Annotated in this window: 34 protein-coding genes, 1 tRNA gene and 1 pseudogene; 22 read left to right on the top strand and 14 right to left on the bottom strand. The window is 40.2% G+C overall.

The genetic code is table 11. The features are described from left to right. Nucleotides 1-214 precede the first annotated feature (214 nt). A complete protein-coding gene (locus A0J48_RS15390) occupies nt 215-2,530 on the bottom strand; it encodes a cation:proton antiporter domain-containing protein (protein WP_200324463.1) in 2,316 nt (771 codons plus the stop codon). Between the two features lie 394 nt (nt 2,531-2,924). Between A0J48_RS15390 and A0J48_RS15385 the strand changes: the two genes are divergently transcribed. Both A0J48_RS15385 and A0J48_RS15380 read left to right on the top strand, forming a co-directional pair. Further along, complete coding sequence (locus A0J48_RS15385) at nt 2,925-3,326, top strand: deaminase domain-containing protein (RefSeq protein ID WP_200324461.1); 402 nt, start codon at nt 2,925-2,927, stop codon at nt 3,324-3,326. A 14-nt stretch (nt 3,327-3,340) separates the two neighbouring features. Further along, nucleotides 3,341-3,805, top strand: a complete 465-nt coding sequence (locus A0J48_RS15380; protein WP_234300941.1) for an SMI1/KNR4 family protein — start codon at nt 3,341-3,343, stop codon at nt 3,803-3,805. A 269-nt stretch (nt 3,806-4,074) separates the two neighbouring features. Here the strand turns inward: A0J48_RS15380 and A0J48_RS15375 are convergent, their stop codons facing one another. Then, nucleotides 4,075-4,743: a ribonuclease T2 family protein gene (locus tag A0J48_RS15375; protein WP_200324459.1), complete on the bottom strand. Its 669-nt coding sequence runs from the start codon at nt 4,741-4,743 to the stop codon at nt 4,075-4,077. A gap of 337 nt (nt 4,744-5,080) precedes the next feature. Between A0J48_RS15375 and A0J48_RS15370 the strand changes: the two genes are divergently transcribed. After that, nucleotides 5,081-5,539, top strand: a complete 459-nt coding sequence (locus A0J48_RS15370) for a CBS domain-containing protein (protein ID WP_200324458.1) — start codon at nt 5,081-5,083, stop codon at nt 5,537-5,539. Nucleotides 5,540-5,791: 252 nt separating this feature from the next. Continuing rightward, a complete protein-coding gene (nblB, locus tag A0J48_RS15365; RefSeq protein ID WP_200324456.1) occupies nt 5,792-6,448 on the top strand; it encodes a phycobilisome degradation protein NblB in 657 nt (218 codons plus the stop codon). Nucleotides 6,449-6,777: 329 nt separating this feature from the next. On the opposite strand, the gene A0J48_RS15360 is transcribed toward nblB, so the two are convergent. The 4 genes from A0J48_RS15360 to rpaB form a co-directional block, all read right to left on the bottom strand. Continuing rightward, nucleotides 6,778-7,527 (bottom strand): PEP-CTERM sorting domain-containing protein, encoded by a 750-nt coding sequence (locus tag A0J48_RS15360; RefSeq protein WP_200324454.1) that lies wholly within the window; start codon nt 7,525-7,527, stop codon nt 6,778-6,780. Between the two features lie 537 nt (nt 7,528-8,064). After that, on the bottom strand, nt 8,065-8,583 hold the full coding sequence (locus tag A0J48_RS15355; RefSeq protein ID WP_200324452.1) for a DUF456 domain-containing protein: 519 nt from the start codon (nt 8,581-8,583) through the stop codon (nt 8,065-8,067). Nucleotides 8,584-8,782: 199 nt separating this feature from the next. Then, nucleotides 8,783-9,439: a cofactor assembly of complex C subunit B gene (locus tag A0J48_RS15350; RefSeq protein WP_200324450.1), complete on the bottom strand. Its 657-nt coding sequence runs from the start codon at nt 9,437-9,439 to the stop codon at nt 8,783-8,785. A 107-nt stretch (nt 9,440-9,546) separates the two neighbouring features. Next, nucleotides 9,547-10,275, bottom strand: coding sequence for a response regulator transcription factor RpaB (gene rpaB, locus A0J48_RS15345; protein WP_200324448.1), 729 nt, complete (start codon nt 10,273-10,275; stop codon nt 9,547-9,549). 169 nt (nt 10,276-10,444) lie between these two features. On the opposite strand from rpaB, the gene radA reads away from it, so the two are divergent. Further along, nucleotides 10,445-12,007, top strand: coding sequence for a DNA repair protein RadA (radA, locus tag A0J48_RS15340; RefSeq protein WP_200324446.1), 1,563 nt, complete (start codon nt 10,445-10,447; stop codon nt 12,005-12,007). 160 nt (nt 12,008-12,167) lie between these two features. Next, entirely contained in the window at nt 12,168-13,160 is a 993-nt protein-coding gene (locus A0J48_RS15335) for a glycosyltransferase family 10 domain-containing protein (RefSeq protein WP_200324445.1), read from the top strand. A gap of 232 nt (nt 13,161-13,392) precedes the next feature. On the opposite strand, the gene A0J48_RS15330 is transcribed toward A0J48_RS15335, so the two are convergent. After that, complete coding sequence (locus tag A0J48_RS15330; protein ID WP_200324443.1) at nt 13,393-14,115, bottom strand: peptidoglycan-binding protein; 723 nt, start codon at nt 14,113-14,115, stop codon at nt 13,393-13,395. Nucleotides 14,116-14,368: 253 nt separating this feature from the next. Between A0J48_RS15330 and A0J48_RS15325 the strand changes: the two genes are divergently transcribed. The 8 genes from A0J48_RS15325 to A0J48_RS15290 all read left to right on the top strand — a co-directional run bounded on the left by A0J48_RS15325 (nt 14,369) and on the right by A0J48_RS15290 (nt 25,222). Beyond that, entirely contained in the window at nt 14,369-15,814 is a 1,446-nt protein-coding gene (locus tag A0J48_RS15325) for a hypothetical protein (RefSeq protein ID WP_200324441.1), read from the top strand. Between the two features lie 274 nt (nt 15,815-16,088). Continuing rightward, the gene (gene rimP / locus A0J48_RS15320; protein WP_200324438.1) at nt 16,089-16,550 is read left to right on the top strand and encodes a ribosome maturation factor RimP; all 462 of its coding nucleotides are present in this window, start codon (nt 16,089-16,091) and stop codon (nt 16,548-16,550) included. A gap of 120 nt (nt 16,551-16,670) precedes the next feature. Next, the gene (gene nusA, locus A0J48_RS15315; RefSeq protein WP_200324436.1) at nt 16,671-17,957 is read left to right on the top strand and encodes a transcription termination factor NusA; all 1,287 of its coding nucleotides are present in this window, start codon (nt 16,671-16,673) and stop codon (nt 17,955-17,957) included. A gap of 131 nt (nt 17,958-18,088) precedes the next feature. After that, nucleotides 18,089-18,361, top strand: coding sequence for a YlxR family protein (locus tag A0J48_RS15310; RefSeq protein ID WP_200324434.1), 273 nt, complete (start codon nt 18,089-18,091; stop codon nt 18,359-18,361). Further along, complete coding sequence (locus A0J48_RS15305; protein WP_200324432.1) at nt 18,342-18,611, top strand: hypothetical protein; 270 nt, start codon at nt 18,342-18,344, stop codon at nt 18,609-18,611. The genes A0J48_RS15310 and A0J48_RS15305 overlap by 20 nt, the downstream gene beginning before the upstream one ends. A gap of 407 nt (nt 18,612-19,018) precedes the next feature. After that, nucleotides 19,019-22,120: a translation initiation factor IF-2 gene (gene infB, locus A0J48_RS15300; RefSeq protein ID WP_200324430.1), complete on the top strand. Its 3,102-nt coding sequence runs from the start codon at nt 19,019-19,021 to the stop codon at nt 22,118-22,120. A 668-nt stretch (nt 22,121-22,788) separates the two neighbouring features. Continuing rightward, the gene (locus tag A0J48_RS15295) at nt 22,789-22,986 is read left to right on the top strand and encodes a hypothetical protein (RefSeq protein ID WP_200324428.1); all 198 of its coding nucleotides are present in this window, start codon (nt 22,789-22,791) and stop codon (nt 22,984-22,986) included. A gap of 571 nt (nt 22,987-23,557) precedes the next feature. Next, on the top strand, nt 23,558-25,222 hold the full coding sequence (locus A0J48_RS15290; protein ID WP_200324426.1) for a DUF1565 domain-containing protein: 1,665 nt from the start codon (nt 23,558-23,560) through the stop codon (nt 25,220-25,222). Between the two features lie 348 nt (nt 25,223-25,570). On the opposite strand, the gene A0J48_RS15285 is transcribed toward A0J48_RS15290, so the two are convergent. Further along, on the bottom strand, nt 25,571-25,840 hold the full coding sequence (locus tag A0J48_RS15285; RefSeq protein WP_200324424.1) for a DUF3493 domain-containing protein: 270 nt from the start codon (nt 25,838-25,840) through the stop codon (nt 25,571-25,573). Nucleotides 25,841-25,875: 35 nt separating this feature from the next. Here A0J48_RS15285 and A0J48_RS15280 point away from each other — a divergent pair. Further along, nucleotides 25,876-25,947: transfer RNA gene (locus tag A0J48_RS15280), tRNA-Thr, on the top strand. A gap of 479 nt (nt 25,948-26,426) precedes the next feature. Here the strand turns inward: A0J48_RS15280 and A0J48_RS15275 are convergent. Beyond that, nucleotides 26,427-27,473: a M42 family metallopeptidase gene (locus A0J48_RS15275; protein ID WP_200324422.1), complete on the bottom strand. Its 1,047-nt coding sequence runs from the start codon at nt 27,471-27,473 to the stop codon at nt 26,427-26,429. A 207-nt stretch (nt 27,474-27,680) separates the two neighbouring features. On the opposite strand from A0J48_RS15275, the gene A0J48_RS15270 reads away from it, so the two are divergent. After that, the gene (locus A0J48_RS15270) at nt 27,681-28,457 is read left to right on the top strand and encodes a class II aldolase/adducin family protein (RefSeq protein WP_200324420.1); all 777 of its coding nucleotides are present in this window, start codon (nt 27,681-27,683) and stop codon (nt 28,455-28,457) included. Nucleotides 28,458-28,532: 75 nt separating this feature from the next. On the opposite strand, the gene A0J48_RS15265 is transcribed toward A0J48_RS15270, so the two are convergent. Both A0J48_RS15265 and A0J48_RS15260 read right to left on the bottom strand, forming a co-directional pair. Beyond that, nucleotides 28,533-29,909, bottom strand: coding sequence for an S-layer homology domain-containing protein (locus A0J48_RS15265; protein ID WP_325078837.1), 1,377 nt, complete (start codon nt 29,907-29,909; stop codon nt 28,533-28,535). 195 nt (nt 29,910-30,104) lie between these two features. Continuing rightward, the gene (locus tag A0J48_RS15260; RefSeq protein WP_200324418.1) at nt 30,105-31,616 is read right to left on the bottom strand and encodes a hypothetical protein; all 1,512 of its coding nucleotides are present in this window, start codon (nt 31,614-31,616) and stop codon (nt 30,105-30,107) included. A 314-nt stretch (nt 31,617-31,930) separates the two neighbouring features. Between A0J48_RS15260 and A0J48_RS15255 the strand changes: the two genes are divergently transcribed. Continuing rightward, a complete protein-coding gene (locus A0J48_RS15255) occupies nt 31,931-33,136 on the top strand; it encodes a histidine kinase (RefSeq protein WP_200324416.1) in 1,206 nt (401 codons plus the stop codon). Nucleotides 33,137-33,305: 169 nt separating this feature from the next. Beyond that, the gene (locus tag A0J48_RS15250; RefSeq protein WP_200324414.1) at nt 33,306-33,566 is read left to right on the top strand and encodes a CRR7 family NDH-1 assembly protein; all 261 of its coding nucleotides are present in this window, start codon (nt 33,306-33,308) and stop codon (nt 33,564-33,566) included. A gap of 72 nt (nt 33,567-33,638) precedes the next feature. Here A0J48_RS15250 and A0J48_RS15245 read toward each other — a convergent pair whose 3' ends face one another. Beyond that, nucleotides 33,639-34,187, bottom strand: a complete 549-nt coding sequence (locus A0J48_RS15245; protein ID WP_200324412.1) for a DUF2854 domain-containing protein — start codon at nt 34,185-34,187, stop codon at nt 33,639-33,641. Nucleotides 34,188-34,473: 286 nt separating this feature from the next. Between A0J48_RS15245 and A0J48_RS27035 the strand changes: the two are divergent. The 3 genes and pseudogenes from A0J48_RS27035 to A0J48_RS15235 all read left to right on the top strand — a co-directional run. Then, nucleotides 34,474-34,847: pseudogene (locus tag A0J48_RS27035) on the top strand (IS4 family transposase); the annotation flags it as partial. Nucleotides 34,848-35,112: 265 nt separating this feature from the next. Next, nucleotides 35,113-36,105, top strand: a complete 993-nt coding sequence (gene pheS / locus A0J48_RS15240) for a phenylalanine--tRNA ligase subunit alpha (RefSeq protein ID WP_200324410.1) — start codon at nt 35,113-35,115, stop codon at nt 36,103-36,105. 71 nt (nt 36,106-36,176) lie between these two features. Continuing rightward, on the top strand, nt 36,177-36,905 hold the full coding sequence (locus A0J48_RS15235; RefSeq protein WP_200324408.1) for a hypothetical protein: 729 nt from the start codon (nt 36,177-36,179) through the stop codon (nt 36,903-36,905). A 2-nt stretch (nt 36,906-36,907) separates the two neighbouring features. Here A0J48_RS15235 and A0J48_RS15230 read toward each other — a convergent pair whose 3' ends face one another. Then, on the bottom strand, nt 36,908-38,356 hold the full coding sequence (locus A0J48_RS15230; protein ID WP_200324406.1) for a RecQ family ATP-dependent DNA helicase: 1,449 nt from the start codon (nt 38,354-38,356) through the stop codon (nt 36,908-36,910). 228 nt (nt 38,357-38,584) lie between these two features. On the opposite strand from A0J48_RS15230, the gene A0J48_RS15225 reads away from it, so the two are divergent. Next, nucleotides 38,585-39,103: a dihydrofolate reductase family protein gene (locus A0J48_RS15225; RefSeq protein WP_200324404.1), complete on the top strand. Its 519-nt coding sequence runs from the start codon at nt 38,585-38,587 to the stop codon at nt 39,101-39,103. A 38-nt stretch (nt 39,104-39,141) separates the two neighbouring features. Here the strand turns inward: A0J48_RS15225 and A0J48_RS15220 are convergent, their stop codons facing one another. Then, nucleotides 39,142-40,590, bottom strand: coding sequence for a Ni/Fe hydrogenase subunit alpha (locus A0J48_RS15220; RefSeq protein WP_200324403.1), 1,449 nt, complete (start codon nt 40,588-40,590; stop codon nt 39,142-39,144). Nucleotides 40,591-40,611 lie beyond the last annotated feature (21 nt).

Here is a 40,611-nt window from a genome sequence, read left to right as displayed (position 1 = left end):
TGTAAGATGTTATGGTGAAAAAAGTGTGTAGGGGTGTAAGGGTGTAGGGTTGTAGGGGTGATATCAATTAAAAAATTCCTGCCTTCTGTCACCTGTCACCTGTCACCTGTCACCTGTCACCTGTCACCTGTCACCTGTCACCTGTCACCTGTCACCTGTCACCTGTCACCTGTCACCTGTCACCTGTCACCTGTCACCTTTTCCTTCTACCTTCTCATGGAATTTCTTTCACAGTTACTGCCTGTTCATCTCTCATGATAGGAATTGCGAGGGGTAGTCCACAGGAAGCGGTGAAAAATTGCTGAATTTGATTCAAGCCTGACAAGCTACCACAAAACAGCACTTGATCGCCTGTTCTTAATTCCATATTGCCATGAGGAAAGCGCATAAATTTACCATCGCGGCGAATTGCTTGAACTTTTACGTCATACTGTTCATCAGCAGTGACATCAGCCAGATTTATCCCCAAAACAGGACAGTTAGCTTGGACTGTTACCCACTGACAAGCGTTACTTTCTGCCGGAACAGCTGCTTTTCCTTGAGCAAATTCGGCTAAAGCGGCTAATTCCTCATCTGCACCCACCACTAACAAGCGATCGCCCTCTTGTAGTTGAATTTGGGTACTGGGATAATCAATCTCTTCCCCATCAGCGCGACGAATAGCCATTAAACTCACCCCAATTAAATAGCGCATATCTGCTTCTTCCAAAGTCATGCCAATTAATGGGGAGTCAGCGGGTAAGTCATACCAACGCCGGTTTAAATCGCGGGTTACTTGCTGTAGATGTTGGGAAACTTCAGCCGCAGAACGTTCAGGACGCAAATCTAAATAATGGTCTTTGCGAATTTCCTGCATTTTCTGTTGTACTGCTTCTTTGGATAATCCCACACCTGTGAGTAGATAGGCAGCCATTTCCAAACTAGCTTCAAACTCTGGTTGTACCACTTCCTTTGCACCCAGTTGGTACAGTACCTCAATATTTTTATCTTGGGTAGCGCGGACAACTAAATCTAATTCTGGCGATAATTCCAAAGCGCGTTTCAGGGACAGACGAATACTAGCCGGATCAGGAAGTGCGATCGCCATGCCTCTAGCATAATTCACTCCAGCAGTTTCCAAAACGTGAAAACTGACAGCATTTCCATACACATAGGGTATACCAGCTTCCCGTAACTGCTGAATTCTGCTTTCTGACTGATCAATTACCACCACAGGTAACTGGTATTGCTGCAACAACCGCACCAAATTCTTACCAATGCGACCATAACCACAAACCACAATATGGTCTTTCAAAGGTAAATCTTCTGCAAAATCACGCGCTTGTTCTTCCACCAAATAAGGTTTTAACCAAGGCATGGACTCTGCAAAATTAAATAACAATGGCACTAACCGCAACACAAAGGGAGTCAACATTAAAGTGACAGCAGTAGTTCCCAAAGTTAGCAGATATATCCGCCGGGAAACCAACCCCAAAGCTTGACCTTCACTAGCTAGTACAAAGGAAAACTCCCCAATTTGCGCTAATCCCAAACCCGCAATTAAAGCTGTTTTCAACGGATAGCGGAATAACTTTACCAGGGGAGTGATAATTAAAAACTTACCCACAAACACCAAAGCCACCAAACCGAGAATCAATTCCAGGTTTTGCCACAAAAACACCGGATCAATTAACATCCCAATGGCAGCGAAAAACAAACTCGCAAAAATATCTCGCAGTGGTTCAACAATCGTCAGGGTTTCGTCAGCATATTCCACCTCCGAAATCATCAACCCCGCGACAAACGCCCCCATTTCGATAGAAAGACCTAAATATTCAGTTAGCAGGGCAATACATAAACATAAAGTCACCACCCCCAACAAAAACAACTCCCGGCTTTCCGTGCGTGCCAGCAGTCGCAACAAAGGGGGAATTAACCAAATACCCGCCACCACAGCACCCGCAGCAAATAAACCAATGCGTACCAAAGCCGTCAGCACTGCTAAACCAATGGCTTCACCTGGTTCATGCAAAGCGGGTAATACAGCCAGCATTAATCCTAGTGCTAAGTCCTGGACGACTAAAATCCCCAGCATCACCTGTCCGTGGGGTGTTTCCGTCTCGTTGCGTTCCATCAAGCATTTGAGGACAACTGCTGTAGAAGACAAAGACAAAATCGAACCTAAAAATACACCTTTAGCCGGTAAAGTCCCCCAAGCACCTGTCACCCCACACACCACAACAGTGATGAGAATAGTGAGCAGGATTTGTAGTCCTCCACCGCCCAAAGCTATAGCTCTTACCTTTTTCAGTTCCGCAAAGGAAAATTCCACACCCAAAGCAAACAACAAAAAGGCTACACCGAACTGTGCCAAGGTTTCCACCTGGACAACTTCTTTAATTAATCCCAGTCCGGCGGGTCCGACAATCATACCCCCAATCAGATATCCCAGCAGCACGGGTTGTTTGAGCAGCGCGGCCAGCAGTCCACCGCAGGCAGCGACGGCGAAAACTGAAACCAAATCGACAATTAACCGAAAATCCTCTTGCACCAGCTTTAATAAGAAATATAAAGACCTTTATTAACTCAGCATACAAAGTTTTCACTTTTTGCGGGGAGATTCAGGGCTAATAAAATTTTCGGCTTGAGTTTTGTTTGTTGTTCACGCCAAATCGCAACTAGTTAATATATATATTGATGTGTTTGGGAGAGAGGCAAAAAAAAGTTGTTCTTGTTCCTGGTTGAGAGCTTGTTGAGAATATGAGGGGGAAATTCTCAATAATCTTGAGAATGTTGTCAATAAGCCAACGATTTTACAAGGTTCTTGACATCTTGACTTTTTATGGTATTGTAGAGGTGTATAATAAATGCAGATGCTATATCTAAAATTTTACCGTCCTTCTATACAAAAATAATAAAAATTAAAAACAACTGAAAAACTAAATATGGGTTGGTTAGAGCGCGTTGCAGAAATCCGTCATACTTGTAATGTGCCAACACCAGCTAGGAATGTTGCTATTGCTAGAGTATGGATAGATGATAATGATGATAATTTTGAGGAGCTATTCGCCATTAGTGGTAAGCTACAACGAACAGGGGCGGTTGTTTTACCAAAGCAACTGATGTTTAAAACCTTTGAAGTTGGTGGACATCGCAGAGATTTAGATTCAGAGTACAAAATATTAGAAGCGATCGCAAAAAGATTCTCTAATAATAAAGAAATAAAAGCTAAGATTGAATTATTCACAGAAAGAGAGCCTTGTAATTCTTGTGACTATGTAATTAAGCAGTTTAGGGAAACCTTCCCGAATATTCAGCTAAATGTTCACCACGGCAACATTGCTTAAAGGAGTCGGTAGAAATGTTGAATTGCAATTTACCTGCACCAATTGAACTTATTTATAAAGAAAATAAGCTTGTACCATGTTCTGAGTTGGAAATAATTCAACTGGAAAAAACACAAGGTATTAATCTCCCCAGAACTTACAAAGATTTTCTTAAAATAATGGGGCATGGTGCAGATAAATTTCTACGAGGTTCAGATTGTTTTTATGAACATTTACCACAACTTCAAGTATGGGCTAAACAATTGTTGCTAGAAAATGATTTTCCTCAATCTTTACCAGATGATGCCTTTGTATTTTTCATGCACCAAGGTTATCAGTTTAGCTTTTTCCGTCTTTCGGAAGGTGATAACCCACCAATTTACTCATATTGCGAAGGACAGGAAGAATCTTATTTTATTAAAACTCATGATCAGTTCAGTGACTTTTTAGCAGTGGAAATAGACCTTTATTTTCAGTCTTCAATGTCTCTAGCAATTTAAACGTTTTATCGTATCAAATTTATAATCAGCTTTTTCTTTACCTAATATCGCACTTGTCATTTTTTGGAAAAGTTGCTTTTCCTAGTGTCAAACCAAACTACTCACTGCAAATACAGAAACAAACACCACCTCCGTAGGCTTATTAGGTGCTTTTTTATAGGAGATGGTATTAGTTTACTCAAATCAAGTCTCTTGAACTTTTTGAAATTGTTCAACTAATTCTTGCATCTTGCACAAGAAAATCGCTGTAAAAATACGTCTCTACTTTACTACCTCACATTTCTCACCAAAAAATTCGACTGACCGCAACTTTTCTGAGAACGCTTTAAAATTTCCGCACTACAAATACCAGCTTTACCATCTTTAGAAAAGCAAAAGTATACCTCTTTCAAAAACCTACCAGAATCAGAACAATAAGGTGCAATACCATCAGCAGTAAATTTGCTATTAGCAGTGACAAAAGAATTTTTCAAGTCTTTAACCGTCGTGCGGAAAGGCTTTTCAGGACGATTATAGGCTGTGGGAATAACAAGAGAATATTTTAAATTTTTACTTAATGCTAAATATTCTGTAGGTTCTTTACCAGAACAAGTGCCGTGTTTTTCCCATTCATGATCATAAAGTCTCTCATTGGGAAACAAACCCCGGAATTTCTGCTTTAGTAACGTGGGTAATTTTTCCGTTGAACAGTTAGCAGGATAACCTTTTTGATATTGTGGCCACAGACCATGCAACACAAAACCATACTTTTTTCCTGGGTTACACTGTTGGGGGTCACGTTTGGCATTGTTCGCACAATAATCAGGAGACCAAGATAAGGTTAAAACATAAAAATCAAATTTACCGGGAGTTCCACGACTTTGAGCAGTAGCAATATTAGGTAAAGCTAGACTAGTTATTAATAGGGAAGATGCGACGAAAATTTTGTGAATCTGCATATTAACAACCGATGGTCTTGGTACTAAAGGGGTGCAAATTTACATTACCGCATTTTGGTAACAAAAAATTGATAAGTCTATGGAATTATTTGAGAACCATTGCTAGATTCTGCTGATGGTAATAGCGGTTCAATTTACACCGAACTGAATACGACGCAGCAATTTCTGATTTCCAGAAAGCGGCAGAAATATTTTTATGTGTTGATTATTCCAGTCACAAAGTAATAATTGATGGAGTTTATTTATTAAAGTAACAATCTATTAACAGTATTTATTTGTCACACATAATTTCCTACAATAATTAATAAAGACTTTTATAAAAGGTGTAAGTAAAAAAATGCTTAAAACCGTTGCAGACGTGATGAGCCGTGATCCTGTTCTCGTCCGTCCTCAAACTCCTCTAAAAGAAGCTATCCAAATCTTGGCAGAAAAACGAATTAGCGGTTTACCTGTAGTTGATGATGCGAGTAAATTGGTAGGAATTATATCAGAAACTGACTTGATGTGGCAAGAAACTGGTGTAACACCTCCAGCTTACATTATGTTTTTGGATAGTGTAATTTATTTACAAAATCCTGGTGCTTATGAACGAGATTTACATAAAGCATTAGGACAAACAGTAGGGGAAGTAATGAGTAAAAATCCTCTCACTATTACTCCTGAGAAATCCTTAAAAGAAGCTGCAAAAATTATCCAAGAACATAAAGTGCATCGTCTACCTGTCCTTGACAGTACGGGTAAAGTGATTGGTATTCTGACTCGTGGCGATATTATCCGTGCTATGGCCGCAGAATAGGTGACAGGTGACAGGTGACAGAGAAGAGGCAGGGGAAGCAGGAGAAGCAGGGGAAGCAGGGGAAGATTAATAACCCAATGCCCAATGCCCAATGCCCAATGCTCAATAACATATAGGACTCCTATTTGATTATTGAACAAAACTCCGTACATCCAACTCCTCTAAAACCCTATTCCCTGCCTACACAAACCAATATGGCTTACGCCACACTGCGCTATCAGAAACCAAACCGGATTCCTATAGGATAATTAAATGAGTATTTCTGCTGAGTCTGTGAAAGAATTACTGAGTTCTGAGAATTTGGGCGATCGCTTGCGTGCTGTTAATCAAATTCGAGAACTAGAACCTAAAACCGCATTTGAACTAATACAAATCGCTATTGGGGATAAAAATTCCCGTGTCCGTTATTCTGCGGTAAGTCAACTTGATACTTTGGGAGAACAGGATTTAGATTTATCCTTGCAGATATTACGGCAACTACTCAATGATCCAGAAGCAGATGTGCAAGCAGCAGCAGCAGATTGTTTAGGTGCGCTGAAATTACACGCAGCTTTTGAAGATTTAGAGCAGCTTTACCATAAAACCCCGGAATGGTTAGTACAATTCAGTATTATTGCTACCTTGGGAGCATTGGGAGATCCACGGGGTTTTGAACTACTTAAACAAGCACTTGCTTCCGATAACGGTTTAATCCAAACTGCTGCTATCAGTTCCCTGGGTGAGTTGGGAGATGTTCAAGCTGTTCCCCTTTTAGTTCAATACAGCACTAACCCAGATTGGCAAATTCGTTACAGAGTGGTACAAGCTTTGAGTAGTTTAGGTAGTACCGAAGCTAAATCTGTTCTGGAAACTCTGGTTAATGACGAAGTTGAAGCAGTTGCAAAGGAAGCGAAAACAGCTTTGGAATAAAGCTTAATATCCCTGATTTCTTTCTTGATCTTGTCAATCAATGTTATCTAGCAGGTGACAGAGTTAAAAAGCTTTTAGTGTCTACGTTTTATCATCTGTTGATTGATTTCTTAACCACCTTAGCTGTTGCTATAAGTTGGGGATATTTTTGAGGTTCTACAACTAAAAAAAATTGGCCTGGTTGGTAAAGTTGCATTCCCACCAGGTCGATATTTAAAGATTTTAATGTTATGGCCGTGGACAGGGTGGTGAGGACATCAATTGATAATGAAACTCCCACGAAAAGAGGCTTTTACTCCTGACTCCTGCTATAAAAGCAGTCTTACAAATTATGCTTTTACAAGTTTGCGACGACGAGCTAAGGTCATTCCTGCACCAACTAAACCTAAACCTAACATTGTGGTGGGTTCAGGAACTTTAGCAGTGAAAGCAGCACCTGAGAAAGTTAAACCACTTAAGGAGCCACCACCATTGAGAAGTGCCTGTACAGCAGCAACATTTGTATCATTCTTTTGGAAAGTTATGTTTCCTGCACCAGCACTGGTCTCACCAGTTTCACTAACAAAAGTTCCCCAGATTTCAACGTCTACACTGACGTTAGCACCTGACTGGCTGAGTTTATATTTAGCAGAACTCAGATTAAAAACATTTTTATCGTTGACTATGGTCGAGTAATTACCACCGGCAACAATACCAGGAGCCTCACCCAAAACAGGAAGCTCAAGATTACCTAAGTCTAAAAAAGGGTTTTGTGTTGCAAATGCGTCAAAAGAAATGATATCACGGATGCCTGCGGAATTGAAACCTACGAAGCTTCCTGTTTGACCAGAAAGAGCAACTGGAGTAACTGGTCCATTATTAGGAGGAACAAAATCTACGCTGTCAGGTGAGAATGTGAGGGAGTTCTTTGTCAATGTAACGTTACTGCCTAAAGCTCCTGGATAGGTTAGACCACCGTCAAAACTAAACTCACCTACAATAGCAGCAGCTTGAGCAGCACCAGTAGAGGCCAAAAACCCAGTAGCAACAATGGGCAGAGCAGTAGCAGCAGCTAGTACCTTGGATTTAAAGTTAAACATTGTAGTCTAAAGCTCCTATGAAAAGATGTAAGAAAAAATAATTACGTGATTTTCCGAGCAGCAATCCTGTAAATTGTGTAGCAGTTCAAAAGATAAGCGTTTTAACCTGAAATGAAGTCGTTTTCTGTTTTCGTTTAAAAACTAAGCTAGGATTGCTGTGTTAACACTGTCAGGATACTGTAGCTGTTAGCTATTAGTTCCTTGTGTGTTCCCTACATTAGAATAATTACATAGCCAATCAGTAGTTGGCAATATGTACCTAAGCATCTTGATGTAATCTTCATCAAGCATTTAGTTGTTTTTCTCGCATCCGTAAATCTGATCAAGCGTAATTTTACGGCAATAGCCTGAGATGAAGCCAGTTTGGTTAACAACAGTGCTACACCCCCACGCTGGGTTAAAAATCAACAAATCACTTATGTTGTAAGCTTTGCGTTGACCTTGATTTTTTATTTATCCAATCCTTAACGGCATTCCTAGTTATATGAAGCTATGATGAAGAAGTTACCCTTAAAACCATTACTGATACTGAAATTTCTACCCACCATAGACCTGTGGCCATGTAGTCCATAAAAAAACTATCACCGCACCCACCGCGAGAATACCCTGAAGTAAATTTCCTACTACCGTTCCTACAGTTATTCCTATACCAGCTTTAACAGCTTTACCCAAGTCTCTTTGATAAAGAAATTCACCAATAATCGCACCTAAAAGCGGTCCCAGTAACATACCTAATAGCGGACCCCCAAAAGGTAAAGTAGGCAATAATCCGAAAAATCCCAGAAATAAACCGACAAATGCACCAATTTGTCCCCATTTACTCGCACCAGCTTGTTTTGCACCTACGTAACCAGCTAAGAAATCTACTCCCATACTCAAAAGTAGAACAATAATTGTCACAATCAGGGGAATTTTAATTGCTGCCAAGGAACTACTGACGACTCCCCAGATGATAATAGCTACTAATATCAAGCTACTACCAGGAATAGCTGGAACTACTGCACCAATTACACCCACGAGCATTACAGCTACTAATAACCAGTAAATAATTTGCATAATTCGTAATTCAGGGAACAGGGAACAGGGAACAGGGAACAGGGAACAGGGAATAGGCAGAAGATAAGATTCAAGTGTTAAAAGACTATAGTCAAGAATTCTTAATTCTTAATTCTTAATTCTTAATTCTTAATTCTTAATTCTTAATTCTTAATTCTTAATTCTTAATTCTTAATTCTTAATTCTTAATTCTTAATTCTTAATTTCTCTCCCCTACACCCCTTTCAAGCGTTACAGCTAATTTATCAGCAATACCCGCAATCCAGTTTTCGTCTTGTTTGGTGTAACTCCGAGGAGCATTTGCCCCTAAAATTAAAACACCTTCTCTACCAATTGGTTGACAAATTACACCTTGTGTATTTTCTGGTAAATAATCAAATTCAATTTTGCCGGGATAAACTTTCAAAGCTACTAAATAAACTGGTTTGTGTGTTTCTAAAACTCTTTTTAATATTGCTCCTGGTACTACTTCCGACTTAGAGGCCAGAATACCGCGACGTAACAGAACTTTACCTTGGTAATAAACTATGAGCGATCGCGTGACCGTATTCGTCAATAATAAATGCGATGCCCAGGCTAATTCTGTTTTCACGGTTTCTGGTAAATCGGGGGCTAAGACAAAACCTTCCTCTCCAATTAGTTCTACCGTCTCAGGTGTGCGAGGTTGTACTTGCTGCCAAATCAAACCCGTTAAAATTAACACCGCACTCAAAATTACTCCCAGCACATCCCCCCGCGCTTGAGAATCTGTCAGTTCCGGTGTTAACAAACGATTAATCAGCAAAAGTACAGCACCTAAACCCCCGACTACCAAGGGTAAACGCCGCAAAACTACATTAGGATCAGATTTTGTCATTGGTCATTGGTCATTGGTCATTGGTCATTGGGTTATTAATCTTCCCCTGCTTCCCCTGCTTCCCCTGCTTCCCCTGCCTCCCCTGCCTCTTCACTGTCACCTATCACCTACTCCTCTCCTGGTTCAATAATCCTCTGAAAAAGATAACCAGTACCTCTAGCAGTAAGTATTAATTCTGGGTTACTAGGATCATCTTCTAATTTTGCCCGCAACCGTGAGATATGCACATCTACCACGCGAGTATCAACATGACGTTCTGGTGTATATCCCCAAACTTCTTGCAAAATTTCTGAACGAGAAAACGCTTCTCCCGAACGGCTCACCAATAATTCTAGTAGGCTAAACTCCATCCCAGTTAAGCGGATACGTTCATCACCTTTGTAAACTTGGCGTTTATTTGTATCAATTCTAATATTCCCGACATGAATCACTCCAGAACTGGGAATACCAGTTGCACCTGTTTTGTCTACTCGTCGTAAAACTGAGCGAATCCGCGCTTCTAATTCCTTGGGGGAGAATGGTTTGACTACATAGTCGTCAGCACCCAATTCTAAGCCTGTGATGCGATCGGCTACATCACCCAAAGCTGTTAGCATAATAATCGGAACATCAGATTCTTTACGTAATTCTTGACAGACACCATAGCCGTCTAACTTTGGCATCATCACATCTAAAACTACTAAATCTGGTTCAGCTTTGCGAAAAGTTTCTAAAGCTTCTTCGCCGTCACCAGCGGTTACTACATCATAGCCAATCATGGAAAGGCGCGTTTCCAAAATCCGGCGAATGCTGGCTTCGTCGTCTACTACTAGGATTTTTTCTTTATGACTTTCCAAGTTTCCCTCAGCTCCTTAACCAAAATTTTACATGATGAATTTTTAATATCATATTATTAAGATATCATTCCTGCTGTTAATTGGAAAAAGCTCAAATTACTACTGTGATGGGATTTTTCTGGATAGCAACAATTAAGAAAAAATTAAGATTATTTCATAAAATTTAAGCATGGCAAAGCCAAAAACCATTTTTATTTGTAGCAAATGTGGAGCAGAATTCTCCCAATGGTTTGGAAAGTGTTCCAACTGTGACACTTACGATTCTTTAGTAGAACAGAATGCCACACCTTTCGGAGTAGATATACCTAGTCGTGGGGGAGTCGGTAACTGGCACGCTGCACCAGGAGGTATTAAATCATCTGCTAATAAACCCGCTAAACCAAGAGCTTCTCTAACTTTTGATCAAATTAGCGATCGCCAAATTGCGCGATGGGAATCTGGTTATGGAGAGTTAGATCGGGTACTCGGTGGTGGAGTTGTCCCCGGTTCAATGGTGCTTATCGGTGGCGATCCCGGTATAGGTAAATCTACTTTGTTATTACAAGTATCTAACCAACTGGCGCAAAGATACCGTATTCTCTACGTCACAGGGGAAGAATCAGGTCAACAGGTGAAATTACGCGCTTCTCGTTTGGGAATGTCCAAACCGCTCAATGTAGTTACGGAAGAAGCTAAAGATCAGGAAAATCAAACAGATGCAACTGATACTAACCCAGAAAATACAGATGAAGCCATAGAGCCTGTGAGTATGAGTGCTGACCTGTATGTTTTACCAGAAACAGATTTAGAAGAAATTCTCCGGGAAATTGACTCCCTCAAACCCAATTTGGCAGTAATTGACAGTATACAAACAGTATTTTTCCCCGCATTAACATCTGCACCTGGTTCAGTAGCCCAAGTCCGGGAATGTACGGCAGCATTGATGAAAGTGGCCAAACATGAAGATATTACAATGTTAATTGTTGGTCATGTCACCAAAGAAGGCACTATTGCCGGACCAAGAGTCTTAGAACATTTAGTAGATACCGTCTTGTATTTTGAAGGCGATCGCTTTGCATCTCACCGATTATTAAGAACTGTGAAAAACCGTTTCGGAGCTACCCACGAAATTGGTATATTTGAAATGGTTTCACATGGATTACGAGAAGTACCTAATCCTTCAGAATTATTTCTAGGCAACCGCGACGACCCCGCACCAGGAACAGCCATAGTAGTCGCTTGCGAAGGAACAAGACCCATAGTTGTAGAATTACAAGCTTTAGTCAGTCCTACTAGTTACCCTTCTCCTCGTCGGGCGGGAACAGGCATAGATTATAACCGCTTAGTGCAGATTTTAGCAGTATTAGAAAAGCGCGTAGGCATACCCATGTCCAAATTAGATTCCTATGTAGCATCTGCGGGTGGTTTAAACGTAGAAGAACCAGCAGTAGACTTAGGAATAGCGATCGCCATTGTAGCCAGTTTCCGCGACAGAATAGTTGATCCAGGTACAGTATTAATTGGAGAAGTGGGGTTAGGGGGACAAGTGCGATCAGTTTCTCAAATGGAACTACGGTTAAAAGAAGCAGCAAAACTCGGATTTAAACGCGCCATAGTTCCCAAAGGACAAAAATTCCCTGACCTGAAAATTGAGATTTTACAAGTTTCCAAAGTCATAGATGCAATTATTGCCGCAATTCCCCATCAATCTTTGGAAGATATAGATTTACAACCTGATGAAGAGGATGATTGATATTTCAGTTACTAGCCCACCTACACCGTTAGGGTAGCACAAGATTATTGTTTCATCTTCATTTTGTTACACCTAGTGAATATATTTATTCTTTGGTAAAATAGGTAACAGGACATTGCTATATTCTTATATATTGCAATTTTAACAGAGGATTTGAAACATGAAGTTTTGTGAAAAAAACCCGGATGGAGTAGGCTCATTAAAGCACATTCTTTCCGGAGAAGATATACACGGAAAAACTGGACTATCCTATCTTGAATCTCAAGGGTACTACTACACATCAAGACCAGAGGAAGCTGATTTTTTTATCTCCATGAATGGCCAAGTTTTGCCACAGTTTTCTCTGCAAAGAACAATCCTGGTAATTACAGAACCTTACTCCAGATATAGTCAAATGTATGGCGCAAAATATAAGAACATTTTTGGTGGATTTTTAGGAATCAGCAGTTCTAATGGTGCATCTGAAGATGAATTTTATTTAACTCCTCAACATTTTTCTTCACTCCAAGAATACAAACCAGAACCAGAGTATACCCTAGCAATGGTTCATCAAAGATATAAAAAAGAATATAGAAATCTCGAAGGTGACATCGAACGCGAAAAAGCAGTTACCTTTTTTGACAAAGTATTAGGTGATGATTTTCATACCTATGGAAGAGTATGGCAAAAAACATTACCTTGGTTTAATACTGGTTGGAAAGGGATAATTAAAGGCTCAATTATGGGCGATGAAAAATTGCTAACACTGAGAGATTACAAATTTATAATTTGCTTTGAAAATAGCCGAGAAGACGGCTATATCACAGAAAAAATCTTTTCAGCCTTTTATGCTGGGGGAATACCAATATATTTTGGCGCTCCTGACATTTCCAAACATATTCCTCCAGAATGTTATCTAGAGTTTGATGGTTCAGACTACAATGAACTTTACAAAAGAATGATGAATGTAACCCCATCAGAATTTTCTCGCATCAGAGATAATATTAAAGCATTTTTATCATCTCCAGAAGGGCAGAAATTTACATCTGTTGCTTTTGCCAAAAAGCTTGAACATCATTTTCTCCAATTAAAAAAAGTACCAAAATCTTATTACTCGCCCCAAGAATTATGGAGAAAATCAAGATTGATATCCATCAAAAAATTTGGCATTTAACTAATTCATAATATGGTAAGCATTCAGCCATTAGTCCCGTGTTTGGCTTGATAAGAAAATAGGCTGAAAACCCCGATAGCGTAGCGTGGCGTTAGTCTGCGCTTGGTGTCAACCTGTCGTCTAATGGTGAGTCTGTGAACCAAGAATCCCCTCGCTGGCCAGACACTTGCGCGAACGGCTTTAGCCAGGGGAGTGTCAAGCTGATGCTTACCAAAAAAAGCCTCTCAAAAATTTAGGGTTTAGCTGTCGGTGAAGCAGTTGGAGTTGGTGTTGCGGTTGAAGAAGGTGTAGATGTCGGTGTAGGTTTAGCTGAAGGTTTAGTCGTTGGTGTAGGTTTAGATGTTGGTTTAGTTGTAGGTTTAGCCGTTGGTTTATTAGTTGGTGCAGGTTTAGATGTTGGTTTAGTTGTAGGTTTAGCCGTTGGTTTATTAGTTGGTGCAGGTTTAGCTGAAGGTTTTGGTGAAGGTTGAGTTACTGGTTGGCCGATAACTTGCTTGGCCTCCTCATTCAACTTCTGACGCAGCGCCAAGTCAGCAATACCAGTTTCCGTTAGCTGATGTTTTTTTTGATACTCTTTTACCAATTCTTCCATCCGCAGGCTGTAGAATTGATCACGGGGCAGGGGAGGATTAGGCTTTAGTACAGTATTCAAATTCCTTTGGAGAATTTGTACAATGTTGGCAGCAAACGCTTGGGTTTTTGGACCTGCTTTACCATCAACAGGTAGCTTATAACCTTTTTGAAAGTCACTGATTGCTTTTTTCGTTTCTTCATCTGTCAGTGAACCATTGCTGACTTTCACGTTGTATCCTAAACCATGCAATACAGCCCGGAATTCCTGGGGCTTATAATTACGCTGAAGGACAGCAAAAGCTAAATCTGAAATTCCTGCACTAACGGTCACTAGGCAGACTAAAGCAACTGCTGTTCTTGATTTTCCCAAATCACACCACATTGTTAAAACTCCTTTGCATGAAATCAGCAAAATAGAAATGCTAACAACTGTATCTTAAATTTCTTTAAGCTGTGATTTTTCCATTATTTATGAATTTTGATTGATTTGAATGCCATTGATTATTAACGGATATGGATAATTTACTTTTTTACATCTATCAATAGTCTGATGTTTTAACAGTAGAACCGATGATCTGACCATACTTGACATTAAATACGAAAAGAGCGTTATTTTGTATAATTCGTAACCAATAATGATTAAATTCAAATCCCGCAAACACCCCAACCTATGGTTTGAAAAGTTAATGGCCATGATTGCCACCGTTAACTTAGGTCTAATTTTGTTTGATTTAAGTTACGTACCTTGGCGGGATTTCTACTTCCGCAGATTTCCTCAAATTACCCAAATTTATGATCCGATTAAAGGTATTGAACCCCATAGAGACACAAAAAATTATCTGGAAACAGTAGATGCTTTAGAAATACAAGTCAGTCAAACAGGGTTAAATTCGCCCCAGGTAAAAACCAAGTTAGCAGAAGTCAGTCGTCTTAGCACCGAAATCATTGATACAAATCCCTTTGCAGGTGCCAGTAAGAGTGGATCTCTGGAAAAAATCAAAAACCGGATGCGAGAACACATCGGTCAAAAATCTGCAAAAAGCGCCTTTGATACTTTTTGGAGTCAAGCATATTTATCTCAGCGCGGTTGGATTCAAGAAATTAATTTTTTCAACCAACAGATCCGTCCAGCAATTGCTGTGAACTATTACCGAAAAATCGGTGAAAATGGGGAATTTCTGGATAATTTTTGGCTAATTGATTTACCATTTGTAGTTATATTTGGCTTAGAATTACTAGGACGCATTTTTTACATCAAACGTAAAAATCCCCATTTAAGCTGGTTAGAAGCAATTTTGTGGCGTTGGTATGACTTATTGTTAATCATTCCTTTTTGGCGTTGGTTGAGAGCTTTACCAGTATTAGTACGTTTAGATAAATCTAAATTAATCAGTTTACATTTAATAAGAAGACAAATTCATCAGGGTATAATAGCCAATTTTGCCGAAGAAATTACAGAGATTGTGGTAGTACGGGTAATTAACCAAATGCAGGGTTCAATCCAACGTGGTGAGCTAACCAAGTGGCTACTACAGCCAAAAAAAGAGCGTGCATATATAGATATTAACAATATAAACGAAGTGGAAGCGATCACAGGGCTGTTAGTACAAACCATTGTTAATCAAGTCCTACCCAAAATCCAGCCAGAAATCAATGCCATTTTACGCCACAGTATTGATACAGCTTTCCAACAAGTTCCTGTTTATCGCAACCTGCTGATATTTCCAGGTGTGGGACAAGTACAAACCCAACTCAGTGAACAACTAGCCAATCAAATTACTACTAATCTATATATTGCCTTGGTTAGTGCCATTAAAGATCCTGTTGCGGCAAAACTTTCTAATCAGTTAATGGAAAAATTTACGACAGTTTTAGGTGCAGAAATTCAGGAAAAACACGTAATTTTAGAAATTCAGAGCTTACTCAATGACTTTCTAGAGGAAGTCAAAATTAACTATGTTCAAAGACTCTCTCAGGAAGACATTGACCAAATTATTGAACAAACTCGGCAAATGCGATCGCCAGCATCTGTACCAACAGTAGTTAACAGAGGTACTTTCCCAGAAATCCGAGATAGGTGACAGGTGACAGAAAGAAAGCAGGGGAGGTAGGGGAGGTAGGGGAGGCAGGGGACAGGGGAGAAAAGAGTTGTTTAATTTTGACATTTGACATTTGACATTTGACATTTGACTTGATCTTGCCCAATGCCCAATGATCAATAACTAATGACTAACGAAAAAAATACGCTACACTCATGTTAGGGGCGAACCAATGACGGTTCGTCACAAGACTTCTTGGAAGATATCCCTATCGCAGGAAGTGGGTAGAAGCCCACTTTTTTTATTGAATTCTCGCATGACTCATCCTTTAGTACCACAAATTATTGACTTAGCGACACCAGTAGCAAACGAACTGGGATTGGAAGTTGTTGGCATAGTTTTTCATACTAACCAGCGTCCGCCAGTTTTGCGGGTAGATATCCGTAATCCCCAACAGGATACTGGTCTTGATGATTGTGAACGGATGAGCCGTGCTTTAGAAGCCTCCTTAGATGCGGCGGAGATAATTCCAGATGCTTATGTATTGGAAGTATCCAGTCCTGGGATTGGACGACAACTAATCACTGACAGGGAATTTATTTCCTTTAAAGGATTTCCTGTAGTTATCTCCACTTCTGAACCCCACGACGGACAACAAGAGTGGACTGGTCAGTTGATTCGCCGGGATGAAACAACTATTTTCTTAAATCAGAAAGGTCGTGTAGTTGAAATTCCCAGATCCCTAGTTACCAGGGTGCAGCTGGATGAGCGCCGCTAACCAATTTTAGATTTTAGATTTTAGATTTTGGATTGGGGTTTTAGAACAGCATCTAAAATTCCCAATTGAGAATCTCAAATTATAGCGGTTGCTGACATACAAGTTAAGGAGATTATGCTTATGTCAATGGTTACTTTACCTGGATTAAAAGAATTAATTGAAAGTATTAGCCGCGAGCGAAATTTACCTCGTTTGGCAGTGCAATCATCTATTAGAGAAGCATTACTTAAAGGATACGAACGTTATCGTCGCGCCCAAAATTTAGAACGCAAACAATTTGATGAAGATTATTTTGATAATTTTGAAGTAGAACTGGATATTGACGGAGAAGGTTTTCGAGTTCTTTCTACTAAAACCATAGTTGAACAAGTTAGTAACTCAGATCATCAAATTTCTTTGGAAGAAGTGCAACAAGTCGCACCAGAAGCCCAATCAGGTGATTCTGTGGTACTAGATGTCACTCCAGATCAAGGCGAATTTGGGCGGATGGCCGCCATGCAAACCAAACAGGTATTAGCGCAAAAATTGCGGGATCAACAGCGCCAAATGGTGCAAGAAGAATTCCAAGATTTAGAAAGCACTGTTTTACAAGCTAGAGTTTTAAGATTTGAAAGACAATCCGTAATATTGGCCGTCAGCAGTGGATTTGGTCAACCAGAAGTAGAAGCTGAATTACCCAAACGAGAGCAGTTACCTAACGATAATTATCGGGCGAATGCCACCTTTAAGGTATATCTGAAAAAAGTTTCCCAAGGTCAGCAACGGGGTCCACAATTACTAGTATCCCGTGCCGATGCTGGATTAGTAGTTTATTTATTCGCCAACGAAGTTCCAGAAATTGAAGATGAAGTTGTACGAATAGTCGCAGTAGCAAGAGAAGCTAATCCCCCTTCCCGTTACGTAGGCCCAAGGACTAAAATAGCAGTAGATACCCTTGATCGTGACGTAGACCCAGTTGGGGCTTGTATTGGTGCTAGGGGATCGAGAATTCAGGTAGTAGTTAATGAGTTACGGGGTGAAAAGATAGATGTAATTCGCTGGTCCCCCGATCCAGCAACTTATATCGCTAATGCCCTCAGTCCAGCAAGAGTGGATGAAGTGCGCTTAATGGATCCCGAATCCAGGCAAACCCACGTACTAGTAGCTGAAGATCAACTGAGTTTAGCTATCGGTAAAGAAGGACAAAATGTGCGATTAGCTGCTCGACTGACCGGTTGGAAAATTGATATTAAAGATAAAGCTAAATATGACGAAGCAGCAGAAGATGCTAAATTTGCTGCTGTACGCGCACAATATCAACCGGAAGATGAAGAAAATGAGATGGAGGAACTAGAGGATGAAAATCAAGAAGAATTAGAATTGGAGAGTGATGATTTTGATTCTAGTGAAGAAGATAATTTTCCCTAGGCTTTGTCTATTCACTATCAGCCGTTAAATGTACACTAAAAAACTTATGGCAGTCAAAATTAGCAAAAACCTCACAAAAACTACAATTTTTAGTTGACTACAAACTGCTGACCTAACTGAGAAAAAACCCGATGAAACCGAATTATCGGCGTTGTATTAGTTGTCGCCGAGTAGGACTAAAAGAAGAGTTTTGGCGGATTGTCCGCGTCTTTCCATCTGGGAAGGTACAATTAGAGCAGGGCATGGGGCGTTCTGCCTATATTTGTCCCCAAGCTGACTGCTTACAAGCAGCACAGAAAAAAAATAAATTAGGGCGATCGCTGCATGGGACAGTGCCTGAAACACTGTATCAAACATTGTGGCAACGCCTAACCGCAAGCAATAGTGCCAAAAATCAAATTTGATGATAAAAATTCCCAGACGGTAATTGCTAGAAAAATTGTGATGAAAGCCAAACAATTGGCACTCTCATCACAACCTCTGGTATCGTTGGTGGAAGATGCAGTTGCCAAAAATCTAGCTTTTAATATCATCATAAAAGAAATTCCTGATGTCTTAGACCAAGGAATAAAGGGTTGGCCGTTTAACCCTGTGGTGGTTGACTCACTACGAAGGACTAGACTTTCAAACTTGAATAGGTTTGAGTGGGTTTAGTTGAGCGGTTAGTGCCAAAATAGTAAATGGGTGTAGAAAGCAAGTGGCTCTCCCAAATTTAAAGAGGGACTCTCAAGCAATACTCCCAAAAAGTTTTACTCGATTGTGTTGTGGAAGACTCAGAATCAGCAAAACAAAAAACTCAAGCATGGCAACCTGGTAGCGCTCAAGCGCAGTGCGGCGTCAAGGCTAACCACAAAAATTTTTTAAATCAAAAATTTTTATGGCAGCCCGTCAACCATCATCTTGGATGGGGATGCCAGTATTAAACCGAAACATCTCTCTTTCCTAATTGGAGGCACCGGCAACATCACCAAGGGCAACCTAAAAAACAGTGATCAAAGGATGGAGATGTCGCAAACCAGGCAACCATCCGCTAAAACTGTAAATTAAAGGGGAAAGAGTGGATGAACAACGGAAAAGTTAGAATCTACGAATTATCAAAGGAATTGAATTTGGATAACAAAGAGCTATTAGCAATTTGCGACCAGCTCAACATCGCGGTCAAAAGTCATAGCAGCACGATCTCAGAATCTGATGCTGAACAAATTCGTACAGCGGCGGAAAAACTCGCAGCTACGAGTGTCACGTCCAAAAAGGAATTAGGTACAAATAACCATAAACCAAATTCACCTCAAACTGGCGGACGTAACCGACCTGCTACACCTCACAAACAGCAAATTTTGGAAATTCGCAAACCCAAAATATTGAGAAACACTACCTCACGCCCTGATAGCGATTCAGTTGCTACCAATAACCAAGTTGCTTCTTCTTCTGAAGTCAATTCTCCCTCTCCACCACGGCCTTTCGCTACACCAGTCTCACCCATGAAGCCGACGGCACCCACTCGACCTGTACCCCGGAATCAATCGGAGACCCCGCAAAAACCTAAGATTGCGGAATTGGATAAGACCACTAATCCTAATCCAACATCCGAAAAAACAGCAGCGGAAAAACCAGAAAAAGTAGTTTCTCCCAGGCCAAAACCGGAAAAAACTCCCAAACCACAACTGGTCGGTCCACCCACAAGACCTGTAGAGGAAACAGAGGCTGTAACTGAACAGCCATCTCAGGCAGGAAAACCTATCCTCAAACGCGAACGCATAAAGCGTGCCGAAGAAGAACGCGAACAAGGCAAACCAAAAGTAGGCAAACCAACTACAGATCAAAAGGCGCGTTCAACTCCATCGCCGGTGAAACCGGAACAAAGAGGGAGTAGACCATCAGCACCTGGAACATCAACGGATATACAACGACCTAGACCTGCGCGTCATGGTGAACCTCCCGCTGCTCCCGTTGCTACTCCACCAAGACAGATAGCAGGAGTGGGAGCGAAAAAAGAGGGATTGGATGAAACACCAATCACACCTGATCTCCTCGACTTAAAACGCCCAACACCGCCTCGAGCAAACAAAGGTGGGAAAAAATGGCAGGAAGAGGAAATCATTGACGAAATTAAAGAAAAGGCAAAAGTTGGCCCTAAAGGCAAACGAACCAAGCCTATCCTTGATGATGATTTTGAAGAAGACGACTTACTGGATGAAGAGGGGTTAGAAATTCCAGCTACTGTCCAAGTTAGCCTTTCTATCGCTCGTCCTCCCAAACCCAAGTCCACCAAACCACTACAGCAGCCTAATTTAGCTGCCGCTGCACCCACTACTAAAAATAAGAGGTCTGGTTCATACCGTGACCAAAACCGCCGCCAGCAAGAAGTAGAAGTCAAACGTGAGCGACCAGAAAAACTGATCGTCACAGGACCATTGACAGTACAAGAGTTGGCTGAGGGCTTGGTTATTGCCGACACAGAGATTGTCAAAATCCTGTTTATGAAAGGCATGGCGGTCAGTATCACCCAAAACCTGGATATTCCCACCATTACCCTAGTAGCCAAAGAGTTAGAAGTAGAAGTAGAAACGGCAGAACCAGAAGCAGAAGCCCGCAAAGTCACAGAAATGATCGACATTGCGGATCTGGAACATCTGATTCGTCGTCCACCAGTAGTGACGATTATGGGTCACGTAGACCACGGTAAAACCACTCTACTCGACTCAATTCGCAAAACCAAAGTGGCTGCTGGCGAAGCCGGCGGTATTACCCAACACATCGGTGCATACCATGTGGATGTAGAACATGAAGGCAAGCAACAACAGATAGTCTTCCTGGATACACCCGGTCACGAAGCTTTCACAGCTATGCGGGCTAGGGGAGCGCGGGTGACAGATATTGCGATTTTGGTAGTTGCTGCGGATGATGGTGTCCGTCCCCAAACCGTAGAAGCTATCAGCCATGCTCAAGCTGCTGGCGTGCCAATTGTTGTCGCTATTAACAAGATTGACAAAGAAGGCGCACAACCAGAGCGTGTTAAACAAGAACTGACCAATTACGGCTTGACCGCAGAAGATTGGGGCGGTGAGACGATCATGGTTCCTGTGAGTGCCATCAAGGGCGAAAACCTGGATACACTCCTAGAAATGGTTCTTCTGGTGGCAGAGGTAGCAGAACTCTCCGCTAACCCAGATCGTGTTGCTAAGGGAACAGTCATTGAAGCTCACCTAGATAAAGCCAAAGGTGCAGTTGCTACCTTGCTGATTCAAAACGGTACTCTCCATGTTGGAGATATGCTGGTAGCTGGCTCGGCATTTGGTAAAGTCCGGGCAATGGTCGATGACAGAGGTAAGCGTGTAGAAATCGCTAGTCCTTCCTTTGCTGTTGAGGTACTGGGTTTAAGCGATGTACCCGCAGCAGGTGACGAGTTTGAGGTCTTCGAGAACGAGAAAGAAGCAAGATCGATCGCTGCTGACCGGGCAGATAAACAACGTCAATCTCGCTTGTTACAAGGACGAGTTACTCTCACTACCCTCTCGGCTCAAGCACAAGAAGGGGAACTAAAAGAACTCAACCTGATCCTCAAAGGAGACGTTCAAGGTTCTGTAGAAGCTATTATTGGTTCTCTCAAACAGATCCCCCAAAACGAAGTGCAAATTCGGATGTTGTTGGCTACTGCTGGCGAAATCACAGAAACAGATATCGACTTGGCTGCGGCTAGTAACGCCGTCATCATTGGTTTTAACACCACCTATGCCAGTGGTGCTAGACAAGCTGCTGATGAAGCAGGTGTAGACGTGCGGGAATACAACATCATCTACAAACTCCTAGAAGATATCCAAGGAGCTTTGGAAGGTCTGCTAGAACCAGAGTTAGTGGAAGAACCTTTGGGACAAACAGAAGTACGTGCTGTCTTCCCAGTAGGTCGTGGTGCTGTTGCTGGTTGTTATGTCCAATCAGGCAAACTAGTTCGTAACTGCAAACTGCGTGTACGTCGCAATAGTAAAGTCATCTATGAAGGCGTTCTTGATTCCCTCAAACGGATGAAAGAAGATGTCCGCGAAGTCAATGCTGGTTATGAATGCGGTATTGGTATTGATAAGTTCCATGACTGGGCTGAAGGTGACATCATCGAATCCTACCAGATGGTAACTAAACGTCGTACTCTTACCCTAACCAAGTAGTGTTAAGCAGAGAGTGCTGAGTTAATTGATGAATGTTGGGTTGAGATAATTTTTTAGTTCAACATTCAAACCTCAAATCTCAGCACTCATAACTTTGAAGCAACTATGTGGATGACCGAGTGCTGATTAATAATTACCGAGTACCTTGACATACTCCCCGCCCTAAAAGTGCAGAGATTTTGGGTACAAACAACAGTTGCAGTTTCATACCGTCTTACACTATCTCGCCCAACAGACAATGCCCTGCTTGTTTCCACTATTTTATCAGCAAGCCATCTCCGGACGGGGAATCTCAAACCCATTTTTTCGTTAAAGCCTTGGGGCTATGGCTGCGATTAGAGCGATAACAGGGCGTTTAGCCAGTACCGAGTACCGAATCCTAACCGCTGTTATAAGTTGTTCTGATAGATTTACTTGAGTATATCTCTAGGTTTAGTGATCAATCACACAGAATTGGTTGCTACATAAACGTTATCTTTAGACAAGATTAAGTAAGATTTCGGAAATTTAAGGGTAGGAGTGGATTTCAACCTCCTTCATTGGCAAGATTAGAGATTTGGCTGGTTTGGTTTATGTCTGAATCCCTTGGGTATGACACCAATCATCATCCAGAATCCAAAATCTAAAACTGTTTGACTCTGAAATTTAAAAATGAGGAATGAGGAACTATGGCTAAAATTTCAGCTGCTTGCACAGGCCAACTTTCTCGTGATGCTAATATTTGGCACAACCTTAAGTATGCTATTTCTGCTAGTTCCGGTTTTCAACGCTGGCAACTAGAGTGTAATACTCAATTACAGGGGCTGCGCCTAGAACAACAAGTCCAAAAGTATTTGCGAGAAACTTTAGAAACCTTAGCTTATTGAGTTGTTAATAATTGGCGGAGTGCATGGGAAAAGACTTACTAGAGCTTTATCGCCCAAATTCCTGAACAAATGCCTGAATAACCATAAAATTACCATTTTTTCATCTAAATACGGTTCAATTAACCCCACAAGCTAAACATTGTGGCTCAAGTTAACTGAACCGTATTGTTTTTTTAATAAAAATTTCCGCTGAACAAGTATTAATGATCGAGTATAGTTTGGCATGGATTTTCAATACTGGTGACAGGGAACAGGTGACAGGTGACAGAAGTAAAAGCCTTTTGGTATCTAAGAGAAGTCGAAAGGCTGACTCCTGAATTCTGACGTTTTCAATGAAGACTGAAGCATAGTCAATACTACTCGCTTAAGGTTACAGAACGTTGAGCGTGTCAGCCGGGTAGAGGAATGTAGACGGGTAGTATCTTCCCATAGGGCTAGTAACATTACCAAATATTTTGTTGGATTTTTTTGTTACTCAACCCAACCTACATTTTTTGAGTCGAACAGTATTGAATTAAACGCTGTCTCCTGCAATGGTATTACAAGTAACATCATCAAGTACAGTACAAAAATGAAATATAGGGGTTTTCACATCTCTACTTTATCCTTCAGAAGTAGTCTCACCGCCTTGTTAGTTTTTACTGGTGCGTATGTGCTATTTCCTGGTGAGGTTAAGGCTCTTACTCAGCCGATTTTAATGGCTCAAATCCCAGCCAGTGCAACAGTGATTTATGTTAATCCTGTAATTGGCAAAGACAATAATAGTTATGGTGCAACAGCAGAAGCGCCTTACAAAACCATCAGCTTTGCTCTTTCTCAGGCTCGATCAAGTACAGTTATTAAACTTGCTCCTGGTAGCTATACCAAAGACACTGGGGAAACTTTCCCCTTACTCCTCAAACCAGGAGTCATACTTCTAGGTGATGAATCTCTCAAAGGTCAAGGAACAGTGATCATTGGTGGTGGTTATTACACCAGTCGGACTTTTGCTAGACAGGATATTACCATTCTGGCAGAGAATAACAGCACTGTAAGTGGTGTCACTGTTACTAATCCCAATCAACGGGGTACGGCTGTATGGGTAGAATCAACAAATCCCATCATCCAAAACAATACTTTTACTAACAGTGTTAGAGATGGTATTTTCATTACAGGAACAGGCAATCCCAAAATTGAAAATAACGTTTTTGTGAAAAACACTGGGAATGGGATTTCTGTCACTAAATCTGCTCAAGGTGAGATTAGAAATAACTCGTTTCAGGATACGGGTTTTGGTTTAGCAATTGGTGGTAGTTCTACACCTTTGCTAGAAGGTAACCAAATTGTTCAAAACCAAGATGGTCTATTTATCTCCGAATCTGCTAGACCTGTTTTGCGTAAGAATGTCATTCAAAACAATAAGCGTGATGGTATTATTGCCACTATTGACGCTTTACCCAATCTTGGGACTAATGAAAATCCTGGTGGTAATCTGATTCGCAATAATACTCGTTACGATTTGAACAATGCTACTAAAACTAACAGGATTGTAGCTATTGGTAATGATATTGATCAAAAGCGAATTTTTGGTGCTGTAGATTTTGTGGCTGCAACTGTTAATCCTCCTGCTGGAGGTGGTGGTACAAGTTCTGGAGGTGGTAGTGCAGGTGCTACAGCTTTTCAGGATGTGCCTACAGGTTATTGGGCTAAAGCCTACATTGAAGCGTTAGCTTCCCAAAATATTATTGCAGGTTTCCCTGATGGCACTTTTAAACCGAATGATCCTGTAACTCGCGCTCAATTTGCTACGATTATCACCAAAGCTTTAGCACCTGCTCCTAAACGGACTGCGATTCAGTTTAAGGATGTGCCAACTAATTTCTGGGCTTATGGAGCAGTACAATCAGCTTATCAAAGTCAATTTGTGGCTGGTTATCCTGATGGTACTTTTAAACCACAGCAACAAATTCCTAGAGTTCAGGCTTTGGTTGCTTTAGCGAATGGTTTGAGTTTTACTGCTAACAGTAACAATGTTCTCAGTTTTTATACTGATGCTGCTCAGATTCCTAATTATGCAATGGGATCTGTTGCTGCGGCCACTGTCAGGCAATTAGTTGTTAACTATCCCTCAGTAAAACTGCTAGACCCCAACCGAGAGGCTACTAGAGCCGATATTGCGGCTTTTGTTTATCAAGCACTTGTGAATATTGGACGCGCTCAACCAATACCTTCTCCTTATTTGGTGACAGCGCAGTAGTTAGTAGTCAGTTATGAAGGGGGTGTAGGGGGTAGGGTGTGGGGTGTAGGGAATCCCAAATAAAATCAGGGTTTTCCAGCAAGGACGCTGAATTTTTCGCACTACGCGCCTCAAAATAGATATTTTTTCTGTTTCCATACTTAAAAGTAGGGACTTGTACCTCAACTTCGGGGCTTTTTCTTCCCCACACCCGACACCCCAGACCTCGCCCCGAAGGGGCTGGTCAGTTGCGAAGAACTCTGTAGACTTTATACGGGTGGAGGATGTATGACACTGAATCCTAAAACAACTGACCACTGATATCAATCATCCAAAATCCAAAATGGTAGAAGTGAGAATTTTTAGCTGCTAAGACCGTTTTTGCCGTTTTTGTTCCCATCGGTAAAGAAATACCATCAGGGCAACTATTCCCGCTTGTAGGGCAAAGTTAGGTAAGGCACTGTCAATATTCCTACCAGCAAGTATTTGAAAGAAAAATACAAATGCGCCGATAAAACCAGAAGCACCTACACCTACATAGATAAATTGGCGTAAACCCCGATAAGGGGCTGCTATTTCTGCTTTCAGGTGGGCATACTGCTTGGGGTTGAGGCGATTTTTGGGATTTGGGTCTACCATTTTCTAAATAGATGCTATACTTTTAAATCGTGTATGCCGATGTGGCTCAGTGGTAGAGCAACTGATTCGTAATCAGTAGGTCGTGGGTTCAAATCCCATCATCGGCTTTAGTTATGTGTGTTATTTAACAATACCAGTTAGGTGTCTACCTTGATGATAGGAGAATTAGTTGCATTATTTGTTACTGAGTTTGATTTGGGGAAATTGGCAGCTATCGTAATATTGGCTGTCTGTTGGGATCAACCTTAATATTACCCGTGAAACTCTGAAAAGGCTGAAGGAAAAATAACCGGAGTGGTTTATTTTCGGTCAAGTAAAGCAATTGATGTTGTTGTCAGCACAGGATCATGCGCTTTCTTTGGTATAATTTTATCGGGAAAGGGTGATGTTTGAAGACCAAAGGATTATTCACATGAGCATTATATTAAGTAGTCATGCAAAATAAATTTCATATTTAAGAGAGAGAACTCTTAACAGAGAATAGGGAAAAGGTAAGGAGTACGGAGCTTTGGTTTTTAAATTACTATGTGCAATTAATTTTGCTTAGATACTTATATTTGTGGAAATTAATTGGTCAAGTATTCATTTAATTTTGCCATTGAAATTCGCAGAATTCTTTTAGCACTTTAACGCAATTTAATATTGCTCCTAAGTGGGCAATTTCATAACCATGAGTGTTTTGCGTGGGAAAAGCTAAACAAGCTGCACGCGCTACATGGCCGAATTTCATAGCAATGGAAGCATCACTACCAAAACCGCTTAAAGTTGCCAATTGCAAACTTAAATCTAATTTTTTAGCACATTGGCGTAATTCTCCATTCAAATTTTCATCATAAATTCCATAGCCATCTTGAACTAGAAGAACCGGTTTTTCTCCATCTTCAATAGGATATTCACTAGAAAGAGGACAAATTTCTAAAGCGACGAGGGCATCTAATTTTTGATTTTGCGTGAAAAATAATGCCCCAATTGCCCCGACTTCTTCCTTAGCAGAAGCAACTAAATAAACATCAACAATTGGCTGTTTTAAGGTTGCAGCTAAAGATAGGAGAATGGCGACAGAAGCTTTATTATCTAAAGTGTAACTGGCGATATGGTCATTTAATCTAATTGGCCGCTTGCGATGCTTACCCACAACCATTCTTGTTCCTGGTCGAATTCCCGCAGCTTCCAGTTCAGCAGTAGTGCGTTTAGTTTCTATCCAGGCATTTTCCCATTTGACAGGGGTGTCTTCTTGCTGAACTTTTTGAGGTGATTCATGGGAAACATGGCGAGAACCAAAGCTGAGAATACCGCTAATAGTTTCATTATCTCCTAGTAAATCAACAACTCCCTCACCATAAACCCAAGGAAAAGCACCACCTAATTTGCGAACTTCCACTTTACCAGCGTCACCGATACTTTTGACAATTGCCCCAATTTCATCTTTGTGGGCGGTGATAGCGATGGCTCGGTCTGGATTTTTGCCGGGGATTTTGGCTATAATATTATCGGCGCGATCGCACCATACCTCCACTCCCAACGCTGTAAATCGCTCTAACAAAAACTCGTTAATTTCTGTTTCTACACCACTAGGTGAATGGTGCATGACTAATTCTTCTATAATCTCAAATAACTGTTCGTAATCCCACATCGGATTTTAGATTTTAGATTTATGTTTTTTCAGTACAATTGATATCTTAAGTTATATATAGCCATTCCCATTCAAGTGAGGTACAAGCAGTAATAATTGAACGCGGATGGACGCAGATAAACGCAGATAACTTTGTACTTCCTTAGACTGGAAAACGCTATATACACTTACCACAGATACCCGGATTTCATTAAACATCCGAATTATATGCAAGTTATATCCAAACCAACACAAAATCTACCCCAACTACCAACCTTTGCTTCCATTGAAGAAGAAAGACTACATAGAAAACAGCGTTTAGCAGCAGCATTTAGGCTATTTTCTCGATATGGATTTGATGAAGGTATTGCTGGACACATCACTGCCCGCGACCCAGAAAACCCAGAACACTTTTGGGTGAACCCCTTTGGTGTCCATTTTGGGTTGATTAAAGTTAGCGACCTGATATTAGTTAACCAAGATGGTGAAGTCATTTATGGCGACAGGCTAGTAAACAAGGCAGCTTTCGCCATTCATTCCCAAGTCCACGCCGCCCGTCCTGACGTAGTAGCTGCTGCCCATGCCCATTCTATCTACGGTAAAACTTGGTCTACTTTAGGTCGTCTTTTAGACCCTCTCACCCAAGACGCTTGTGCTTTCTATCAAGACCATAGCCTATTTACGGATTATACAGGGGTTGTACTTGACCCTAAAGAAGGCCAGCGCATTGCCCAAACCCTCGGACAGCATAAAGCCATTATCCTGCAAAATCATGGACTACTGACAGTTGGCCACTCAGTTGATGAAGCAGCTTGGTGGTTTATCACAATGGAACGTTCTTGTCAAGCCCAATTAATGGCAGAAGCTGCTGGCAAACCCCATTTAATCAAACCAGAATCTGCCAGTGTAGCCTATAGCCAAGTAGGTTCTCATGAATTGGGTTGGTTTAGCTTTCAACCGTTGTATGAAATGATTGTGCATCAAGAACCGGATTTAATCGAATAATTCGTAATTCGTAATTCGTAAATTATTTATTTTCTCCCCTGCTCCTCTGCTCCCCCGCTCCCATGCTCCCCTCCTTTAACTTTTCAATTTCAAAGCCTCAGTTGCTGACATTCCCTCACTTTGAATACCGAAATAAGACAAAGCAGCACCAGCTTCAGCACGAGTTACAGCTTTTTTGGGTTGAAATAAAGTTGTATACCCAAACACCCGGCGAATATTTGATTGTTCAGCACTTTGAAAATCAGCCAATATTGCTCTTAGTGCTTTAGGATCAATTTTTTCTGTATCTTGGAAACCCCAGGTTTGTCTGACGGCTTCTAAGTTAGCCGCAGGTAAAGCTTGACGAATATCTAAAGGAACTTTCCACAACAGCAACTGTTCCCGTGTGAGAGGTGCATCAGGACGGAATAAAACTGCTGTTGCATCTCCAGACAAAGAACTGGCAATTAATCCCGCTTCTGCTAATCCTTGAATTGCGGGAAAATCAGGATCTTGCGGTAAAACATCTCTAAAAGCCGGTTGAGTGCTTGCTGATGCCAAACGAATTTGTTTAGCAGGATTATTAGCATACATGGCATTATTAGCAGCAACTAGCCAACGAGCGTATTCTCTGCGGGTAATGATTTTATCGGGTTTAAATTGGTGATTTTGAGAATTAGAAATAGTTTTATTTTCGTCTTTTTCTAGGGACAAAACCCCCAATGTTGCCAAATCTTGAATCTGTTTTCTCCATTCTGGTGGTACTTGATTTAAATCGCTAAATTCTTGAGGTTCAGATGTAGTGACGGGGCTAACTGGCTGTTTAACTACATTTGTGTTTGGTGCTACAGGTCCAATAAAATTTGGATCACCTGCTTGGGGAACTTCATTAGAATTAGGATTTAAATTAGGTTGATTAGTTGTTGGTTGATTACTAGCAATTTTAGTGGGTAAGTATTCAATTAATAATTCAGTTGCTGTTTGGGGTTGATTTGGTGACGCATTAGTAACTGATTTTGGTTGAATAGTTACTTTTAACAACAAATTATTTTTTTGGACTTCAAAAATACCTTGTGTATCATCTTGTGGTTTTTGTAAAATTTTCCAGTTTTGATTTTGAAACTGACTACTGTAAAAATTGGCAATAACATTGCTAGGGTCAGAACTTTGCCAGCGAGTTAAGACTTTTTGTTCTGAATTGTTTGAATTATTAACAGGTTGAACTTCCTGTAATGTGGCATTAGGATATATAGGAATATCTTGAGGAAAGTCAGTAGGTAACTGAACTTTAGATGCAGTTGCTATTTCCTGATTCTTAGCTTGACTAAAAACTGTAGGGTTATTTTGCAATAGGGGATCTGCTGCTAAAGACTGTTCCAAATTTTTGGACGCAGAACCATTAGCACAGGCTGTCAAGGAAGAGAGTAAAACAGCCATACTCAGAAAGATAGCTGGACGGTTAGAAGACGGCACAGGAAATTACAAATCAAGTTTCCTTTTCTACCCTAGCATTTTAGTTATCAGGGGACAGGGAACAGGGAACAGGAAGCAGGGGAAGCAGGGGAAGCAGGGGGAGAAAAATTAATTCTTTATTCTGAACTCCTGAACTCCTGAACTCCTGGAACTCCTGAACTCCTGAACTCCTGAACGGGCGGGGAAACCCCGCCCCTACTGTACATATTTTTCTATATCTTCTATTTGCGGTGCTGGTAACTGGTTAAGAACTCGCCACAGAATGGTGTAGCTGCCATCTGCACGGCGACGCACGGCGCGGAAGGCGATAATTGTATCACTACTGGGTATTTGTCCTAATTGCTGCCTAATACGGCTATTTTGTGGGGAAATAGGTTGAGGATTTAAGATGATTTCTGGCAGTTGGAATTGGAGCGATCGCACTAAATAAGTATGATTTAATGAGGCTTTGGCACTTGCCAATAAAATTTGATTTTGCGACCAGTTCTGGTCTTTGCCAGTTAAAAACCGCTGTCTGTCTATTTGTAAGGCTTTTAACTGTTTAGGAGGTTGATAGTTACGGAAAAAATCTCCCGTGGGTGCAGAAACAGCTTGTAGCCTGTCATCCAACTTTTCCAAGGGTATATCACCCAAATCGATCATGAAGCCATAATTGGCTCCTGCATGGACTAAATGGAAGTTATCACCAATCATTTTCAATGCTAAACTGGGGATAAAATTTCCTTTAACTTCACCAACAGTAGGAAAAGGATAACGCTCACTAACACTGGGTAGTAATCTATTCTGGAGAGTATTTGGCTGATGACGGTAGACTAAATCAGGTAAGACTCGAAAGATGCCCGTGTTAGGCAATGTTAAAAATTGAGCGTAGGTTTGTTTTTCTTGGGGATCAATGTCGTAAGTAAACCGGTCTAATATCGCTGCATCTTCTTGAGGATTGATAAATTTAGTATTTTGGGGAAATGCTGCTTGGGCTGCTTTCAATCTTTGATTTGCAGTTTTGAGAGTTGAAATAGCTTCTTCGGGTATACCAATGGCTGGTTGGATAGGTGGTACATAGTTGGCTATGGCTGTTTTGCTAGTAATACCAACTACTGGTACTGCTGAGGAAGTGATATCTGGTTCTCTACTTGCAAAAGGTGTAGCTAGTTTACCAAGATCAGGACGCTGCACGGTTGCAATGGAAAGTACCGGATCTGACTTTCGTTGGACAGAAACTAAGGGTAGTGGTCTAACCAAGGCTAACTCACCTCGTCGAGACAACAGCCGGTCTATAACTGGGGATAACTTCCATAATTCCTGGCTATAAGCGTACAAATAGCAGTAAATTTGAGATTGGGAATCAGTTAACTGCACAGCCAAAGAAGACTGTTGAGAAACCTCTCCTTTTGCAGTACACAAAGTTTGGAAATTTGGGTACTGACGTTTGAGAAAACTTTCTACAGAATAGGTGTTAATAGTTAATTGCCCCCGAACAGCTCTCATTTTGTTGGGGTCTGGGCTATTCAGTGCTTGTTCAAGTCTAGCAATTAAATAAATCTGCTGCTGTACTATCCTCGCGGCTGCGGTATAAAATTTTTCAGTATCTTGTGCGGAAGTCAAACTTTGACTTAGTGCAAATGGATACTTGTATTCCATAGCTGAGGTGTAGCTAGGAGTGGAAATCATGGAAAAAGATAGCAAAAGTCCCAACCAGATTTTTTTCATGTCAAAAATGCCGATCAGATAGGAGGATGAAAAATCTAAAATAGATATTAAATTGGAATAAAACAACCATCATCAACCATCGTCAGTCTATTCTACTTTCTGTAAAGAGGGTAACGGGGGATGCTGTCACCTCTGTTGTAGATTGAAGAAACTACAGCAGCTATCAGCAGTATTGAATTTAATATCTTTTTATATTGATGGTTTTGGGGTTGTTTTTTTCCTGACTCAACTCTTACCAACTTTACACCCCAAACTCGGTACTCGGTACTTGGTACTCGGTACTGTTTCTTGAAAGCGTCGCCAGGTTGTTACCAGTGTTGAAACACGATTACATGAAAGTTTCCCAGGATCAGCCGATCTATTCTGAAGAACCACTCCAGCTGTTGTTGTTTGTCGATGGACGACCCAAGTCCCGTCAACAGGTACAGCGAATTCGTGCTTATTTAAAAGAATTAGAGGCTGAGTATAGTTTTGAACTTCAAATTATTGATGTTGGGCAACAACCATATTTGGCGGAACATTTTAAATTAATAGCTACGCCTGCTTTAGTCAAAATTCACCCAGAACCCCAGCAAACTCTAGCTGGCAGTAATATCATAGCCGAATTGAAAAACTGGTGGCCTCGATGGCAAACGGCTGTAGACGCTTTTTTAAAGTTACAAGAAGATTTACAGGAACATATAGATGAGGATGAAGGAAGAAAATTTCCTCAGTCTACAATTCGTTCTGTCGCTGTTTCTGCGGAGTTAATTAGGCTTTCGGATGAAATTTTTCACTTAAAGCAAGAAAAAGAAAAACTTCAAGAACAGCTACAGTTTAAAGATCGGGTGATGGCAATGTTAGCACATGACCTCCGCAATCCTTTGACAGCTGCGGCTATAGCTATAGAAACTTTACAATCTAACTACAATCCAGACAAGGGAGAATTTCAGCGTCTCAAACCAGCTATGGCAGCCCATTTATTAAAACAAGCCCGGAGTCAAATGCGAATTATTGATCGGATGATCGCTGATTTGTTGCAAGTGGGTCGTGGTAACGATAGGGAGTTTCCAATTGTGCCACAAAAGCTGGAATTAGGTAAACTGAGTATGGAAGTTTTGGAGGAATTGCGCGATCGCTACATTGCTAAATCTCAAAAAATAGAAACAGATATTCCTAGTGATTTACCCCGTGTTTATGCAGATCCAGAACGCATTCGCCAAGTATTGGTAAATCTTTTGGACAATGCTATTAAATATACTCCTGATAGTGGCATTATTACTTTAGCGGGATTGCACCGTACTACTCAAAAAGTTCAGTTTAGTATTGGCGATAGTGGCCCTGGTATTCCTCAAGAAAACCGTGATCGCATCTTTGAAAATCATTTCCGTCTACAACGAGATGAAGGAACGGATGGTTATGGAATTGGTTTAGCTTTATGCCAACGTATTATCAGAGCGCATTATGGTCAAATTTGGGTAGACTCAGCCCCTCATGGTGGGGCATGGTTTCATTTTACTTTACCAGTTTATCCTTCGTAATTCGTAATAGTGCCTCCGGCTCCCGTAAGGGATACGTAATTCGTAATTCGTAATAGTGCCTCCGGCTCCCGTAAGGGATACGTAATTCGTAATTATACCCCTTACCTTTTGATTGCTGAATACTTACACACAAATTCAATCAACTTTTAATTAATAACCAGATTCAAAAATGCCAAATCCATTAATGTATCAACAGGATAACTTCGTTGTTCTAGAAACAAATCAACCAGAACAATTTTTGACAGTATCAGAGTTATTAGAAAAGTTAGAAGAGGTTTTAAAACAAATACCATTTGATGACTTGCCCCCTGATGTGCAAAAATTTAAACTAGTATCAGAGCAAGCACAATATTTAGTTGATACGAGTTGTGACCTGGATATAGGTCCAGGAAAATATTTACAGTGGTATGCAGTACGGTTGGAAAAGTGAGAAATTGGGCATTGGGCATTGGGAAAAATAATTACTAATTACCCATGAACAATTACCCATGAACAAAAAGTATTATTGACTAATAGTAATTAACTCCAATTCAATTCTATCTGCATGAGGTTGTGTAATTTTTACATCAACATTAGGAGCAAAGTATTTTGTCATTTTTTCCTGTTTTTGTAACCACATATCCAGAGGAATTTCAGGCGAATCAAATTCTAAAATTAAGGCATAAGCACCGTTAACTTCTGTTTCTCTTAACCCAGTGACTATTGGTCTTTCTTCATCGCTAGGACTCAAACCTAGATAAGCCAGCGCCCGATCTAAATGTGCTTCTTGACCATAGCAAAAGCGTGTGATGTCTTTGCGGATTTTGTTTTGAGTTACCGTAGCTTGTTGTTTCCTTAGCTCTAAAATTGATGGTGTGGTGGTTTGACTAAAGGGTATGGGTTTTAGTTCATTGGCTTTGAGTGCTAGACCTCCCAAGAAAAGAGGAAAGCCATAGAAAAATCCCACGAGATTGAGAGTAGCATTCTCCGCAGCATAGGAGACAAAGCCGACTATAATTAATATGCCACCGACAGTTAAACCGAGTGTTCCCAAAGAAATCTTGCCTAGCATGATATGAGGTGAGTATAATTTCTTAACATCTTAATACCAATTCAAAATTTAAAATTTAAAATTTAAAATTTAAAAAGCCAGATTTCATCAGGTGGTATTTGCAGTGAGCAAAAATAGTGGTAAACTCAATCTAGACAAGTAATTGAGCGATTGAGACTATCCATACTCCGCGTCAGCTATGTATTAACTCAGAAATTTTTGTTGATGTTACATCTGAGCCGTTAAACCTACTCATATTCTTATGATAGTTTCTTATTTAATCAGCTATGAGTAGATTTAGATAGATATTGTGATTCAGTTACTAGCCCTGTTGTGGAGAGACGTAGCCAGAGTCAGAGAACTGACAATAATGTTAGCTAGAGATGGTTTTCGGTGGTTTAATCACACAAAAGTTAGTCAATAAGCTATATAACAACGATTTTTGACATTTCCATCGGAATTATTTGAAAAAGTATTTAAAGGGCAGCTTGGCACAGTAGAAATAAACGTCCACTACCAGAAAGTATTCAATTTACATGATTAAAATTCGAGAAAATGTGGATAGTAGACGGCTCAACATGAGAAGCATTATTTCGTAAATTACAAAGTTTAGAAGAAGCTGATTATGGACAATTAGCAGGAAAGATGAGTACAGTCATTGATTTAATGACCAGATTACCGCGAAGTTTTCCAGAAATTCAACTTAGGCGATCGCTTACAGGCTGTTATCATCTCCCAAATTTTCCCACTAGAAAATTTCTTAGGTGAGGATGCCAGTAGTAGTAAGAGCAGTAAAACTTCTGTTCAAAATGCTGATTGCGTCCAGAAAAGTTCTAGACTGAAAAATGGTGTAGTTTTATGAATGCCATATAATCAGGGTCATTTGCCCTGTAGTCCGGTGTTTGGGACTAATGACTAATGACCAATGACTCAGAACTAATAACTAATGACTAGCAATTTAGAGGCTCAACTTTTAGCACTGCGGCAAGAAGGAGAAGCAGCGATCGCATCTGCTGATACCCTAGAACGCCTGGAAGAACTGCGAGTTAACTATTTGGGCAAAAAAGGGCAATTAGGGGCGCTGTTACGCAGTATGGGACAAATGAGTGCAGAGGAACGTCCCAAAATTGGCGCGATCGCTAACACTGTTAAAGAAGCTTTACAAAATAGTCTTGACCAGCAACGCGCCGCTTTAGAATCTGCTCAAATTCAGGCACAGCTAGAGGCTGAAACTTTAGATGTGACAATGCCCGGTATTTATCGTCCCCAAGGTCGCATTCATCCCCTCAACGGTATCATTGACCAGGCGCTGGATATCTTTGTTGGTATGGGTTACACTGTCGCCCAAGGGTCAGAGATGGAAACAGATTACTACAATTTTGAGGCTCTTAATACTCCTCAAGACCATCCAGCCCGTGATATGCAGGATACTTTCTACTTACCAGATGGTAATTTGCTGCGGACTCACACCTCATCGGTGCAAATTCGCTACATGGAAAAGGAAGAACCACCGTTTAGAATTGTTGCTCCTGGTCGAGTTTATCGAAGAGATGATGTAGACGCTACTCACTCGGCAGTTTTCCATCAAATTGAACTGTTAGCAGTTGATGAGGGATTAACTTTTACAGACCTCAAAGGCACTGTGAAGGTATTTTTACAAGCGATGTTTGGTGATTTACCCATTCGTTTCCGCGCTAGTTATTTCCCTTTTACTGAACCTTCTGCTGAGGTAGATTTGCAATGGAATGGCCGCTGGTTAGAGGTAATGGGTTGCGGTATGGTTGACCCCAATGTCTTGAAATCTGTGGGTTATGATCCTGAAATTTATAGTGGGTTTGCTGCGGGTTTTGGTGTAGAAAGGTTTGCGATGGTGTTACATCAAATTGATGATATTCGCCGTTTGTATAATAGCGATTTGCGCTTTTTAAGGCAGTTTTAATGTAGGGGCGGGGTTTCCCCGTCCTTGATAATTGTTGAAAATTAACCAAGGATTTCAGATCAGAATAAATCATGAAAGAACTTACTTGGCAAGACGTTTTACAGGCGCAGCAACAAGATTTTATTCAAAGGTTAAAGTACAGCTTAAATAAACCAGAATATGATAATCTCACTCTTAGTTGTTTCGATTATCACCCTGTTTACTGTGAAAAATCCTACCCTAGCGAACGAATTATAATTTCAAGATTTCTGGAACAAGAGATTGACAAATTTTGTTGTGAGTTACTTAAAAAATATAATCAAGGATTTACCGTGGATGATTATATGAACCACAAGATAGGCAAAATTGGAGAAGAAGCAGTCAATATCTATTTAGACAAACTAATTACAGGTGTAGATTATAAAATTCATTCTGGTGGAGATGGTGGAATAGATTTTATGCTCAAAAATAATAAAAATATTGGTATACAAGTAAAAACCAAAAGCTTAAATCGAATAACCTCAATAAACCCTATAATTGAAAATCATTTAGATTATATAAATATGGATTTATATGAAACTCAAATTGATAGATTTGATGAAATTAAGTGGACTATCAAACAAGATGAAATCAAGAAAAATAAAGTTCTTGTTTGTGTATTGTTAATGAATCATATAGTAGTAGACAATATACAAGGTTCATACGATTGTATAATCACAGGTTTTAAACCCACAGCAGAAATAAAAGATTCAGGTGATTTAAAAATGCAAGACTTACTTTACAGTGGGGGAATGCGTCCCTTTTTAGAATCTTTTAGTTAAAATTACTGCTGTTTACAATTATCACAATGTCCACAACGCCAATTTTCAGCTTCTTTCCCAAAACCAAAAGCAGTTAACAAAAATTGCCAACGACATTTTTTCGTATACAAATATTCACTCATTTGTTTAGCAGCTTGTAACTGCATTTGTGGCTGTTTTCCCGACTTTGCAGAAATCCCATAATGAAAAGGATCAAGCCATTGCAATTGTCCGCTACTATGAAGTAAAGAAAGCGCCGTTGCACCATCGGGAAATTGTTTCATTACAGCAGTTACTTCTCCCTGTTGCGGTAACTTTTTCGCCAACAGTTGGGCTTTTTGTTGTTGCTTCAACATTTGTTCAGTAAAAAACTGCTGTCTTTGTTTATCTTCAGGATCTAAAAATCCTGTCGGTTCACTGATTAAAGTTAAGGCTTCCGCTGGTTTTCCATCTCTTCCCGCACGTCCAATTTCTTGCACATATTCAGATAATAAATGTGGTGCATGAAAATGAATCACCCACCTGACATTACTCTTATTAATCCCCATTCCAAATGCACAAGTACAAACAACAAAGGGCATTTTTCCAGTTAACCAACTTGCTTCTACTGCCCTTCTTTCTGTTGCACCTAATCCTGCATGATAACTAGCAGTATTATAACCCTTTTCTGTTAACCAGGTTGCTAATTCTTCACTATCTTTGCGAGTTCTGACATAAATCAAACCTGCTTGATTTTGATGCTTTTGAATAAATTTTAATAATTGTTGTTTTCTGCCTCTTGGTGTCCAAACAATTTTCACATTAAGATGTAAATTATTCCGGTAAGGATTGAGTTTATAATTATCAGGTGTTTGTAATTGTAAAACATCAGCAATTATCTGTTGTGCCGCAGGGTCAGCAGTTGCTGTAAAAGCTGCTATACTAATTTTTGTTCCCGGTGGTTTTGTTTTTAATAACGCTGGACGAACTGCACCTAATCTGCGATAAGCTGGACGAAAAGTATCACCCCACTGCACTAAACAATGTGCTTCATCCAGAATAATGCCATTAATTTGTAATTGGGGATGAGATAATCTTTCCCAAACTGGAGAACTGAATAAAGTTTCCGGTGATAAATATAATAATCTTAATTGCTGTTTTTCTAAAGCTTGCAATGTTGCACGACGTTGGGAGGAAGGTAATTCACTATGTAAAAGTGCAGCTTTTTGATTTCGCTGTTTTAGTTCTTCCACTTGGTTTTCCATCAATGCAACCAAAGGAGAAACTACTAAAGTTAATCCTGTTTTTAATAGTGCGGGAAGTTGAAAACAAATGGACTTTCCCCCACCTGTGGGCATAATAATTAATGCGTCTTTTTGTGATAATAAACTTTTGACAATTTCTCCCTGTGGTGGTCGGAAATCGTCATAACCCCAGATTTGTTTTAAGGACGTGCGGACTTCATTGAATAAAGTGTTGCTGGAAATATTCATATATAATTTCAACTTATAGCAGGTGACAGGTGACAGAGTGAAAAGATTTTTACTGTCTAAGTTTTATCATCTGTTCATGTCCTAAGATGCTTACTAAACCTAGGTCTGATAGACGGTGATATTCATTAATAGTAAAGCATTTAGCAGTAGCGGAAGTCATACAATTATGCAGTATAATTTAGTTGCTATTCTACCATTGAATTATCTCAAAAAATTTTCCTGAGAAACATGAGAAAAATACGCTTATTTATTGCTTCTAGTCTGGACGGATATATTGCTAGTAAGTCAGGTGATGTAGATTGGTTATTTACTGACCATGATTATGGTTATTCTGAGTTTTTTAATAGCATAGACACATTAATTATGGGTAGTAAGACCTATCACCAAATTCTTGGTTTTGGTGAATATCCCTATCCAGGTAAAAAAGCATTTGTTGTTTCCAAGACGCGACATGGAGGACAAGATGATCATGTCCAATTTGTGGGAGAAAATTTAGAAAGTTTTATCAAAAATTTACGGTCATCTAGTGGTGGTGATATTTGGTTAGTGGGAGGTTCACAGGTAATTGAATATTTTTTGGAATATGGTTTTTTAGATGAAATTATTCTGGCTATTCATCCCATTATTTTAGGTGAGGGTATTCCTTTATTTGTCAATAATCCTAGCATTCATAAAACACTAAATCTAAGAAATGTAAAAACTTACGATTCTGGATTATTGCAAGTTTATTATCAAATTGACAATTGATAATTGATAATTGATAATTGTCAATCGTCAATTGATAATTAATCCCGGCAAATTTGATTAACTACAGTTCCATCTTTTGCTACTAATTCAATTAGTAAAGGCATTTGTCCGGCTGCATGAGTTGAACAACTTAAACAAGGGTCAAAAGCACGGATACCAGCTTCAACACGGTTTAACATTCCCTCTTTAATTTCTGTACCTTGGATAAAATGACGGGCAATTTGGGCAACTGTGCGATTCATTGCTAAGTTATTTTGACCTGTAGCAATAATGAGGTTAACTTTTTGCATCAAACCATTTTCATCAACTTGATAATGATGGAATAAAGTTCCTCTAGGTGCTTCACTCACACCAACTGCTTCTAATTGATTAATACCAGCTTCTGCACGCAGACGAGTTGATAAAATATCTGGGTCATCAAGTAAAATTTCGATGTGTTCAATAGAGGCTAAAATTTCAATTAATCGCGCATAGTGATAGAAAAATGATGATTGAACAGTGCCTTTACCATAACTGCGAAATTCTTTTAATTCTTTGTCAGCTAAAGTTGTACCAATACTGCTACAAATATTTAATCTGGCTAGGGGTCCAACGCGATACATTCCACTATCTAAACGACAATGATCGCTAGTATCAGGATAGCCTAAAGGACGATAGTAAGGTGATTTTAAGTAAGAGTCTGGTTGTACTGCTTCACCGATAAATTCATGATAATTAGCAGCATCTAATTTATCAGCAACAATGTTACCTGCACTATCAACAAACCGAATATGTCCATCGTAGGTTTCCCATAAACCTTCAGATGTAACTAAACCCATAAATAAACTAGGAAAATTACCAAAAGTTTGCGCTTCTTTTTCGTAATTTTTTAACAAACCTTTAAATAGGTTTATGGCATTAATGACCGTGGCTTTAGCTTCAGGAATTCGTTGTTGAATATGGGTACGATTTTCTGAAGTTAAAGGGTCACTTACCCCACCAGGAACAGCCCAGGAAGGATGAATTTTTTTCCCTCCTAATAATTCAATGATTTCTTGTCCAAATTGACGCAGACGAATTCCGCCTCTGGCTAATTCTGGGTCTGCGGCTATTAAACCAAATACGTTGCGGTTAGCTGGTTCGCTATCCATTCCTAACAATAAATCTGGGGCGCTAAGATGGAAGAAACTTAAAGCATGGGATTGAATAATTTGCCCCAAATTCATTAACCGACGTAATTTTGTAGCAGCTTTGGGGATAGTTACAGCTAGTATTTTGTCGCCTGTTTTGGCTGATGCTAATAAATGACTGACTGGACAAATACCACAAATTCTGGCAGTAATTCCTGGCATTTCTGGAAAAGGACGACCTACACAGAACTTTTCAAAACCCCGAAATTCTGTGACATGAAAACGCGCATCATTCACTTGACCATCATCATCTAAATAGATGCTTATTTTCGCGTGTCCTTCAATTCTGGTAACGGGATCAATAACGATTTTTTTCATAATAAATTGGGGACTGGGGAC

The organism is Sphaerospermopsis aphanizomenoides BCCUSP55 (assembly GCF_001586785.1).
GTDB classification, from domain to species: domain Bacteria; phylum Cyanobacteriota; class Cyanobacteriia; order Cyanobacteriales; family Nostocaceae; genus Sphaerospermopsis_A; species Sphaerospermopsis_A aphanizomenoides_A.
The sequence above is the reverse complement of the archived record's forward strand: the minus strand, read 5'-3'. Positions and strand labels throughout refer to the sequence as shown.

What these genes read in the sequence shown, in the direction of transcription:
- A0J48_RS15385 (WP_200324461.1), top strand. Translation starts at nt 2,925, where the DNA reads ATGGGTTGGTTAGAGCGCGTTGCAGAAATCCGTCATACTTGTAATGTG.
- A0J48_RS15380 (WP_234300941.1), top strand. Translation starts at nt 3,341, where the DNA reads ATGTTGAATTGCAATTTACCTGCACCAATTGAACTTATTTATAAAGAA.
- A0J48_RS15375 (WP_200324459.1), bottom strand. Translation starts at nt 4,743, where the DNA reads ATGCAGATTCACAAAATTTTCGTCGCATCTTCCCTATTAATAACTAGT.
- A0J48_RS15370 (WP_200324458.1), top strand. Translation starts at nt 5,081, where the DNA reads ATGCTTAAAACCGTTGCAGACGTGATGAGCCGTGATCCTGTTCTCGTC.
- nblB (WP_200324456.1), top strand. Translation starts at nt 5,792, where the DNA reads ATGAGTATTTCTGCTGAGTCTGTGAAAGAATTACTGAGTTCTGAGAAT.
- A0J48_RS15360 (WP_200324454.1), bottom strand. Translation starts at nt 7,527, where the DNA reads ATGTTTAACTTTAAATCCAAGGTACTAGCTGCTGCTACTGCTCTGCCC.
- A0J48_RS15355 (WP_200324452.1), bottom strand. Translation starts at nt 8,583, where the DNA reads ATGCAAATTATTTACTGGTTATTAGTAGCTGTAATGCTCGTGGGTGTA.
- A0J48_RS15350 (WP_200324450.1), bottom strand. Translation starts at nt 9,439, where the DNA reads ATGACAAAATCTGATCCTAATGTAGTTTTGCGGCGTTTACCCTTGGTA.
- radA (WP_200324446.1), top strand. Translation starts at nt 10,445, where the DNA reads ATGGCAAAGCCAAAAACCATTTTTATTTGTAGCAAATGTGGAGCAGAA.
- A0J48_RS15335 (WP_200324445.1), top strand. Translation starts at nt 12,168, where the DNA reads ATGAAGTTTTGTGAAAAAAACCCGGATGGAGTAGGCTCATTAAAGCAC.
- A0J48_RS15330 (WP_200324443.1), bottom strand. Translation starts at nt 14,115, where the DNA reads ATGTGGTGTGATTTGGGAAAATCAAGAACAGCAGTTGCTTTAGTCTGC.
- A0J48_RS15325 (WP_200324441.1), top strand. Translation starts at nt 14,369, where the DNA reads ATGATTAAATTCAAATCCCGCAAACACCCCAACCTATGGTTTGAAAAG.
- rimP (WP_200324438.1), top strand. Translation starts at nt 16,089, where the DNA reads ATGACTCATCCTTTAGTACCACAAATTATTGACTTAGCGACACCAGTA.
- nusA (WP_200324436.1), top strand. Translation starts at nt 16,671, where the DNA reads ATGTCAATGGTTACTTTACCTGGATTAAAAGAATTAATTGAAAGTATT.
- A0J48_RS15310 (WP_200324434.1), top strand. Translation starts at nt 18,089, where the DNA reads ATGAAACCGAATTATCGGCGTTGTATTAGTTGTCGCCGAGTAGGACTA.
- infB (WP_200324430.1), top strand. Translation starts at nt 19,019, where the DNA reads ATGAACAACGGAAAAGTTAGAATCTACGAATTATCAAAGGAATTGAAT.
- A0J48_RS15295 (WP_200324428.1), top strand. Translation starts at nt 22,789, where the DNA reads ATGGCTAAAATTTCAGCTGCTTGCACAGGCCAACTTTCTCGTGATGCT.
- A0J48_RS15290 (WP_200324426.1), top strand. Translation starts at nt 23,558, where the DNA reads ATGAAATATAGGGGTTTTCACATCTCTACTTTATCCTTCAGAAGTAGT.
- A0J48_RS15285 (WP_200324424.1), bottom strand. Translation starts at nt 25,840, where the DNA reads ATGGTAGACCCAAATCCCAAAAATCGCCTCAACCCCAAGCAGTATGCC.
- A0J48_RS15275 (WP_200324422.1), bottom strand. Translation starts at nt 27,473, where the DNA reads ATGTGGGATTACGAACAGTTATTTGAGATTATAGAAGAATTAGTCATG.
- A0J48_RS15270 (WP_200324420.1), top strand. Translation starts at nt 27,681, where the DNA reads ATGCAAGTTATATCCAAACCAACACAAAATCTACCCCAACTACCAACC.
- A0J48_RS15260 (WP_200324418.1), bottom strand. Translation starts at nt 31,616, where the DNA reads ATGAAAAAAATCTGGTTGGGACTTTTGCTATCTTTTTCCATGATTTCC.
- A0J48_RS15250 (WP_200324414.1), top strand. Translation starts at nt 33,306, where the DNA reads ATGCCAAATCCATTAATGTATCAACAGGATAACTTCGTTGTTCTAGAA.
- A0J48_RS15245 (WP_200324412.1), bottom strand. Translation starts at nt 34,187, where the DNA reads ATGCTAGGCAAGATTTCTTTGGGAACACTCGGTTTAACTGTCGGTGGC.
- pheS (WP_200324410.1), top strand. Translation starts at nt 35,113, where the DNA reads ATGACTAGCAATTTAGAGGCTCAACTTTTAGCACTGCGGCAAGAAGGA.
- A0J48_RS15235 (WP_200324408.1), top strand. Translation starts at nt 36,177, where the DNA reads ATGAAAGAACTTACTTGGCAAGACGTTTTACAGGCGCAGCAACAAGAT.
- A0J48_RS15230 (WP_200324406.1), bottom strand. Translation starts at nt 38,356, where the DNA reads ATGAATATTTCCAGCAACACTTTATTCAATGAAGTCCGCACGTCCTTA.
- A0J48_RS15225 (WP_200324404.1), top strand. Translation starts at nt 38,585, where the DNA reads ATGAGAAAAATACGCTTATTTATTGCTTCTAGTCTGGACGGATATATT.
- A0J48_RS15220 (WP_200324403.1), bottom strand. Translation starts at nt 40,590, where the DNA reads ATGAAAAAAATCGTTATTGATCCCGTTACCAGAATTGAAGGACACGCG.